Annotated in this window: 64 protein-coding genes and 1 tRNA gene (2 of these 65 only partly in view); 35 read left to right on the top strand and 30 right to left on the bottom strand. The window is 67.0% G+C overall.

Going from position 1 to position 53032, the window contains the following annotated elements:
- Together WOA58_RS03890 and WOA58_RS03885 are read right to left on the bottom strand one after the other, a co-directional pair.
- Positions 1-134 carry the beginning of a mandelate racemase/muconate lactonizing enzyme family protein gene (locus tag WOA58_RS03890; RefSeq protein ID WP_340602847.1) on the bottom strand. Its footprint begins 895 nt before the window's first position, so only the first 134 of its 1029 coding nucleotides appear in the window; the start codon lies at positions 132-134; its stop codon lies off the left edge, out of view.
- Entirely contained in the window at positions 131-1066 is a 936-nt protein-coding gene (locus tag WOA58_RS03885) for a 1,4-dihydroxy-2-naphthoate polyprenyltransferase (RefSeq protein ID WP_340602846.1), read from the bottom strand. The genes WOA58_RS03890 and WOA58_RS03885 overlap by 4 nt, the downstream gene beginning before the upstream one ends.
- An 89-nt stretch (positions 1067-1155) precedes the next feature.
- Here WOA58_RS03885 and WOA58_RS03880 point away from each other — a divergent pair, with 89 nt between their 5' ends.
- Positions 1156-1359, top strand: a complete 204-nt coding sequence (locus WOA58_RS03880; RefSeq protein ID WP_340602845.1) for a hypothetical protein — start codon at positions 1156-1158, stop codon at positions 1357-1359.
- Between the two features lie 70 nt (positions 1360-1429).
- Complete coding sequence (locus tag WOA58_RS03875) at positions 1430-1990, top strand: carboxymuconolactone decarboxylase family protein (RefSeq protein ID WP_340602844.1); 561 nt, start codon at positions 1430-1432, stop codon at positions 1988-1990.
- Here WOA58_RS03875 and WOA58_RS03870 read toward each other — a convergent pair whose 3' ends face one another.
- From WOA58_RS03870 to WOA58_RS03845, 6 genes are all read right to left on the bottom strand, one after another.
- Entirely contained in the window at positions 1991-2497 is a 507-nt protein-coding gene (locus tag WOA58_RS03870) for a DedA family protein (RefSeq protein ID WP_340602843.1), read from the bottom strand. It abuts the gene before it with no gap.
- Between the two features lie 60 nt (positions 2498-2557).
- Positions 2558-3469, bottom strand: coding sequence for a 1,4-dihydroxy-2-naphthoyl-CoA synthase (locus WOA58_RS03865; protein WP_340602842.1), 912 nt, complete (start codon positions 3467-3469; stop codon positions 2558-2560).
- Positions 3470-3505: 36 nt separating this feature from the next.
- Positions 3506-5245: a 2-succinyl-5-enolpyruvyl-6-hydroxy-3-cyclohexene-1-carboxylic-acid synthase gene (gene menD / locus WOA58_RS03860; protein WP_340602841.1), complete on the bottom strand. Its 1740-nt coding sequence runs from the start codon at positions 5243-5245 to the stop codon at positions 3506-3508.
- Positions 5242-6594, bottom strand: a complete 1353-nt coding sequence (locus WOA58_RS03855; protein ID WP_340602840.1) for an isochorismate synthase — start codon at positions 6592-6594, stop codon at positions 5242-5244. The genes menD and WOA58_RS03855 overlap by 4 nt, the downstream gene beginning before the upstream one ends.
- 92 nt (positions 6595-6686) lie before the next feature.
- Entirely contained in the window at positions 6687-7880 is a 1194-nt protein-coding gene (locus WOA58_RS03850) for a Cdc6/Cdc18 family protein (RefSeq protein ID WP_340602839.1), read from the bottom strand.
- 580 nt (positions 7881-8460) lie between these two features.
- Positions 8461-9057 carry a sulfite oxidase-like oxidoreductase gene (locus WOA58_RS03845; RefSeq protein ID WP_340602838.1) on the bottom strand — a complete coding sequence of 199 codons (597 nt, stop codon included), beginning with the start codon at positions 9055-9057 and terminating at the stop codon, positions 8461-8463.
- A gap of 154 nt (positions 9058-9211) precedes the next feature.
- Between WOA58_RS03845 and WOA58_RS03840 the strand changes: the two genes are divergently transcribed.
- Positions 9212-9430 (top strand): ribbon-helix-helix domain-containing protein, encoded by a 219-nt coding sequence (locus tag WOA58_RS03840; RefSeq protein WP_340602837.1) that lies wholly within the window; start codon positions 9212-9214, stop codon positions 9428-9430.
- 92 nt (positions 9431-9522) lie between these two features.
- Positions 9523-9801, top strand: coding sequence for a UPF0058 family protein (locus WOA58_RS03835; RefSeq protein WP_340602836.1), 279 nt, complete (start codon positions 9523-9525; stop codon positions 9799-9801).
- 330 nt (positions 9802-10131) lie between these two features.
- Here the strand turns inward: WOA58_RS03835 and WOA58_RS03830 are convergent, their stop codons facing one another.
- Positions 10132-10437: a hypothetical protein gene (locus WOA58_RS03830; RefSeq protein WP_340602835.1), complete on the bottom strand. Its 306-nt coding sequence runs from the start codon at positions 10435-10437 to the stop codon at positions 10132-10134.
- Positions 10438-10595: 158 nt separating this feature from the next.
- Between WOA58_RS03830 and WOA58_RS03825 the strand changes: the two genes are divergently transcribed.
- Both WOA58_RS03825 and WOA58_RS03820 read left to right on the top strand, forming a co-directional pair.
- The gene (locus WOA58_RS03825) at positions 10596-11954 is read left to right on the top strand and encodes an adenylosuccinate synthase (RefSeq protein ID WP_340602834.1); all 1359 of its coding nucleotides are present in this window, start codon (positions 10596-10598) and stop codon (positions 11952-11954) included.
- A gap of 42 nt (positions 11955-11996) precedes the next feature.
- The gene (locus tag WOA58_RS03820) at positions 11997-12731 is read left to right on the top strand and encodes a hypothetical protein (protein WP_340602833.1); all 735 of its coding nucleotides are present in this window, start codon (positions 11997-11999) and stop codon (positions 12729-12731) included.
- 4 nt (positions 12732-12735) lie between these two features.
- On the opposite strand, the gene WOA58_RS03815 is transcribed toward WOA58_RS03820, so the two are convergent.
- Positions 12736-13305: a hypothetical protein gene (locus WOA58_RS03815; protein WP_340602832.1), complete on the bottom strand. Its 570-nt coding sequence runs from the start codon at positions 13303-13305 to the stop codon at positions 12736-12738.
- Positions 13306-13433: 128 nt separating this feature from the next.
- On the opposite strand from WOA58_RS03815, the gene fdhF reads away from it, so the two are divergent.
- The 3 genes from fdhF (at position 13434) to WOA58_RS03800 (ending at position 17997) form a co-directional block, all read left to right on the top strand.
- A complete protein-coding gene (fdhF, locus tag WOA58_RS03810; protein ID WP_340602831.1) occupies positions 13434-15563 on the top strand; it encodes a formate dehydrogenase subunit alpha in 2130 nt (709 codons plus the stop codon).
- 103 nt (positions 15564-15666) lie between these two features.
- Positions 15667-16872: an AGE family epimerase/isomerase gene (locus WOA58_RS03805; RefSeq protein ID WP_340602830.1), complete on the top strand. Its 1206-nt coding sequence runs from the start codon at positions 15667-15669 to the stop codon at positions 16870-16872.
- 48 nt (positions 16873-16920) lie between these two features.
- Positions 16921-17997 carry a CobW family GTP-binding protein gene (locus WOA58_RS03800; protein ID WP_340602829.1) on the top strand — a complete coding sequence of 359 codons (1077 nt, stop codon included), beginning with the start codon at positions 16921-16923 and terminating at the stop codon, positions 17995-17997.
- Here WOA58_RS03800 and WOA58_RS03795 read toward each other — a convergent pair.
- Positions 17994-18146, bottom strand: a complete 153-nt coding sequence (locus WOA58_RS03795) for a hypothetical protein (protein WP_340602828.1) — start codon at positions 18144-18146, stop codon at positions 17994-17996. The two genes, WOA58_RS03800 and WOA58_RS03795, sit on opposite strands and share 4 nt — an antisense overlap.
- A 59-nt stretch (positions 18147-18205) precedes the next feature.
- On the opposite strand from WOA58_RS03795, the gene WOA58_RS03790 reads away from it, so the two are divergent.
- Positions 18206-18391: a hypothetical protein gene (locus WOA58_RS03790; RefSeq protein ID WP_340602827.1), complete on the top strand. Its 186-nt coding sequence runs from the start codon at positions 18206-18208 to the stop codon at positions 18389-18391.
- Between the two features lie 50 nt (positions 18392-18441).
- On the opposite strand, the gene WOA58_RS03785 is transcribed toward WOA58_RS03790, so the two are convergent.
- Complete coding sequence (locus WOA58_RS03785) at positions 18442-19602, bottom strand: glutathione-independent formaldehyde dehydrogenase (protein WP_340603119.1); 1161 nt, start codon at positions 19600-19602, stop codon at positions 18442-18444.
- Positions 19603-19736: 134 nt separating this feature from the next.
- Here WOA58_RS03785 and yqeC point away from each other — a divergent pair, with 134 nt between their 5' ends.
- Positions 19737-20462, top strand: a complete 726-nt coding sequence (yqeC, locus tag WOA58_RS03780; protein ID WP_340602826.1) for a selenium cofactor biosynthesis protein YqeC — start codon at positions 19737-19739, stop codon at positions 20460-20462.
- On the opposite strand, the gene WOA58_RS03775 is transcribed toward yqeC, so the two are convergent.
- Complete coding sequence (locus WOA58_RS03775; protein WP_340602825.1) at positions 20446-21057, bottom strand: molybdenum cofactor guanylyltransferase; 612 nt, start codon at positions 21055-21057, stop codon at positions 20446-20448. The two genes, yqeC and WOA58_RS03775, sit on opposite strands and share 17 nt — an antisense overlap.
- Before the next feature lie 156 nt (positions 21058-21213).
- Here WOA58_RS03775 and WOA58_RS03770 point away from each other — a divergent pair, with 156 nt between their 5' ends.
- Positions 21214-21408, top strand: a complete 195-nt coding sequence (locus WOA58_RS03770) for a methytransferase partner Trm112 (protein ID WP_340602824.1) — start codon at positions 21214-21216, stop codon at positions 21406-21408.
- A 5-nt stretch (positions 21409-21413) separates the two neighbouring features.
- Positions 21414-22034, top strand: coding sequence for a DUF7524 family protein (locus WOA58_RS03765; protein ID WP_340602823.1), 621 nt, complete (start codon positions 21414-21416; stop codon positions 22032-22034).
- Here the strand turns inward: WOA58_RS03765 and WOA58_RS03760 are convergent.
- The 3 genes from WOA58_RS03760 to WOA58_RS03750 are packed head-to-tail and all read right to left on the bottom strand — an operon-like array spanning position 22022 to position 24793.
- A complete protein-coding gene (locus WOA58_RS03760; RefSeq protein ID WP_340602822.1) occupies positions 22022-23098 on the bottom strand; it encodes a DR2241 family protein in 1077 nt (358 codons plus the stop codon). The two genes, WOA58_RS03765 and WOA58_RS03760, sit on opposite strands and share 13 nt — an antisense overlap.
- Positions 23098-23970 (bottom strand): CbiX/SirB N-terminal domain-containing protein, encoded by an 873-nt coding sequence (locus WOA58_RS03755; RefSeq protein ID WP_340602821.1) that lies wholly within the window; start codon positions 23968-23970, stop codon positions 23098-23100. Before WOA58_RS03755 ends, WOA58_RS03760 begins: the two co-directional genes overlap by 1 nt.
- Positions 23971-24010: 40 nt before the next feature.
- Positions 24011-24793, bottom strand: coding sequence for a PAS domain S-box protein (locus WOA58_RS03750; RefSeq protein ID WP_340602819.1), 783 nt, complete (start codon positions 24791-24793; stop codon positions 24011-24013).
- Positions 24794-24927: 134 nt separating this feature from the next.
- On the opposite strand from WOA58_RS03750, the gene cysS reads away from it, so the two are divergent.
- From cysS to WOA58_RS03735, 3 genes are all read left to right on the top strand, one after another.
- Positions 24928-26403, top strand: a complete 1476-nt coding sequence (gene cysS / locus WOA58_RS03745; protein ID WP_340602818.1) for a cysteine--tRNA ligase — start codon at positions 24928-24930, stop codon at positions 26401-26403.
- Between the two features lie 81 nt (positions 26404-26484).
- Positions 26485-27132, top strand: a complete 648-nt coding sequence (locus WOA58_RS03740) for a DUF6517 family protein (RefSeq protein WP_340602817.1) — start codon at positions 26485-26487, stop codon at positions 27130-27132.
- A 422-nt stretch (positions 27133-27554) separates the two neighbouring features.
- A complete protein-coding gene (locus WOA58_RS03735) occupies positions 27555-27731 on the top strand; it encodes a hypothetical protein (protein ID WP_340602816.1) in 177 nt (58 codons plus the stop codon).
- A gap of 156 nt (positions 27732-27887) precedes the next feature.
- Here WOA58_RS03735 and WOA58_RS03730 read toward each other — a convergent pair whose 3' ends face one another.
- The 4 genes from WOA58_RS03730 to WOA58_RS03715 all read right to left on the bottom strand — a co-directional run bounded on the left by WOA58_RS03730 (position 27888) and on the right by WOA58_RS03715 (position 30800).
- Positions 27888-28352 carry a type IV pilin N-terminal domain-containing protein gene (locus tag WOA58_RS03730; protein ID WP_340602815.1) on the bottom strand — a complete coding sequence of 155 codons (465 nt, stop codon included), beginning with the start codon at positions 28350-28352 and terminating at the stop codon, positions 27888-27890.
- A 326-nt stretch (positions 28353-28678) separates the two neighbouring features.
- Positions 28679-28840, bottom strand: a complete 162-nt coding sequence (locus tag WOA58_RS03725; protein WP_340602814.1) for a hypothetical protein — start codon at positions 28838-28840, stop codon at positions 28679-28681.
- An 802-nt stretch (positions 28841-29642) separates the two neighbouring features.
- Positions 29643-29715 (bottom strand) — tRNA-Thr (locus WOA58_RS03720).
- Between the two features lie 47 nt (positions 29716-29762).
- Positions 29763-30800, bottom strand: coding sequence for a class I SAM-dependent methyltransferase (locus WOA58_RS03715; RefSeq protein ID WP_340602813.1), 1038 nt, complete (start codon positions 30798-30800; stop codon positions 29763-29765).
- Positions 30801-30883: 83 nt separating this feature from the next.
- Here WOA58_RS03715 and dph5 point away from each other — a divergent pair, with 83 nt between their 5' ends.
- Both dph5 and WOA58_RS03705 read left to right on the top strand, forming a co-directional pair.
- On the top strand, positions 30884-31657 hold the full coding sequence (gene dph5, locus WOA58_RS03710) for a diphthine synthase (protein ID WP_340602812.1): 774 nt from the start codon (positions 30884-30886) through the stop codon (positions 31655-31657).
- Entirely contained in the window at positions 31654-32043 is a 390-nt protein-coding gene (locus tag WOA58_RS03705) for a VanZ family protein (protein ID WP_340602811.1), read from the top strand. The genes dph5 and WOA58_RS03705 overlap by 4 nt, the downstream gene beginning before the upstream one ends.
- On the opposite strand, the gene WOA58_RS03700 is transcribed toward WOA58_RS03705, so the two are convergent.
- The 5 genes from WOA58_RS03700 to WOA58_RS03680 form a co-directional block, all read right to left on the bottom strand.
- Positions 32026-32844, bottom strand: a complete 819-nt coding sequence (locus WOA58_RS03700; protein WP_340602810.1) for an undecaprenyl-diphosphate phosphatase — start codon at positions 32842-32844, stop codon at positions 32026-32028. The genes WOA58_RS03705 and WOA58_RS03700 overlap by 18 nt on opposite strands.
- A 452-nt stretch (positions 32845-33296) precedes the next feature.
- Positions 33297-34094: a VOC family protein gene (locus tag WOA58_RS03695; RefSeq protein ID WP_340602809.1), complete on the bottom strand. Its 798-nt coding sequence runs from the start codon at positions 34092-34094 to the stop codon at positions 33297-33299.
- A gap of 71 nt (positions 34095-34165) precedes the next feature.
- Entirely contained in the window at positions 34166-34888 is a 723-nt protein-coding gene (locus WOA58_RS03690) for a phosphatase PAP2 family protein (RefSeq protein ID WP_340602808.1), read from the bottom strand.
- 60 nt (positions 34889-34948) lie between these two features.
- Positions 34949-36628, bottom strand: a complete 1680-nt coding sequence (locus WOA58_RS03685) for a Na+/H+ antiporter NhaC family protein (RefSeq protein WP_340602807.1) — start codon at positions 36626-36628, stop codon at positions 34949-34951.
- Between the two features lie 54 nt (positions 36629-36682).
- Entirely contained in the window at positions 36683-37792 is a 1110-nt protein-coding gene (locus WOA58_RS03680) for an OBG GTPase family GTP-binding protein (RefSeq protein WP_340602806.1), read from the bottom strand.
- Between the two features lie 98 nt (positions 37793-37890).
- On the opposite strand from WOA58_RS03680, the gene WOA58_RS03675 reads away from it, so the two are divergent.
- The 4 genes from WOA58_RS03675 (at position 37891) to WOA58_RS03660 (ending at position 39732) form a co-directional block, all read left to right on the top strand.
- Positions 37891-38091 carry a VNG_1110C family protein gene (locus tag WOA58_RS03675; RefSeq protein ID WP_340602805.1) on the top strand — a complete coding sequence of 67 codons (201 nt, stop codon included), beginning with the start codon at positions 37891-37893 and terminating at the stop codon, positions 38089-38091.
- Between the two features lie 134 nt (positions 38092-38225).
- Positions 38226-38744 (top strand): carboxypeptidase regulatory-like domain-containing protein, encoded by a 519-nt coding sequence (locus WOA58_RS03670; protein ID WP_340602804.1) that lies wholly within the window; start codon positions 38226-38228, stop codon positions 38742-38744.
- A 201-nt stretch (positions 38745-38945) separates the two neighbouring features.
- The gene (locus WOA58_RS03665; RefSeq protein ID WP_340602803.1) at positions 38946-39434 is read left to right on the top strand and encodes a 50S ribosomal protein L11; all 489 of its coding nucleotides are present in this window, start codon (positions 38946-38948) and stop codon (positions 39432-39434) included.
- Positions 39435-39477: 43 nt separating this feature from the next.
- Positions 39478-39732, top strand: a complete 255-nt coding sequence (locus tag WOA58_RS03660) for an amphi-Trp domain-containing protein (protein ID WP_340602802.1) — start codon at positions 39478-39480, stop codon at positions 39730-39732.
- Here the strand turns inward: WOA58_RS03660 and WOA58_RS03655 are convergent, their stop codons facing one another.
- Positions 39733-40440: a hypothetical protein gene (locus WOA58_RS03655; RefSeq protein WP_340602801.1), complete on the bottom strand. Its 708-nt coding sequence runs from the start codon at positions 40438-40440 to the stop codon at positions 39733-39735. It lies immediately after the preceding gene.
- Between the two features lie 189 nt (positions 40441-40629).
- On the opposite strand from WOA58_RS03655, the gene WOA58_RS03650 reads away from it, so the two are divergent.
- The 8 genes from WOA58_RS03650 to WOA58_RS03615 all read left to right on the top strand — a co-directional run bounded on the left by WOA58_RS03650 (position 40630) and on the right by WOA58_RS03615 (position 45704).
- Positions 40630-41268, top strand: coding sequence for a 50S ribosomal protein L1 (locus WOA58_RS03650; RefSeq protein ID WP_340602800.1), 639 nt, complete (start codon positions 40630-40632; stop codon positions 41266-41268).
- Positions 41269-42318, top strand: a complete 1050-nt coding sequence (locus WOA58_RS03645; protein ID WP_340602798.1) for a 50S ribosomal protein L10 — start codon at positions 41269-41271, stop codon at positions 42316-42318.
- 16 nt (positions 42319-42334) lie between these two features.
- On the top strand, positions 42335-42679 hold the full coding sequence (gene rpl12p, locus WOA58_RS03640; RefSeq protein WP_340602796.1) for a 50S ribosomal protein P1: 345 nt from the start codon (positions 42335-42337) through the stop codon (positions 42677-42679).
- A 94-nt stretch (positions 42680-42773) separates the two neighbouring features.
- The gene (locus WOA58_RS03635; protein ID WP_340602794.1) at positions 42774-44012 is read left to right on the top strand and encodes a tripartite tricarboxylate transporter permease; all 1239 of its coding nucleotides are present in this window, start codon (positions 42774-42776) and stop codon (positions 44010-44012) included.
- Positions 44013-44133: 121 nt separating this feature from the next.
- The gene (locus tag WOA58_RS03630; protein ID WP_340602793.1) at positions 44134-44292 is read left to right on the top strand and encodes a hypothetical protein; all 159 of its coding nucleotides are present in this window, start codon (positions 44134-44136) and stop codon (positions 44290-44292) included.
- 77 nt (positions 44293-44369) lie between these two features.
- Positions 44370-44549 carry an HVO_2753 family zinc finger protein gene (locus WOA58_RS03625; RefSeq protein WP_340602792.1) on the top strand — a complete coding sequence of 60 codons (180 nt, stop codon included), beginning with the start codon at positions 44370-44372 and terminating at the stop codon, positions 44547-44549.
- 2 nt (positions 44550-44551) lie between these two features.
- Positions 44552-44818 (top strand): elongation factor 1-beta, encoded by a 267-nt coding sequence (locus tag WOA58_RS03620; RefSeq protein WP_340602791.1) that lies wholly within the window; start codon positions 44552-44554, stop codon positions 44816-44818.
- Positions 44819-45176: 358 nt separating this feature from the next.
- A complete protein-coding gene (locus WOA58_RS03615) occupies positions 45177-45704 on the top strand; it encodes a LysE family translocator (protein ID WP_340602789.1) in 528 nt (175 codons plus the stop codon).
- 119 nt (positions 45705-45823) lie between these two features.
- On the opposite strand, the gene WOA58_RS03610 is transcribed toward WOA58_RS03615, so the two are convergent.
- From WOA58_RS03610 to WOA58_RS03595, 4 genes are all read right to left on the bottom strand, one after another.
- Entirely contained in the window at positions 45824-47341 is a 1518-nt protein-coding gene (locus tag WOA58_RS03610) for a tripartite tricarboxylate transporter permease (RefSeq protein ID WP_340602788.1), read from the bottom strand.
- Positions 47338-47925, bottom strand: coding sequence for a tripartite tricarboxylate transporter TctB family protein (locus WOA58_RS03605; protein WP_340602787.1), 588 nt, complete (start codon positions 47923-47925; stop codon positions 47338-47340). The genes WOA58_RS03610 and WOA58_RS03605 overlap by 4 nt, the downstream gene beginning before the upstream one ends.
- A gap of 66 nt (positions 47926-47991) precedes the next feature.
- The gene (locus tag WOA58_RS03600) at positions 47992-49020 is read right to left on the bottom strand and encodes a Bug family tripartite tricarboxylate transporter substrate binding protein (protein ID WP_340602786.1); all 1029 of its coding nucleotides are present in this window, start codon (positions 49018-49020) and stop codon (positions 47992-47994) included.
- Between the two features lie 129 nt (positions 49021-49149).
- Positions 49150-50325, bottom strand: a complete 1176-nt coding sequence (locus WOA58_RS03595) for a cystathionine gamma-synthase (protein WP_340602785.1) — start codon at positions 50323-50325, stop codon at positions 49150-49152.
- An 83-nt stretch (positions 50326-50408) separates the two neighbouring features.
- On the opposite strand from WOA58_RS03595, the gene WOA58_RS03590 reads away from it, so the two are divergent.
- The 5 genes from WOA58_RS03590 to WOA58_RS03570 form a co-directional block, all read left to right on the top strand.
- Positions 50409-50807 (top strand): hypothetical protein, encoded by a 399-nt coding sequence (locus tag WOA58_RS03590; RefSeq protein ID WP_340602784.1) that lies wholly within the window; start codon positions 50409-50411, stop codon positions 50805-50807.
- A 153-nt stretch (positions 50808-50960) separates the two neighbouring features.
- Positions 50961-51251, top strand: coding sequence for a 50S ribosomal protein L21e (locus tag WOA58_RS03585; RefSeq protein WP_340602783.1), 291 nt, complete (start codon positions 50961-50963; stop codon positions 51249-51251).
- Complete coding sequence (locus WOA58_RS03580) at positions 51248-51604, top strand: RNA polymerase Rpb4 family protein (RefSeq protein WP_340602782.1); 357 nt, start codon at positions 51248-51250, stop codon at positions 51602-51604. Before WOA58_RS03585 ends, WOA58_RS03580 begins: the two co-directional genes overlap by 4 nt.
- Positions 51605-51644: 40 nt before the next feature.
- Positions 51645-52211: a DUF655 domain-containing protein gene (locus WOA58_RS03575; protein WP_340602781.1), complete on the top strand. Its 567-nt coding sequence runs from the start codon at positions 51645-51647 to the stop codon at positions 52209-52211.
- 38 nt (positions 52212-52249) lie between these two features.
- Positions 52250-53032, top strand: partial view of a 16S ribosomal RNA methyltransferase A gene (locus tag WOA58_RS03570; RefSeq protein ID WP_340602780.1) — the 5' portion only. Its footprint extends 51 nt past the window's final position; only the first 783 of its 834 coding nucleotides appear in the window; its start codon is at positions 52250-52252; the stop codon falls past the right edge of the window.

Genomic DNA, 53032 nt, shown 5'->3' with positions numbered 1-53032 from the left:
GTCCAGCCGGGAAGCGGCATCGCCTCGCCAACGCCGTCGCCGATCCCGACGGCCACGCCCCGCCGCTCGCGGATCTCGCCGGCCGCCGTCGAGAGCGGCGTTTCGAGGGACAGGGAGAACTCCTCGACCCTCATCCCATCACCAGCCCGATCGCGAACAGCGCGGCGAAGGCCGCGATCAGTTTGCCGTTGCGTTCGAGCGCCGGGTTGAGCGCCTCGCCCGAGGTCCGGGTGAGCAGCGTCCGAACCAGCAGCGCCGCGTAGGGGAGGGTCAGATAGGGGAGCAGGACCGGGAGGCCGAAGCCCGACGCGAGGAACCACAGTGGGGTGAGATACGCCAGCGCGAACAGGCTGACGAACTCGGCCCTGCTGAACCGGTAGCCGAGCATGACCGCGAGGGTCCGCTTGCCCGCCTCGCGGTCGGTCTCGAGGTCCCGGACGTTGTTGATCACGAGGATCGTGGTGGCGAGGGCGGCGACCGGGAGGCTCGCGACGGCCGCCTCGAGGGTGACCGTGCCGGGCGGGATCCAGAGGGGGAACGGCTCGGCGAGGACCGCGGCGGCCTGGACGTAGTAGGTCCCCGTCACCGCGACCAGCCCGAAGAAGACGAAGACGAAGAGGTCGCCCAGCCCGCGGTAGCCGAAGGGGTAGGGGCCGCCGGTGTAGGCGATCCCGCTTGCGACGCTCGCGAGGCCGATGGCGAGGATCGGGACCCCGCCGACGTAGACCAGATAGGAGCCCACGAGGATCGCGAGCGCGAACGTGAGCGCCATCGCGCGCTTGACCTCCTCGGGGGCGATCAGCCCCGACTGCGTCACTCGAGTAAAGCCCTCGCGGTCGTCGGTGTCGGCGCCCTTGATCGCGTCGTAGTAGTCGTTCGCGAAGTTCGTCCCGATCTGGATCAGCGCCGCGCCCACGAACGCCGCGAGCGCGGGCAGGAGGGCGAAGACGCCGTCCTCGAGCGCGAGGCCCACCCCCACCAGGATCGGCGCCGCGGCCACCGGGAGCGTCTGCGGGCGTGCGGCCATCAGCCACGCTTTCCGTCGGGAGACGTCGACCGTGCTCATTCGTCCCCAGTTGCCGGTGGCGGCGCATAGCGCCTGTGGTTCGATCTGACGGTGGAAAGTTACTTGTTGTTTGGGAACACATCACATGTATGCGATACACGCTCTCGGAGGCCCGTTCGTCGCCGGTGGCGTTGGCGGTGTTCCTGCTGGGGCTGGCGACGTTCCTGGTCTCGGTCGCGTTTTCGGGCGGCTCGTGGGGTGCTCCCGTGGGATCGCCCGGCTGGCTGCTCGGAGTCGGGTTCGCCGTCGTCGCCGTGGCGGTGGGCGTTCGCTCGTGGCTGCGAACGGAGTAACCACGCGACCCGAGCCGGTGAGTGATACCGAGGCACATAGATCTAACTCCTGTCCCGTCGTTCGCCCGGTATGGCCCGCGTACCCTACGTCGAAAGCGAGGACGTCCCCGAACAGCATCGAGACCTGCTCGTCTCGTCGCTGCAGGACCGCCCGCTGCACGTGTATCGGGCGCTCGGCAACAACCCCGCGGTGCTCGCCGGGCTGCGTGGCTTCCTCTCCTCGCTCTGGAGCGACAGCGGCCTCACCGATCGGCGCCGGGAGCTCGTGATCCTCGCGGTGACCCGGGAGATCGGAAACGAGTACGAGTTCCATCAGCACGTCAACATCGCACGGGACGTCGGGATCGACGACGAAACGATCGCCGCGGTCTCGGGCGGGAAGTTCGACGAGTTCGACGGCGAGGAGGCGGCCCTGCTTCGATACGCGGTCGCGGTCGTCCGCGGCGAGGTCGACGATCGAGAGCACGAGGCCATCGCGGAGCACTACGACGAGTCGGCGGTGGTCGGGATCGCGGCGCTCGCGGAGGGATACGCCGGCCTCGGCGGGATCATCGACGCGCTGGGCGTCGAACTGGAGGGGGAGTTCGTCGGCTGGAAGCCGGGAGAAGGGGGCGGCGAGGACGGCGAGTAGCTACAGGAGGAGGTCCACGACGCCGGCCGCGGCGGCGACCAGCGCGGCATGGTAGATCAGCGTCGAGCTCAGCGCGTAGACGAGCACGCCCCGGAGGTGATAGGAGGCGATCCCCGCCGGGATCAGGGCGAGCCCGCCCAGATAGGGGATCATGTTCGTGACGAAGATCGCCGGGCCGCCATACCGGTCGAACAGCTCCTCCGATCGGCGCAGGCGTGCCTCCGAGAGCCGGATCCGGGGGGCCGACCGGAGGAACGATACCCCGTTCCTGCGGGCGCCGTAGTAGACCAGCAGCTGCCCGGCCGCGTAGCCGACGGTGCTGACGACGACGATCGCGACGAGCCCCGCCCCCGAGGGCGAGACCGCGAAGACGTAGCCCGGCAGGAACAGCGAGGTCGGCAGGAACTTCCCGACGAGCGCCCCCTTGAGGAGGAAGAAGACGAACAGCGCCGGGAGGCCGACGACCACCAGCAGCGAGAAGGCGGCGTCGACGACGGGATCGAGCATGCGGTTCGGGCCGTTCTTCGTTTCCCGACGGCATAAGCCGATCCGTCGTCGTTCGCTGCCTCAGTAGTGCCAGGGGTAGTCGTCGAAGTCGGGGTCGCGCTTCTCGAGGAAGGCGTCCCTGCCTTCCTGGGCCTCGTCGGTCATGTAGCCCAATCGGGTGGCCTCGCCGGCGAACACCTGCTGGCCGACCATCCCGTCGTCGACCGCGTTGAACCCGAACTTCAGCATGCGGATCGCGGTCGGGCTCTTCGAGGTGATCGCCTCGGCCCACTCGAGGGCCGTCTCCTCCAGCTCCTCGTGGGCGACCGCCTCGTTCGCCATCCCCATCTCCACCGCTTCCTCGGCGGAGTAGGTCTTCCCGAGGAAGAAGACCTCCCTGGCCTTCTTCTGGCCGACCTGTCGGGCGAGATAGGCCGACCCGAACCCCGCGTCGAAGCTCGCGACGTCGGGGTCGGTCTGGAGGAACTTCGCGTGCTCCTCGCTCGCCAGCGTCATGTCACAGATCACGTGGAGGGAATGGCCGCCCCCGACCGCCCAACCCGGCACGACGGCGACGACCGGTTTGGGCATGAAGCGGATGAGCCGCTGGACCTCGAGGATGTGGAGTCGTCCGGCTTTGGCCTCGCGGACGTCGTCGGAGTCGTCCGCGTCGGCTTCGTCGTCGCCGCGGTACTCGTAGCCCGAACCGCCCCGCACGGACTGGTCGCCGCCCGAACAGAACGCCCAGCCGCCGTCCTTCGGCGAGGGGCCGTTGCCGGTCAGCAGCACGCAGCCGACGTCGGTCTGCTTTCGTGCGTGGTCCAGCGCGCGATACAGCTCGTCGACGGTGCCGGGCCGGAAGGCGTTACGCACCGCGGGGCGGTCGAAGGCGATCCGAACCGCGCCGGTCTCGCGCGCGCGGTGATAGGTGACGTCGTCGAAGTCGTGATCGATCGCCTCCCAGCGATCGGGGTCGAAGAGGTCGGAAACCATACGCGCCAGTACGTAACCGGCCGACAAAAGCTTCGTTCATCCGAGACGCTCGTTGACCCGCTCGTGGACCGCCTCGCGCCGTCGATGGCTCGCCTCGCTGTCCGTGACGACCTCGATCACCTGCGTGCCCGGGCTCGAGAGCGAGGCCGCATACGCGTCCTCGAACTCCGAGAGGGAATCCGTCCGGACGAACTCGAAGCCGTAGAGGTCGGCCGTCGGCGCGAAGTCGAGGCCATGCGGGGTTTTGAACTGGCCGGTAAAGGGCGGATCGAACCCCTCGATCGGGAGCATGTGGAAGATGCCGCCGCCGTCGTTGTTGAGCAGGACGATCGTGGCGTCGACCCCACATCGGGAAAGCGCGAGCAGGCCGTTGGTGTCGTGGTAGTAGGCGAGGTCGCCCGTGACCAGAACGAGCGAGTCGTTGGTGGCGCTCCCGGCACCCAGCGCGCTGCTCGTGATCCCGTCGATCCCGCTGGCGCCGCGGTTGCCGAGGACGGTGAGGGCCGCATCGCGGGGCCGCGCGAAGCGGTCGGCGTCGCGGATCGGCATCGAGTTCGAGACGAACAGCGTCGCGGGGTCGGGCGCGTCCCGGAAGACGCGTTCGAGGACCGCGCCCTCGAAGAGCTCGTCGCCCTCCGCGTCGATCAGCCCCCAGTACTCCCTCTCGGCGCGCTCGAATCGCTCTCGCCAGTCGTCGTTCGCCGCGGAGGGATCGATCTCCGCGGCGAGTGCCCGGGCGAGTTCGGTCCCGTCGGCGGCGACGAGGTCCGTCGCCGTGAACGTCGCCTCGCGCCACTCGCCGGCGGGGTCGACGATGAACTGGCGGGCGTCGGTGTCCCGCAGGTACTCCCGGAGCGTTTTGGAGGTCGGCGAGGCGCCGAACCGCAACACGAGGTCGGGGTCGGGGGGCTCGACGGCGGGGAGCCAGGAGTCGTAGCCGCCGACGACGGGCCCCTCACCGGGACCGAAGCGGACCCCCGAGAGCGGGTCGGCGAGGACCGGAAACCCCGTCTTTCGGCCGAGCTCGCGGATCGCCTCGCCGCCAAGTCGGTCGGCGGGCCCGGCGACGATCAGTCCGCGCTCGGCGTTCCGGATCGCCTCAAGGAGCCGGCGGCGGTCGGCCGCCGGGAGGGTCGGTCGGCCCCGTGAGACCGAGACGAACGGGCCCTCCCGGCCCTCGGCAGCGAGGGGAGCGCGCTCGGCGAGGTCCGCGGGCACGTCGTCCTCGACCTCGGTGGGTTCGAGCGGCTTGGCGAACGGCGCGTTCAGGTGGACCGGACCTGCGGGCGTTCCCGTGGTCTCCGAGAGGGCTCGACAGACGGTCGTCCGGAGCGAGCGGAGCCGCCTGTCCTCGGGTGCGGGCTCGGGGAGCTCGCGGTAGCTCCGGACCGCGTCGCCGTAGAGCTTCGTCTGGTCGATCGTCTGGTTCGCGCCCGAATCGCGCAGTTCCGCGGGGCGGTCGGCGGTCAGAAGCAGCATCGGGACCCGCGACTGGGAGGCCTCGATCACGGCGGGGTGAAAGTTCGCGGCGGCCGTCCCGGAGGTGCAGACCAGCGGCGTCGGCTCGCCCGTGCGCTTCGCGCGCCCGAGCGCGTAGAAGGCCGCCGAGCGCTCGTCGAGGTGGGAGTGCACGGTGATCGAGTCGTGGTCGGCGAAGGCGACCGTCAGCGGGGTCGAGCGGCTTCCCGGCGCGATACAGGCGTCGGTGACGCCCGCTTTGACGAGTTCGTCGACGATGGCCCGTCCCCAGAGGGTCGCGCGGTTGGGCGCACTCATTCGCCCGCGAGCGCGTCGAGGATCGGCCGGTATTTGAGCTGGACCTCCTCCCACTCCTCGCCGGGGTCCGAGTCGGCGACGATCCCGTTGCCGGCGAAGAGGGTGACGCCGTCGTCGCTCGCGACGCCCGAGCGGATCGCGACCGCGAACTCGCCGTCGCCGGCGGCGTCGAACCAGCCGACGGGCGCGGCGTACCAGCCCCGATCGAACGCCTCGGTCTCGCGGATGGTCTCCCACGCCGCGTCGGGCGGGAGGCCCCCGACCGCCGGGGTGGGGTGGAGCGCCTCGACGATCGAGAGCACGTGCTCCGCGTCGGCCAATTCCGCGCGGATCGGCGTCCAGAGGTGCTGGATCGTCGCGAGCTTCCTGACGGCCTGGTCGCCGACCCGGACCTCGCCCAGCGGCTCGAGCTGCTCGCGGATCGTGTCGACGACCACCCCCTGTTCGTGCTGGAGCTTCTCGCTGCCGGTCAACGACGCCATCAGCTCGTGATCCGTCTCGGGGCTCTCGCCGCGGGCGACCGAGCCCGCGAGCGCCTCCGTCTCGACCTCGCGGCCCGAAAGCGAGACCAGCCGCTCGGGGGGCGCGCCGAAGAAGCTCGCTGCCCCCGTGGGTTCGAGCAGGAACCGATAACAGTCGGGATACGTCCTCCGGAGGCGCTCGAGCACGTCGGGGACCTCGATCGGCGTTTCGAGGGTGGCCTCGAGCGCCTGGGCGAGCACGACCTTCCGCAGGTCGCCCGCGTCGATCCGGTCGGTCGCCGCTCGGACCTGTCGGGTCCACTCCTCGCGGGAGGTGGTCAGCCGGGTCGCGGCGACGCCGGGGACCCCGCCGCTCGGCCGCATCGCCGGGTGATCGGCGAGCTCCGTCCGGACGGTCTCGAGCTCCTCGCCGACGGTCATGGGGTCGGCGTCGTCGCCGTACCGCGAGACCGTGAGCCAGGTCGTCTCGTCGGTACGGGTCAGCTGGACCCGCGGGACGACGAACTCGGCGGCGGGAAAGCCCTCCCAGGGCGGGGACGGGTCGTGATCGGCGTCGAAGGCGAACCCGCCGAACGCCCGCGGGCGGGCGGCCTCGGGGCCCTCGACGTCGGGCGTGGAGAAGAGCCGGTCGGCGTCCTCGCGAAGGCTCGCGAATCGGCCGGGTCCCCCGGCGCGGAGCCGGGCGGCCGCACCGCCGCCGGCGACCTCGAGCCCGTCGGGGGCGGCCCAGTGGACCCGCGGCGGATCGCGCCCCGAGAGGAACGATCGATAGGAGAGGTCCGCCAGCTCACAGGACCGGCTCACCAGGGTAGCGCCCTCGGCCTCGGGGGCGGTTGCCGCCGGGCCGTCGCGGCGCGGGACGGTCATTACCCGTCCTCGGGGTTCTGTCCCCTTCAGCGTACCTATCCGGGGAGGAGACACCACGTTTCCGGTGAAACACACCGGGTTTCCGGTGAATCTCAGACCTCGTCGACGAGGACGTCCCGGACCACGTCGGGGTCCTCGAGCAGCCGGTGTCTGGTATAGCTGCCCTCGGCGCTGCCGCCGCTGTGGCGCGACTGCTCGATGATGTCGAGGAAGGCATGTTCCTTCAGCAGGTCGCGGACCCGGCGCAGGGAGAGGGACTCGGCGCCGTCCTGTCGGCAGACCTCCTCGTAGAGGTCGTAGATCGCCGTGGTTCGGAAGCCGTCGGTGCCGGGCTCGTTGAGCGAGAGCACCGTCAGCGCGTGGAGGACGTACCGCGAGTGGGGCGTCGAGCCCCGGATGAGCTCGCGAAAGCGGTCGGTCTCGGCGCGCTTTCTCGCGTCGGTGACGAACCCCTCCTGGACGCGCTCGGCGCCGGTCGACTGGGCGATCTCGCCCGCGTAGCGCAGGATGTCGATGGCCTTGCGCGCGTCGCCGTGTTCGCGCGCGGCGAGGGCGGCGGCGCGCGGGATCACCCCGCCGTCGAGCACGCCCTCGCGGAAGGCGTCGCGGCGGGCCTCCATGATCTCGCCGAGCTGGGAGGCGTCGTAGGGCGGGAAGACGAACTCCCGTTCACAGAGGCTCGACTTGACGCGCTCGTCCATCCGGTCCTTGTAGCGGATCTTGTTGCTGATCCCGACGACGCCGATCTTGCAGTCGGTGAGCTTGCCCGCCTCGCCCGCCCGCGAGAGCTGCATGAGGATCGCGTCGTCGGCGAGCTTGTCGATCTCGTCGAGGATGATGAGCACGACGTCGTAGCTCTCGTCGAGGATTCGCCAGAGCCGTTTGTAGTAGGTTGCGGTGCTGATCCCCTTGTCGGGGACGTTGACGTCGGTCTCGGGGCCGTTGAAGCTGCTCGCGATCGTCTGGACGGCCTGGGTCTCGGTGGTGTCCTGGGCGCAGTCGACGTAGGCGAAGGCGGCGGTGACGCCCTCGCCCCCCGCGGCGTCGACGAGCCGCTGGGAGACGTGCTTCGCACAGAGCGACTTGCCGGTGCCGGTCTTCCCGTAGATGAGGATGTTGCTCGGGCTCTGCCCGAAGATCGCGGGGTTGACCGCGTTCGCCAGCAGCTTGATCTCCTCGTCGCGCCCGACGATCCGCCCCTCGTCGGGCAGGTGGTTGATCTCCAGCAGCTCCTTGTTGACGAAGATGGGGTCATCGCGAATGAACAGCTCGTCCGTCTCGACCATACACCACACCACGTTTCCGGTGAAATAGCGCTTGCGTTTCGGCCGGCGCACACACACCGGGTTTCCGGTGAAACGGGGTGAAGAGCGGGGTGAAGTCCACATGAAACGGGGGTTGCCGCCGTGAACGCTACTCGGCCTGACCGGGGAACGACGATGGGTGGACGCGTCGACGCCGCGCGACGGGGCTTCGTGAAGGGGCTCCAAGGCTCAGAGAAAGAGCACCGTCGAACCCGAGTACTTGACGTCATCGACGACTCATAGCACCCAGAACCCGACGGTTCCGATGGACAGTCCGAACCCCAGGACGATCACCGACCGTTCCTTTCTCCCGTTCGACGAATCAGCTACTGGACTATGACGCAAACCTAGTATATATATCTACATATCGAAGGACGTCCCGTTCGTCGGCAGGTGGCGAACCCCCTCCCGCCCGTGGGCGTTTTTCACCGGAAACCCGGTGTGTGTGCGCGGTCGACCCACGGGCCGGGGGCTGTCCGGTCACGACACCGTCGGGACGTGGCGATCCGATCGGGAACCGAACCGATACGAGTCGGCTCGGGACGTGGCCCGGATCGAAGGCTCAGCTGTATCGCTCCTCGTTCCACGGGTCGGCCGTGTTCGAGTAGCCGCGTTTCTCCCAGAAACCGCGCTCGGGCTCGGTCAGGAACTCGATCCCGTCGACCCATTTGGCGCCCTTGTAGGCGTACTTGTGGGGCGTCACGACGCGGAGCGGGCCGCCGTGTTCGGGGGCGAGCGACTCGCCGTCGAACTCCCAGGTGAACAGCACCTCCTCGCGGGTGCAGTCCGCGAGCGGGAGGTTCGTCGTGTAGCCGTCGAGCGCGGAGAACATGACGTGGACCGCCTCGTCACGGACCCCGGCGCGCTCGGCGAGCTCGGGGAACGGGACGCCGGTGAACTCGCAGTCGAACTTGCTCCAGCCCGTGACACAGTGGAAGTCCTGGCGCTGGGTCGTCCGCGGGAGGTCGGTGAACTCCTCCCACGAGAACGACAGCTCCTCCTCGACGGCCCCGGTGACGGTGAACTCCCAGTCCTCGCGGTTCCAGTCGGGGACCGACCCCTTCGAAAGCACCGGGAACTTCGAGGTCTCGCGCTGTCCCGGCGGCAGCCGTTCGTCGCCGAACTCCCGATAGAGGTCGGTCACGTCGGTCGTACTCATGTCCGAACGGAGGTCGCGAAGCCACCTATGGCTGACGACCGTCCCTCACGAACGGAAAACTAATGTTCCGCATTCGGAACCGATCGTTTCCGGTTCCGATATGAATCCTGCCGTCAGAGTTAAATACGGCTCCGTCGAAGCCCCGTCTGTTCCGATGCCGAAAGTAGAAATCACCGTCCCGGAGCACCTCGAGATGCAGATCGCACAGATGGTCGACCAGGGCGAATTCGCGACCCGCGAGGAGGCCATCGAGGACCTGCTCTCAGCGGGGTTGAAAGCCTACAAGACGAGCGGATCGCAATCACAGATGGACGAGGAACCCGGACTCGAGGAGGACGGGATGATGGGTCACGACGACGAGTACGTCTTCTGATCCCGACCGCCGATGGAACGCGAGAGAAACAGCCCGTGGCACCGACTGACGCGGGAAATTCTTAACATCCGGACCCCCATACCGTAGGTACGATGCACAAAGACGAGCTCCTCGAACTGCACGACCAAATGGTCACCATCATGGAGTACTTCAAGCGCCAGGACGGCGTCGACGAGGACCTCTTCGCCCCGTACGACCAGCTCGACGTCGATCCGTCGCACGTCCACAAGTCCAAAAGCGAGCACAAACACGCCGTGTTCGTCCTCGGCAACGCGCTCGCCAACGCGATGAGCAACGACGAGTTCTCCAGCGCGGGACGGATCGGGAAGCGAATGGAGGAGCTCGCGGACGACGCCGAGCGGAAGATCTGACTCCTCGGAACGGACCATCTGAAACGACAGACCTCCCGAATAACAGGCTTCCCGAATACGCACCTGCGGGCGCGGTGATACCGAGCGACGTAATGATCTCGCACGAATGATATCTCTATCGACGACGAACGGCCCGATTCGCGAGCCCGACGGTCCCTGAAGCGTTCCCCGATCCTGGGCCCGAAGCGATGAGACCGACAGACCCGGAGCTGTCGAGTTCGTTCGGAGGACGGATAGTAACCGTTTCTCGGTGCAGCGGCTACCACTGTCTACCCGCGATCCACGCCGGAGCGATCCACGCCGGAGCGATCCACGCGAGCGTTGAGGCCGTTAGTTCTCGACTTCCGCGACGCCGTCGATCTTCATCCCTTCGAGCGTGCCGATCGTCTCGTCGAGCTTGCCGTCGAGCTCGGAGACGAACTCCTCGGTGCGCTCGGTCGTGATCGCACCCTGGCTGGAGGGCTCGATGAGGTTCTCCTCCTCGAGGACGCGAAGCGAGTAGCGGACCTTGTGATGCGGGTAGCCCGTCTCGTTCGACATCTTCACGATCCCGATGGGTTCGTTCTCGATGACCATCTTCAGGACCTGCAGATGTCGTTCCAACATATCGACTTCCTTCTCAAGCCGGTCTATCATGGCATTTGTTAACTTGTCGTTCGTCCCTTTAAAAGTTGCTGTCGGGGCGCCGTTCCCAAAGCCCGTCCAAACTGTTGTCATGGGGCTGATTAACACTTGCGATCGGCGCCGTTCGGACCGTAATCGGTATGGGGGTCGGTCTGAAACCTCACCTCGTTATGACCGTAACGATCGTGGGCGCGCAGCTGGGCGACGAGGGCAAGGGCGGTGTCGTCGATATCTACGGCGAGGAGGTCGACGTCGTCGCCCGCTACCAGGGCGGCGACAACGCCGGCCACACCGTCGTCCACGGCGGCGAGGAGTACAAGCTCTCGCTCGTCCCGAGCGGCGCGATCCGCGGGAAGGTCGGCGTGCTCGGCAACGGCTGCGTGGTCAACCCCGAGACGCTGTTCGAGGAGATCGACGGTCTCCGCGAGCGCGGGCTCGAACCCGACGTCCGGGTCGCCGAACGCGCCCACGTCATCCTGCCCTACCACAAGGTGCTCGACGGGATCGAGGAGTCGGCGAAGGAGGACTCCGACCTCGACGCCGGCACCACGGGTCGGGGGATCGGCCCGACCTACGAGGACAAGATCGGCCGCCGGGGGATTCGGATCGGCGACCTGCTCGATCCCGACTCCCTCAGGACGAAACTCGAGTACGTCGTCCCCCAGAAGCGCGCGCTCGCCGAGGACGTCTTCGGCGCGACGACCGACGAAGCCTTCGATATCGGCAGCCTCTACGAGCAGTTCCGCCGCTACGGCGAGCGCCTCGCCGAGGAGGAGATGACCGTCAATGCCGGCGAGTTCCTCACCGACCGGATCGAGAGCGGCGAGAACGTCATGTTCGAGGGCGCACAGGGCACCTCGATCGACATCGACCACGGCGACTACCCGTTCGTCACGTCCTCGAACCCCACCGCAGGGTATGCCGCGACCGGCACCGGCGTCGGCCCGACGGTGGTGGGCCGCGGCGAGGTCATCGGGATCGTGAAGGCGTATCTCACCCGCGTCGGCACCGGCGAACTTCCCACGGAACTGGGTTCGGTCGAGGGCCAGACCCCCGAGGACGGCGGCCGGCCCGAGCAGGCGGAGCTCGCGACCACCATCCGCGACGAGGGCGGCGAGTACGGCACCGTTACCGGCCGCCCGCGCCGTGTCGGCTGGCTCGACATGCCGATGCTTCGCCACGCGGCCCGCGTCAGCGGCTTCACCGGCCTCGCGATCAACCACGTCGACGTCCTCGCGGGCCTCGATGAGGTCGAGGTCGGCCACTCCTACGAGCTCGAGGGCGAGGAACTCATGGCGATGCCCTCGACCAGCCGGAACTGGTCGCGCTGTGGGGTGAACTTCCGGACGTTCGACGGCTGGGAGGACCCCGACTGGGAGGCCGTCGCCGCGGAGGGCTACGACGCCATCCCCGAGAACGCGCGGACCTACCTCGAGTACGTCAGCGCGGAGCTCGACACGCCCATCTACGCCGTCGGCGTCGGCCCCGGTCGTGAGCAGACCGTGATCGTCGAGTCGCCGTTTGCCTAACGATACATACAGTTATCACGATAGCTGGAGAACCATTTGCGCATGGAGGGATCGGATTCCCGGGAGGTCGACCAGAAACTCGAACGGTTGGCGGGGGAGATCGATTCCGGACGCGAGTACGACCAGCGGGCAGAGGAGTTCCTCGAACTCGAAGCGACGCTACAGGGAGTCGACGGAACGGAGGGGCCCCCGAGCGAGACGCAGACGACCGGGATGGTGATGGCCGCCCGGCGGGTTTCGGTCGTGGATGTCCCCGACGGATATCCCGAGGCGATCGAAACGCCGGCGGCGCTGGCGCTCGACGTCCGACTCGACTCCGGGCGTGAAACGACAGTATACGCCGAGTGGCCCGAGGTGTTCACCGTCGAAACGCCGCTCGCCCGACTGCTCGCGAGACTCGATCTCTCGCCCGACTCCTTCGCCGACCTCAACGGCGCGGAGGTTCCCGTCGAGCGTGCCGGCGGCCGGTACGTTCTAGATATCCCCGCGTCGAACTCGACGGACCGTTCACACAGGTGGGTGTACGCGATCGCCGCCTGTCTCGTGATGTGGGGGGTCGTCTGGTTGGCAAACCCCAGCGGCGGGCTCATCCTTCTGGCGTGGACGCTGCTGCCCGTCGTGACCTACTTCGATCTGATGTACGTCCGCGAGGCGAGCGACTGGAGTCCGCGACGATATCTCTGGCCGCTTCTCATGGCGATCTGGGTCGTCAACGTTCCCGCCGCGTTGGTCTACCTCTACAAGAGAGTGCGCGCCCTCGGTCCGTTCTGGCGTTGATCCCTCACCTAGTGTCGTTCCCAAGCCGCCAGAGCGCCCGATACAGCGTCCAGCAGCCCACGTCGTGCTCGTCGGCGACTCCCCGGCAGGCCTCGAGGAACCGGCGGTACTCCTCGACCGACGGCTTACCGGGATACGGTTCGTTCAGCTCGTCGGCCTCCCGAAGCACCGTCCAGGTCCGCTCGTCGACGACCACGTATCGGTCGGGATCGATGAACTGGAGGAAGGCGCTCGCGACGCACGTATCGACGCCCGACAGCTCGGTCAGCCGTCCGACCCGCTCGTCGAGCGTCCCGGCGTTCGCGGCGTCGATCACGGCCTCCCGCGTCGCGCTTCGCTCGTTGTCGGCGAAACGTTTCTCGCCCGCGCGCTGGCGGTCCTGCGGGTAGGCACCGAGGTAGCGTCGGTAGTACCACTGGACGACCCATTCGGCGTCCCGCCAGCCGAACTCCCCCTCGGTGAACGCTTCCGGGAGGGTCTCGATCGCCTCCCCTTCGACCGGATACAGCGGCTCCTCCTCGATGTACTCCTCGGCCCTCTCGACGACGAGCGACCGGGTGAGCGCGATCGTCACTGCTCTTCGGCGCCTGCTGGGCCCGTTCGGCGGTGTCTGGTACCCGTCATCGTTCAGTCACGCGGAGGGATTAAGTGGATGGTAACCCTTTTCGTGGTTAATGGTGATAAACCACACGGTGATCCACGATGGCGACTGAGGAGCAGGACCCGGTCAAGACGATCTGTCCGTACTGCGGCGTGGGCTGTGGGATCCAGGTGAAACCGGGCGAGGAGCCCGGCGACATGCGCTTCATGCCGTGGGGCGAGGCGCCGGTCAACGAGGGCAAGATCTGCATCAAGGGCGGTGCGGCGACGCAGGTCGTCGACCACGAGGACCGCCTCACCGATCCGCTGATCAAGGAAAACGGCGAGTTCCGCGAGGCCACCTGGGAGGAGGCCTACGGAAGGATCGTCGATGAGCTCGAACGGATCCGCGAGGAGTACGGCCCCGACGCGATGGGGTTCTACGGCTCCTCGAAGACGATGAACGAGGAGAACTACCTCCTCCAGAAGCTCGCGCGGCGGTACGGTACGAACAACATCGACAACTGCACGCGGATGTGCCACGCCTCGACGGTGTGGGCGCTGCGGACCAGCCTCGGCGCGGGCGCGATGACCAACAGCATGGAGGACCTGCGCGAGGAGGCCGACGTCTTCTGGATCCACGGCGCGAACCCGGGCGAGCAGCACCCGATCGCCAACAGCGTCTACTTCCGACAGGCGGTGCTCGACGGCGCGACGGTCATCCAGGCCGACCCCCACGCCAACAAGACGACGCGGTCGTTCAAGATAAGCGAGACCGACCGCCACATGCATCTGCAGGTCGAGCCCGGCACGGACATCCCGCTCTTGAACGCCGTCATCAAGACGATCCTCGAGAAGCACGAGGAGAGTCCGGAAGAAGGGTGGATCGACGAGGAGTTCATCGAGGAGCGCACCGAGGGGTTCGAGCACCTGAAAGAGACCCTCGAAGGGTTCGACAAGGAGGCCGCCGCCGAGGAGTGTGGCGTCCCGCTCGAGGACATCGAGCTCGCCGCCGAGAAGTACGCGAGCGCCGGCAACGCCGCCATCTTCACCGGGATGGGGATGAGCCAGCACGCCTGCGGCGTCGACAACGTCCAGAACGAGATCAACCTCGCGCTGATCACGGGCAACCTCGGCAAGCCCGGCACCGGCGTCAACCCGCTTCGGGGCCAGAACAACGTTCAGGGGACCTGTGACGTCGGCGCGATGCCGAACGTCCTGCCCGGATACCAGCTCGTCGACGACGACGAGGCCCGACAGTCGGTCGAGGAGGTCTGGGGCTTCGACGTGCCCCCGGAGCCGGGGCTGACGAACGTCGAGATCTCCCACGAGTTCGGCGAGTCGGTCAAGGGGCTGTACGTCATGGGCGAGAACCCCGTGATGAGCGAGCCCGACGCCAACGACGTCGCCGAACGCATCCAGGAACTGGAGTTTATCGTGGCCCAGGACATCTTCATGACCGAAACCGCCAAATACGCCGACGTGGTGCTGCCTGCGACGACGTGGGCCGAGCGCGGCGGCACGGTCACGAACACCGACCGACGGGTTCAGCGGATGCGTCCCGTGCAGAAGGTCCACGAGAACACGAAACACGACCTCGAGATCGTCTCCGAGATCGGTACCCGACTGTTCGACGAGGGCTTCGACTTCGAGGACCCCGAGGAGGTGTTCGAGGAGCTTCGAGAGGTCTGTCCGAGCTACCACGGGATGACATACGAAGCGCTCGGCGAGGAGGGGATCCAGTGGCCCTGTTACGAGGAGGGCGACGCGGGCGACCAATACCTCTACGAGGAGAGCTTCGATACCGAGAACGGACTGGGCCACATCGAGGGCGTCAACCACACGCCCCCGGCCGAAACGCCCGACGAGGAGTACCCGCTGATCCTCACCACGGCCCGGCTGGAGGAACATTACAACACGGGGACGATGAGCCGGCGCTCGCCGACGCTGAACCGCCAGACGCCGGAGAACTTCGTCGACGTCCACCCCAACGACGCCGAGCGCTACGGGATCGAGGACGGCGAGGAGGTGACGATCCGCTCGCGGCGCGGCGAGATCACCGTCGAGGCCCAGGTCACCGAGGACATCAAGGAGGGGTCGATCTGGACGACGCCCCACTTCGCGGCGGCCTCGGCCAACCGGCTCACGAACGACGTGCTCGACGAGCGCGCGAAGATCCCGGAGTACAAGGCCGCCGCCGCGGAGATCGAGGTCGGCATCGAGCCCGCGGGCGACGCCCCGGCGGACGACTGATCGGGTCTCAGGGATCGAGGGACCCCGAACGGACCACCCCACCTCGTCCCCCTACGGGGACGCGACCCCCGACAGCTATGTCCCTCGCGGGTCGGCTATCGGTATGAACGTCTATCGCACCCGGGAGGGACTGCGCCACGCGTTCCGTGACGTGCTGAACTTCTACCATCCCGACTGCATCGACACCCGTTTCGGCGGGTACGTCACCCAGTTCGACGAGCGCGACGGCTACGTCTACGACGCCCGATCGAAACACCTCGTCGCGACCGCCCGCGCGATCAACAACTTCTCGCTGGGTGTCCTCGCCGACGGCCCCGAGTGGTGTCGCACGGCCGCCGAACACGGCCTGCGATTCCTCTCGACCGCACACTGGGACCCCGAGAACGAGGGCTATGACTGGCTGCTGGAGGGACGGGAACCGACCGACAGAACACGGTTCTGTTACGGCCACGCGTTCGCGCTGCTCGCGGGCGCGCGGGCCCACCAGGCGGGGATTCCAGGGGGACGCGACGAAATCGACCGCGCGTTCTCGGTCCTCGAGGAGCGCTTCTTCGAGCCCGAACACGGGCTCTACGCCGACCGGGCGTCGTCCGACTGGATGGATCTCTCGCCCTACCGGGGCGCGAACGCGAACATGCACACCCTCGAGGCGCTGCTCGCCGCGGGCGAGGCCACCGGGGAGGGTCGCTTCCTCGATCGAGCCTATACGATCGCCGAGCGCTTCACCCGCGAGCTCGCCGCGGAGACCGACGGCCTGCTCTGGGAGCACTACACCGACACCTGGCAGCACGACCTCTCGCACAACGAGGACGAGCCCGACCACCAGTTCCGGCCGCCGGGCTATCAGCCCGGCCATCACGCCGAGTGGGCGAAGCTGCTCTGCCTGCTCGCCGAGCACCGCGAGGAGGCGTGGCTTCTCACGCGCGCAAGTGAACTGTTCGACGCCGCGGTGGAGCTCGGCTGGGACGAGGAGTACGGCGGGCTCTACTACACGGTCGAGGAGTCGGGCGAGCCGATCGTCGACGAGAAGTACGGCTGGGCACAGGCCGAGGCGATCGGCGCGAGCGCGCTGTTGGCCCGGCACGACCCCACGTATCTCGAGTGGTACGACCGGCTCTGGAGCTATTCGACGGAGCGCCTGATCGACCCGCGGCACGGCAACTGGTACGAGCGACTCACCCGCGAGGGCGAGCTGCCGGAGCCGGATCACGGCCCCGAGGTCGAGCCGGGCTACCACCCGATCACGAACTGCTGGCTCGCGATGGAGGTCCTCGAGGACGATCCAATGGCCCTGGGCGCAGACGGGTAGGCGGGTCGGCCGCGACACGCTTTTGCCCGGTCCGACGGTTGTTCACGTATGACGGAACCGATACCGGTGACGGTCGTCAGCGGCTCGTTGGGCGCCGGGAAGACGACGCTGGTGAACCACGTCCTCACGAACCGCGAGGGCTACGAGGTGGCGGTGATCGTCAACGACATGGGCGAGGTGAACGTCGACGCGGACTTGATCGCCCGGGAGGGAACCGACGAGGAGGGGATCGTCGACCTCTCGAACGGCTGTATCTGCTGTGAGCTACGCGAGGACCTGCTGACCGAGGCCGAGCGGCTGGCGGACTCCCGGGAGTTCGACTATCTCCTCGTGGAGTCCTCGGGGGTCAGCGAGCCGATCCCCGTCGCCCGGACCTTCACCGAGGGCGAGGGGGACGGTGCGGACTCTCCAGGATTTCGCCTCGACACCACGGTGTCGGTGATCGACGCCGCGGAGTTCGAGCGGGCGTTCGACGCGGGCGAGATCCCCGAGGCGGACGAGGAGTCCGACCGCCCGCTGACCGAGCTGCTGATCGACCAGATCGAGTTCTGTGACGTGCTTCTCCTGAACAAGACCGACCTCGTCGAGGAGGGGAAGCTCGACGAGATCGAGGCCGTGATCGAGCGCCTCCAGCCGCGCGCGGAGATAGTCCAGACCAACCACTCGGGGATCGATCCCGGACGGGTGCTCGGAACGGGGCGGTTCGACCTGCAGGAGGCCCAGCGCCACGTCGGCTGGAAGCGCGAGCTCGCGGGCGGGCACGACCACGACCACAGCCCCGCCGAGACGCTGGGCGTCGAGTCGTTCGTCTATCGCGAGAACCGCCCGTTTCACCCCGAACGTCTCGACGAGGCGTTCGAGACCCTCACAGAAATCGTCCGGGCGAAGGGGATCTTCCAACTCGCCGGGCGCGACGACGTGATGGGGTTCAACCTCGCCGGGGAGTCAGTCAAGGCCGGGCCGATCGGCGAGTGGCATCCCGAGGACGAACGCCGGACCGAGCTGGTCTTCATCGGGACGGAGCTCGACGAGGCGGGGATCCGGGAAACCCTCGACGGGGCGTTGCTGACCGGCGAGGAGCGCGAGGCGGGGCTGGCGGGCGTCTCGGACCCGTTTCCGCCCTAGTCGTCGGCGTCGAACTGCTCGCGCAGTTCGTCCCAGGACTCGTGAAAGCCGTAGTTCTCCGCCCGCTTTCGGCTACCCTGGTAGGTGGCGTCGTACTGGAGGAGCTGATCCCACCCGTCGTGGGCGTTGTAGGCGCAGTACTTGCACATACCCGCCATAGCTCGTCCGCGAGTATAACGGTTGTCGCGGCCGGCGACAGAGGGAGGTGATGGCGGCGCCAAACGATACCATGGACGAACCGAACCGGCCGTCGATCGACGCGAGCGAGGACTCCCTCGTCGGCCGGTGCGAACGCTGTTCGTGGTCGATCACCGCCGACTCACATTCGGCGATCGTCGAGGCCTATCAGGACCACCTGCGCGAGCGCCATCCCGAGGCGTGGCTGCGCGGGTAGCGTCGAAAAAACGTGAGTCAGTCGTCGCCGCGATCGCTACGCCGACCGACTTAGGGCTCGAGCAGGACCTTCGTGACGCCCTCCTCGCGGTTGTCGAACGCCTCGTACATCTCGGGGGCCTCGTCGAGACCGACGCGATGGGAGACGATCCAGCTCGGGTCCGCGCGGCCCTCGATGATCAGGTCGCGCAGGTAGCGGTTGTACTGCTTGACGTTGGCCTGGCCGGTGCCACACTTCAGGCCCTTCTCGAAGAACTTCCCGAAGTCGATCCCCAACCTGCCCTGTGCGGCCATCTCGTCGGGCGCGCCGGGATCCGAGGGGACGTAGAGTCCGGGGATGCCGAGCTCGCCGGTCGGGCGCACCACCTGAATCAGCTGGTTGAGCACGATCGCGGGGTTCTCGCGGGCCGGGTCGTAGGCGTCGTCCGAGGGGTCGGTCTCGGGGTCGATCGCCTGATAGCCGACGGCGTCGATGCCCTTGTCGACCTCGTCGCCGTGTTCCTCGATGATCTGCTCGACGGGGTCGCCCTCCTCGAAGTTGATCGGGATCGCGTCGCAGTTCTCCTCGACGGCGTCGAGCCGGCTCGGCACGCGATCGACGATGTAGATCTCCGCCGCGCCCTTGATGTGGGCGCTGTAGGCCGCCATCGCGCCGACGGGGCCGGCCCCGAAGATCGCGACAGACTCGCCGGGCTGGAGGTTCGCCAGTTCGGTCCCGTGCCAACCCGTCGGGAAGATGTCGGCCAGCAGCGAGAACGAGTCCTCGTGCTCGTCGCCCTCCGGGAGCTTCAGCGCGTTGAAGTCCGCGTAGGGGACGCGGAGCCGTTCGGCCTGCCCACCTTTGTAGGGCCCCATTGCAACGTAGCCGTAGGCCCCGCCCGCGAAGCCGGGATTGACGTTCGTACAGAAGCCCGTGTAGCCTTCCTCGCAGTTCTTACAGAACCCACAGGCGACGTTGAACGGCAGGACGATCCGGTCTCCCTTCTCCAGCGTGCTTACGCCCTCGCCGACCTCGTCGACGATCCCCATGTTCTCGTGGCCGAAGACGATCCCCGGCTCGGCGTCGGTCCGTCCCTCGTACATGTGGAGGTCCGACCCACAGATACAGGTCGTCGTGATGTCGATCACCACGTCGTTGGGGTGCTCGATCTCGGGCTCGTCGACCTCCTCCACCGCCACCTCGTGCGGTCCTTGATAGACCACGGCATCCATTGACATTGTTTTAGTCCCGTCCGTATGATAGACGCCGACCGTCATAATCATGATTGTTAATTAACGAATAGGGAATAACAACCAGCCCCCCATCGGACCACAACCGGTTTGCTCGACAGGCGGGTAGATCGGGCATGGAGCTCACGAAAGCGCTCCCGACAGAGGGGCTCGTCTGTGCCGTCGGCGCCGGGGGGAAGAAGACGACGCTGTACGCGCTCGCGAACGCGCTCGACCGGGCGGTGGTCACCGCGACGGTCCGGATCCCGATCTTCGATCCCCACGTCGCGCGCGTCGCCGTCACCGAGGACCCGGTAAGCGAGGTCGAGGGCAACGACGACTGGCCGCTGGGCGTCGTTCCCGAACGCGAGTTCGAGGACCGCTACCGGGGTTACGACCGGGAGGCCGTGGGGGACCTGGCTCGCCGGGCCGACGTCCCCGTTCTCGTGAAGGCCGACGGCGCGCGCATGCGGGAGTTCAAGGCGCCCGACGAGCGCGAACCCCAGATCCCCCGCAGCGCCGACGCCGTCCTCCCGATCGCGAGCGTCCACGCCGTCGGGAGCCCCCTCGACGACAGCGTGGTCCACCGGCCCGAGCGGATCGCCGCGATCGCGGGGATCGAGCCCGACGAGGAGATCACGCCCGAGGCCGTTGCCCGCGTGATCGCGAGCCCCGACGGCGGGCTGAAGGACGTTCCCGAGGGGGCGACGGCGACCCCGCTTCTCAACAAGGTCGACGACAGTGAGGACGAGGCGATCGCCCGCGAGATCGCCCGCCGGGTCCACGAGCGCGCGGACGTCGATCGGGTGGTGCTCGCGCGGATGGCCGACGAACGGGTCGTCGACGTCATCCGAGGCGCCTGACGGCCTCCTCGAACTCCTCGCGGGTGTTGAGGTTCTCGAACGTGTCGAGCGGGGCGTGCTCTCGCACCTCCGCCTCGTCGACGACGACGTAGTCGAGATGCTCCAGGGGCGCGATCACCTTCCGCTCGCCCGCCGCGAGCGCGCGCTCGCAGGCGTCGGCCATCGCGTCGGCCCGGTAGGCGGCGTGGGTGGTCTGGAACCAGCCGTCCCCGATCCGGGGGACCGCGGCGTCGTAGCTCCGGGCGCGCGAGAGGAGGTGCTCGACGAGCTCCGGCTCGACGAAGGGCATGTCGCAGGCCGCGACGAAGGCGTACTCGCTTTCCGCGGCCCGCAGCCCCGTTCGGATCCCCGCCATCGGCCCCTCGTCGGGGTCGGGGTCCTCGGCGATCTCGATCGGGTTCGGGTAGCCCTCGAAGGCCCGCTCGATGGCCGCCGTCTGGTCGGCCCGACAGTTCACCACGAGTCGGTCGGTGGTGTCGGCGAGCCGGTCGCCGACCCGGCGGATCATCGGCGTCCCGGCGAGGTCGGCGGTCGCCTTGTCCTCGCTCCCGAAGCGGGTCGAGCGCCCGCCCGCGAGGACGATACCGTCTCCCATACCGAGGGGTTGCGCCGCGGATCACATATACTGCGGGGTGTCGATCCCGGGTCGTACTCGCCGCCGAAACCGCCGTTCGGGACGCGGGGACGAACCCGTCATACTTTTCCCACCCGCTACCGTCGGTTGGGCCATGTACGCCGCAGGTGAGGGGCGATGAAGGAGTCATTGATGGATATCGTCTGCTGTCCGATCGACAAGGGCGAGCTCGAGCTCGACGTCGAGGAGCGCGACGGGGAGGAGATCGTCTCCGGGACGCTGACCTGCACCGACTGTGGCGAGGTCTACCCGATCGAGGACGGCATCCCGAACCTCCTGCCACCGGACATGCGCGAGGACGCGGTCGCCTGAGGACCGTGGACCGGACGCTGTCCGTCGACGTCAACCGCCAGTCCGTCCACTCGATCGAGCCGGAGGTCCGTCAGTTCGAGACCAGCGAGAGCTTCGTGGTCGAACTCACCAACCACGGCTCGGCGACCCACGTCCATCTCAACGTCGACGACGGGCTCGCCGACGCGATCTCGCTCGACGGCGGCAACCACTTCCTCGAGGCCGGGCGCAGCTACCGAATCGAGGCGTCGGTCGACCAGCGGAGCCGCCCGGTCAGCGGCCGCCTGAAGATCGTCACCGGCTACGGCGCGGAGACGGCCGTGATCGATATCTCGCTGATCCCCCCCGAGGAGAGCCCGGAGAAGGTCCCCGTCGAGGTCGACGAACGCCTCTCGAAGCCCCAGCCCCGCCAGGATTCCCCCCAGCGCTCACGGGGTTCGAGTGGCTCGCGCTCGCGGCGTTCGCGGACTTCGCGAGGCGACGACGGCCTTCCCATGCGGGTGATCGCCGCGGGCGCGCTCGTCGCGCTCGCGCTGCTGTTCGTCGTCGTCGGCGCGCTGATCGCCGGCAACCCGGCGGTGATCCTCGGCGTCGGGATCGTCCTCGTCGCGATCGCCGGCGCGGCCGCGCTGCTCTACAGCTCCTGATCCTCGGGATAGGTCGGCGTCCCCGACAGCCCCTCCTCGTCCATCCGCCGCGCCCGCAGATACCGCGCCCGATAGCGGTTGGCCCCCTCGTTCAGGTCGGCCTCCCGGATCTCGTCGGTCCGCCCCTCCGCGACCGCGTCGACGATCTCCTCGACCTGTTCCTTTTCCGTCGGTGTGAGCTCGAACTCGTACGTTTGGGTGTCCTCCCGGCCGAGCGTGACGAACTTCCGCGCGGCGGTGATGAACACCGAACACGGCTCCCGGCAGGGGAACTCGCCGTCGCCCCGAGGAACGTCGAGCTCGGTCTCATCGTCCTCGTCCCACATGCGTCGTCTGAGACACTGCGAGTCGACACAGCAGGCCTCCGCGGCGGCCTCGAGCTCCTCGACGGACAGTCCCTCAACGATCTCGTAGATGCCCGACTGGCGCTCCGCCGTCTCGCGGAAGTGGCTCACGTCGAGCTCGCCCTCGCGTTCACGGTGCCAGTTCGCGACCGTCGCCGGATAGATGAAGTCCACCGTGCGCACGAGGTCGCGTCCGTCGAGGTCGGGGTACTCCCAGCCCGTCGGCAGCGTGGGGGCCGTCGAGAGCGGTCGGTATCGCCCTCGATCGTCGTGCTTGACGAGCTCGCGCGCCGCGAGGGGGTCCTCGTAGGTCTCGAGGTCCGACGCGTCGGCGTCGTCGACGTGACGAAGTGCGTAGCGACGCTCGCCGTCCCCGCCGAGGCTCGCGACGACGTGGAGCTGGCCCCACGTTCGGCCGGTGCCGGTCGACAGCGCCTCGTAGCGCTCCTCGACGGAGCGCCCGTCAGCCCCCTCGACCCAGCGCAGGAAGTCGTAGCGCGCGTTCGCGTCGCCGACGACCCGCGTCCAGTAGTACCAGTTCGAGACGAACCAGGGGTTCTCCTCGGCGAACTCGCGAAGGCCCGCCTCGTCGACCTCCCGGGAGCCGCCGTCGATGCCGACCGTGTAGCTCTCCTCGCCCGAGGCGGCGACCGAGAGCCCGTCGAACTCGATCCCCTCCGGCGCGCTCGCGACGAGCGCGTCGAGCTGTGGGGCGTTCATCAGTCGCCCGCGACCCCCGTTTCCGCGTCACGGACGCGCTCGATGGCCGCGCCGACGTCGGCGCCGGCCTCCGCGGCGCGCTCGAGCACCACGTCGGCCATCAGCGACTCGGTCCCGACCGCCCCGGAGTACCAGATCCGGTGGCCGTCGACTTCCGTTGGTACGTCGTAGCCCGTCCGGTAGTCGTCGGTCAGCCCCATGTCCTCGGGGATGTCCTCCTGGGTGTGGAAGCCGTCGGCGATGAAGAGCGGGACGACGACGACGTCCGGGGCCGAGAAGAACTCGGTGACGTCGTCGACCTCGGGCTCCTCGTCCATGAACAGCGCTTTCGCCTCGTCGAACCGGCCCGACTCGCGGATCCGCTCGGTGTGGTAGTGGATCGCCTTCGCGCTGTTCTCGTTTCGCTCGGTGCCGTGACCGACGACCGCGAGGCCGAAGCCGTCCCCGACCTCGGGATCGCCGGTGACCGACTCCGCGCGCCGGACGATCACGTCGCTCATCGAGTCGTGGGTGCCGGCGGGCCCGCAGTAGTGGACCGTCTTCTCGACGTCGCTGGCCTCCAGGGTGGCGTGATCGGCGCTGACGCCGTCGCCCGACTCCCACTCGGAGACGTCCCAGCCCTCCAGGCGGAGCTCGCGGGGGATCACCTGCTCGGTGAAGTAGCCCTCGCTGATGAACAGCGGGACGACGTAGACCTCGTCGCTCTCGAGGGTCCGGAGTACCTCGCGAAAGGAGGGCTCCTCCTTCCAGAACGCCTCGCGGACCTCGTCGAAGACCCCCGTCTCGCGGATCGTGTCGGCGTGCGAGAACGTGGGTCTCGAGGAACCGGGGTTCAGATGCGACCCGTGACCGACGATGACGAGCGCCTGCATATCCGACGCTAGCGACGGCGCGGGCATAGAACTGTCGTCTCTACCGCCGGTCGCGCAGGTCCCGGAAGATCGCCTGTACCAGCCGTTGATCGTCCAGTTCGAGCGACGCGGCGCTGATCTCGACGGGGATCTCGTGGCCGTCGGCGTGGACCACGCTCAGCTCGCGCTTATCGCGGAGCACGCCGTCGGAGCCGGCGTGCTCCTCGAAGACGCCGCGGTAGTACTCGCGGTCCCTCTTGGGGTGGAGTTCGGTTTGGTGGAGCCCCCGGAGTTCCTCGCGCGAGCGGCCGAACAGTTCCTCGGCGGCACTGTTGACCTGGAGGAGGTCGCCGGTCTCGGCGTCGACGACGAGGATCGCGTCGGGCGCGGTCTCGAGCAGCTTCTCGTAGCCCTCGCGGGTGGCGGCCAGCGACTCCTCCAGGCGACGCTGTTCGACCGCGCCCCGAACGCGGGTCGCGAGCAGCTCGAACCCCTCGAGACCGCCGTCCTTCGAGACGTAGTCGGTCACGCCCGCCGAGATGGCCTCGCTCGCGACCTGCTCGCTGCCCTGGCCGGTGAAGAGGACGAACGGGAGGTCGGGATGAACCTCGCGTACCCGCTTGAGGAGTTCGACGCCCGTGAGCTCCGGCATCTGGTGGTCGCTGACGACACACTCGACCTCGTCGTCGATCCGGTCGGGCACGCCCGTCGGATCGCTCGTCTGTCGGAGATCGAGACCCGGATCGATCTCCGAGAGCGACGACTCCGTGAGACGCAAAAACGCCTCGTCGTCGTCGACGTGTAGTACCCGTATCGGCCCCTCCTCCGGTCCCACCGACTTCATCTCTGTACGATGCGCTTTACACGGCAGGTGTTTATATAGTCACGGGATCAGCCGCCCTCCGGCGGACCGCCGCCCGACGGTTACGACATCGGGGCTGACCGACGGGTTGAAAGGCGCGCCGGGCGAGATGTAGAGTGATGCTGTCCGTGACGAACACGCTCTCGGGCGAGCGCGAGGAGTTTCGACCGACGCACGACGACGAAGTGCTGGTGTACGTCTGCGGGTTGACGGTCTCGGACGACGCCCACCTCGGCCACGCCCGGGTGTGGGTCCACTCGGACGTGATCTGTCGCTGGCTCGAGCACGAGGGCCACTCCGTCAGGCACGTCGAGAACTTCACGGACGTCAACGAGAAGATCGCCGCTCGGGCCGGCGAGGACGGCCTGGGCGACTCCGAGGGCGAGGTCGCCCGCCACTTCATCGAGGGGGTACTCGCCGACATGCGCGGGCTGAACCTCGAGCGCGCGACGGTCTACCCCCGCGTTTCGGAGCACGTCCCCGAGATCATCGCGCTGGTCGAGCGGCTGATCGAGGGGGGTCACGCCTACGAGGCGGGCGGCTCGGTCTACTTCGACGTCACCAGCTTCGAGGGGTACGGCCAGCTCTCGAACCAGGAGCTCGCCGATCTCGAATCACAGGGCGACCCCGAAGAACGCTCGGAGAAGCGCAACCCCGCGGACTTCGCGCTCTGGAAGGCCGGCGGCGTCTCCGAGAGCGCCATCCGCGAACACGCGAAGGTCGAGCACGACCACCCGCCGGAGGGCCAGACGTGGGACTCGCCATGGGGCGAGGGTCGGCCCGGCTGGCATATCGAGTGCTCGGCGATGGCGATGACCCACCTCGACGAGACGATCGACATCCACATCGGCGGTCACGACCTCGTGTTCCCGCACCACGAGAACGAGATCGCCCAGAGCGAGGCGGCCACGGGCGAGCGCTTCGCCAACTACTGGCTGCACACGGGCCTGCTCGAGACGAGCGGCGAGAAGATGAGTTCGAGCCTGGGCAACTTCTTCACCGTCTCGGCGGCCCTCGAGGAGTTCGGCCCCGACGTGATCCGCACGTTCTACCTCTCGACGGAGTACGGCTCGAAACAGACGTTCTCCGAGGAGGCGATGGCCGAAGCCGAGGAGCGATACGAGCGCCTCGAACGCGCCTACGAACGGGCGACGGAGGCCGCAGACGGCCCCGACGCCCGGACGAAGGTCGAGGACCGGGAGCTCCGCGGGGCCATCGCCGACGCTCGCGAGGAGTTCGCGCGGGCGATGAACGACGACTTCGGGGCTCGAGAAGCGATGGCCGCCCTCCTCGAGCTCGGGGGTGCGATCAATCGCCACCTCGACGCCCACGATGAGTACGACTACCGGGGGCTGCGCCGGGGGATCGAGGCGATCGAGGAGCTCGGCGGGGGCGTCTTCGGGCTCTCGTTCGGCGCCGACGGGGAGGGCCGGGTCGAGCTCGCCGAGGAGGTCGCCGAGCTCGTCCTGCGCGTGCGCGAGGAGGAACGCGAGGCGGGCAACTACGAGCGGGCCGACGCGCTTCGCGACGACCTCGAGGCGCTCGGCGTCGGCGTCGAGGACGGGGACGACGGGACGAGCCTCCGGCTGTAGGCCGCCCAGCACGCCAACCGATCGCGGCGCCCGGGCGAGTCCACGCCTTTATGCTGCCCGACCCGTAATCCGACCACAGAAATGTCCCTCTCGCGTCGCGGCCTCTGCACGCTCGTCGCGCTCGCGGCCACGGGTAGCGCCGGCTGTCTCGACGTCCTGAGCGGCGAGCCCGCCCGGTTCGTCGCCCCGCCGGCCCGCGTCGGCGAGGACGTCCTCGAGGGGACGGACTACGAGCTCGAACGGACCGAGACGATCGAGGAGCAGCGCACCGTCGAGATCGCGGCGGGCCAGACCCGCGACGTCGAGGTGGTCAACCGGATCGCCGAGTATCACAAACTGATCGATATGGGGCCGCTGGGCGAGGCGCGCGGCGCCGTCTTCGCGACCCTCTCGACGCCCGCCGTCGAGGTGCTCGGCCGCACGTTCAACCCCATCGAGGACGCGGACAACCGTGAGATCGCCGACGAGGCCCAAACACAGTACGAGGAGATCGACATCGGGTCGGAGATCGACCGGCGGACGGTGACCGTCCTCGGGGAGCAGACCGAGCTCTCGAAGTTCGAGGGCGAGGCGGCGTTCGGGGAGCTCGGGGTCGACGTCTTCGTCCACACCGGCGTCGTCGAGAGCGACGACGAGTACGTGGTGGTGTTCGGGATCTACCCGCGGCTGTTGGGCGGCGAGGAGGAGTCGATCATCACGCTCGCGGAGGGCGTGGAGCTCGAGGACTGAACCGTACGAGGAGCCGCCGCTCGGCCCAATGAATCGCGGAAAACCGATTCGATCGTCGTTCTCGACGTCCTCGACGGAAACCCCGCCGACCGAGGCGGGGGAGGCATCGAGTATCACTATCCGTCCGTGCTGGCGCGTGCCAGCGTTTCTCGGTAGGCCCGCGACCCATATACCTATCCACCCGATAACGCGCGCCGAACGGAATTATGCGATGCCAAGAGAGAGAACCGCGATGCCAGAGTGCCCCTGAACGTCGACCGTCAATCGATGTGTGTGAGCCCTGGCGTTCGGTTCCGGAACGCCCACGCGTATAGTATTTTCCCTGTTAAATCCGATAGGAACTAACGAGGTAGCGCGACCGTCGTCCGAAAGCCCCTACACTGATAACGACGAGCGAGAACCGTGTGAGCAGGTAGCATCGAATGGTCTACACGTGCACGGACTGCGAGTGGTCAGTCGACGATGAAACGATGGACGACGCCGGAACGGACGTGATCGAACACCACGTCGAGACCGGCCACACGGTCGAGAACGACCGGGGATGGGCGCGCGGGACGCCGATCCAGGTGGACGACTCGCGGCGAGCGGAGCGCGACTGACCGCATTTTCGCTCTTCGGGGATTCAGTCGAGCGAGGAGGGAGCGACGACGTCGATCCCGTACTTGCCGTCGGCGATGGTATCACGGATCCCTTCTATGTCGCGGGTGATCGAGAGGGCGACCATTGGAATCTATCTGTGTCTTGAATTTCTAGCTTTAATCGTCAAATTCATTTTCTCCAACATCCACACTAGCAAGAGTCACCGACGAACTACCATCATCGAAGACGAGACTTACTGTCTCACCGGTAAGACTCTCTGAGTCAATATCATTGTTTGTTGTGCTCTCTGTAACAGCAAGGGATTGTCCAGAACCAAACGTCTCGGATCCATCGATCCCTTCGTCACCCTCACCAGTAACGACTCGGAGGTCGTCTTCATCCATTGTGTCTCCGCCTTCGTGATAGAACACAACGTCATCGTCTGTAATCTCCGCATTCACTGAAGCAGTCGGGGTCGAGTCGCCAAGTTCATCTCCCATTCCCATCACGAACGCACCGATCACGGCCGCGAGCACCACGGTGATGGCGACCATGAGGACGATGCCGATGACGGGCGATACACCACGGTCCTCGCCGCTGCAAAGACCGCTTACCTTCTGTTTGAGCGTTTTGAGTGTCATTGTTTCTGGAGCACGAACGCGACCGACGCGAGGGCGGTGTTCTACGCGCCGTGATGCGTCGACACGACGCTGGAGGGCGTATTCGATCGCTCGCCCCGCTCTCAGTCGGCTACCTTCGTGCTTGTTTTCCTATATGTTTTCGAAGTTATATAATATTTTCGAGATAAACGACGCTATAATTTACCGTTGTAGTTGGCAACCATCCGAACTATATCGGATCGAAGCGAGACGTAACCGCCGGACGGAGTTCCCGTTAGGCGTCCAGGTGTACGACGCTCGGGCAATGGAGGTTCACAGGACTCAAGGGGGATCGAAGAAGCAGCGGATCAGTCGTCGGCGAACTCGGCTGGGGGCTCGTTCTCGACGACCCGATAGGAGCTCTCGGAACAGCACCGTCGTTTCCCGCCGATGGGCCGGACGGTACCGTCCGGCCAGATCCGAACCGGGCTCGGCTGGTCGCAGTTCTCGCAGATCGCAACGCTCTTCACCTTTTCTCCGTTGGACATATGACCGATAGAACTCAGGCGCCGAGCCGTACATAGCGATATCGGTCGTCGAGCCCCTCGTCTCCGAACCCGAGAAGGCCCCGTCGAGGCCTCTATCGGGGGATGCTGAGCGGCGAATGGACTATATGTCTGTATCTCGTTGCTGAAAACAGGTGCAGGAGCGCTTGACCATGAGCGCAGGGGCACCTGAGCACCAACCGTCAGGAGCTCATCCACTTCTCCGAGTCAGTTGATGCTACTCGATACTGGAGCCGCTATCTAAAAGAAACAGTTGCCTGCATATGCCTCGACAGCGTCTATCGAATAGGGCAGTGGCAGTTCTGTATTCAGAGGAGGAGAACCGCAGTTACCTGTAGTGCTGCTCCTGCTGCGAGCAAGGAAAGGGCAAGTGACGCGAAGACCTCTGTACTGACTGCTACCGATCGTTTCTCTCTGGCATGAGCTGAGGGTTGTAGAGGGTCTGACTGACGTCGGTGGCCATCGAACGATAGACGTTTTCCGAGGCATGTTACAGATATATTGAACAGCCAAGAGTTACAGACGGCCATTACAGACGAATCCCGGGATAGACCTTCTGAAGCAGACAGCCCGTTCAGGACGGCGAGCGCTGTACAAAGTTGGACTCGAATACAGCGGAGATCAGAGGAGGAGAGGAGTGGGGGACGCTAATGGGAAGTTAGCAGAGAACTCGTGTAGGGTTTGATCCGCCGCACGATGCTTGTCATAACAGTGGGTACTCGGCCAGCAACAGCAACCCCGCGTGAGACGTGTACGAAGAGTCTGAAGCCGGTGAAGGGATTTGAACCCTTGGCCTATTCCTTACGAAGGAATCGCTCTGCCAGCTGAGCTACACCGGCACGTCGTATCCATACGTAGACGCCAATACCGGGATAAGCGTTGTGAATCACGCCGGCCGGGTGAGGCGAACGTCGAGACAGACGTTCAACTCGTGGGGCGCGTACGAGCGCACGACGTGGCGCGTCTCGACCTCCACCTCGTACCCCGCCTCCGAGGCGGCCCCGCGGATCGCCCGCTCGCCCGGTCCGAACGGGTCGTCCTCGTGCTGGATGTCGTAGTAGTGGAACACGCACTCCTCGCCGGCCAGCGAGACGGCGGTAGCGAGGAACTCGTCGGCGCTGTGGGGGAGGTTCATCACGATCCGGTCGGCCCACCCCTCGTAGTCGGTGGTGACCTCCCCGTCGTCCGACGAACGCCGGCCGTCCGACGCGCCCGTGACTACCTCCCTGACGTCACCGTGGATCGCCGTCACCCGGTCCGTGACGCCGTTTCGCTCGGCGTTCTCGCGGAGATACTCGATCGCGCGCTCGTTGACGTCGGCGCCGACGGCCTCCGCGCCGCGGGCCGCCGCGGGGATGGCGAACGGACCCACGCCGGCGAACATGTCGAAGACCCGCTCGCCTTCCCCTACCTGTTCGGTCACTCGGTGGCGCTCGGTGGCGAGGCGCGGCGAGAAGTACACGTCCGCGAGGTCCAGCGCGTACTCGAAGCCGTACTCGCGGTGGACGGTCTCGGTGCCCTCGCCCGCGAGCAGCTCCCAGTCGCGCACGCGCGTCTCGCCCTTCACCTTCGAGGCCTTGTTCAGCACCGTCTCGACCGGCAGGTCCGATTCGACGATCGCGCGGGCGATCCGGTCGGCGCGCTCTGGGTCGTCCTCGTCGAGCAGGACGACGTCGCCGAGGCGCTCGTAGGAGGGGTCGAAGCCGAGCAGGTCCGCGGGCGTCGTCTGGGTCTCGCGTTCCGGGGCGTCGCGATCGACCAGGTCGTAGCCTGGCGCGACCCGGTCGGGATCGACGACAGGAATATAGAGCCAGCCGTTCTCCACAGTGATCTCGCGGTCGTCGGCGATCAGGTCGGCCTCGGCCAGCTCGCGGCGGGTCGCCTCGCCCTCCGCCCGCGGGACCCGGACGCACGGAACCTCCATACCGGAGCCTGTCGGCCGGCCGATTTACCGTTGGCGCTTCGGCCGAACGCGCCGTTTAACCCGCCGGCCCACCGACCCCGGGTATGCTCACCTTCGTCGGCCTCGGCCTCTACGACGAACGATCGATCACCGTCGAGGGCCGCGACGCCCTTCAAAGAGCGGACCGCGCCTTCATGGAACAGTACACCAGCCGGCTGATCGGCACGGACGTCGAGAGCCTCGAAGCCGAACACGGCACCGGGATCGAGCTCCGCGACCGGGCGGGCGTCGAGCAGCACCCCGAGGAGATGCTTGCGGCCGCCGAAGGCGAAGACGTCGCCTTCCTGGTGGTGGGCGACCCGATGGTCTCGACGACACACGTCGATCTGCGGCTCCGGGCCGCCGACCGGGGAATCGAGACGCGGATCATCCACGGCACGACCGCCGAGGCCGCCGCGAGCTCGCTGACCGGCCTGCAGAACTACCGCTTCGGACCCGCCACGACCCTGCCGTTCCCCTACGCCCACGGCGCCGAGGGCCTGCCCGCGAGCGTCACGAACACGATCGACGACAACCGCGAGCGGGGCCTGCATACGCTCGTCTACCTCGATATAAAACAGGAACGCGGCGACTACATGACCGCCGACGTCGCCGCCGACCTGCTCTCGGAGGCGTACCCCGAGACGCTCGCGGTCGCGGTCTGTCGTGCCGGCAGTCCCGACCCCGTCGTCGCGGCCGACGCGCTCTCGGAGCTCGCGGACCGCGAGTTCGGCGGCCCGCTGCACCTGCTGGTCGTGCCGGGCGAGCTCCACCACATCGAGAGCGAGGCGCTGCGGGCGTTCGCGGGCGCGCCCCCGGAGCTCGCGCCGCTCGAATGAGGACCTCCCGCTGGATGCCCGTCGCGCTGCTCGCGGGCGCGATACTCGTCGCTTCCGTGATCCCGATCCCGGGCTCGGTCCCCGAGGACGGCGGCGGGATCCCGACCAGCGGCCTGTTCCACGTCGTCGGCTACGCCGCCCTCGCGGCCGCGATCGGTTACGCGCTGCTCGCCCCCGGGAATCGCGCCCGCGCGCTCGTCGCGGGGACTGGCGGTGCGGGTGCCTACGGCGCGCTGATCGAATGCGTCCAGTACCCGATCCCCTATCGCACGTTCAGCTACCTCGATATGCTCGTCAACGTGGGCGGAGCGGCCCTCGGCGCGGTCGCCCTACTCTGTGCGCTCGCGCTCTCGGGCTCGGATCAGGAATCAGATGACCATCGTTAGCCCGCCGCCGACGACCGCCAGCCCGCCGAGGGCGACACAGACGACCCAGAAGTCGACCTTGTGAACTACCCGCATGATCGCGTCGATCATCGCGTAGCCGACGATCGCGCTGACGACCAGCGCGATGACCGCCTCCAGGCCCGTGGTCGGCAGGCCGTCGTCGAGGGTGATCAGCACGCCCGCGCCGATCCCGGCGGGAATCGAGAGGAGAAAGGAGAGCCGGAAGGAGGCCGGTCCCTCGTAGCCCCGGAAGAGCAGCACGCTCGCGGTGGTGCCCGACCGGGAGACGCCCGGCAGGACCGTCACGCCCTGGAACGCGCCGACGATGACGGCGTCGAGCAGCGACGGGGTGCCGCGCTCGCCGAGCGAGACGTCCTCGGAGGCACGTTCGACCAGCCCGGTCAGAACGAGGAGGGCGCCGATCAGCGCGACGAACGCCCCGCCGGTGAGCTCGCTCGCGAAGTCGATCAGCAGGAGGTAGATCGGGATCCCGACGAGCCCGGTCATCGCGGTCGCCACGAGGACGAACGAGGTCTCGGCGTTGGTCTCCTCGAACGCGGTTCGGGGTCGCCAGCCGGGCGCGGCGTTGACGGCGTCGGAGATGGTGTCGCGGTAGTAGACCGCCGCCGAGAGGGTCGTCCCCATCTGGAGGAACAGCGCGAGCTGGACGGCGATGTCGGGGGAGGTCCCGAGCGCCGTGAGGAACAGCGAGAGGTTGCCCGAGCTCGAGATCGGCAGCCACTCGACTAACCCCTGGACGACGCCGGCGGCGATGGCCACGAGGATCTCGCGAAGCGTCACTACCCGTCGGAACTCCCGGCGCGATAAAAGGGGTGGCGTTTCGACGTGGACCTTTCCTACGGACCTTTTTACTCCTCGGGGTCGCGTAGCGACCCGCTCGGAGCAAAAATCTCCTCCAAAAACCCCGGCGCGGCTCCGCCGCGCCGGTCCGCAACGTTTTCTATTTCGGAAACGGCGACTCTGCATTCGGATCTTGCTCGATGATCTCCATATCCCAGACCGTTTTCCGTTCACTCATGGCTTCGCCACTCGCTCACGCAAAAACCTCCTCCATCATCGGACAGGAAACTGTCCGATTAGTAGCTGGAAGCCAGTGGCTTCCAGCCACATTGCCGGACTACGTACGGCAGGCGGTCAGAGCGAAGCTCTGACCACATCACCGGAACGCTTCGCGTTCTGGTTAGCAGCCAGAACCTCCGGTTTCTGGCGACAAAAAACCGCAGTGCAGCGGGTTATTCGGGAAACAGCGAGTCGCTGTTCGGGTCGCGCTCGATGATCTCGATCTCGTGGTCGTCCATGTCCGTCGTGAACGCGTACTCGTTGTCACAGGACTCGGGGTCGCGGTAGTCCGGGGCGCCCCGCGTCATCAGGTCGTCCCAGAACTCGTTCAGGTCGTCGGCGCGCACACAGAGATGGCCCCACGCATCGCCGAGATCGTAGGTGTTGTCGCCGTAGTTGTAGGTGAGTTCGAGCGCCATCGCTTCATCACTAGCCCCCTCGGGCTTCATGAAGTAGTTCGCGAAGGAGTCGGCCTCCCAGCGCCCGGTGTGTTCGTACTCGAACTTCCGGGTGTACCAGCCCAGCGCCTCGTCGGCGTCCTCGACGCGGATCATCGTGTGGTCGATCGACCAGGTCGCCCCCTGCTCGGGGTCGCGCTTGACGATCTCGATCTCGTGGCCGTCGGGGTCCTTCACGAAGGCGTAGCGCCCGCCACAGGACTCCGGGTCCCGGTAGTCCTCGACGCCCTCGTCCATCAGCTGCTGGTAGTGCTCCTCGAGCTCGCCGTCGGGGACCCGCACGGCGATGTGGCCCCAGGCGTCGCCCATCTCGTCGGGCCCGCCGTCGTGGTTGTGGGTGAGTTCGAGCATCGCGCCCTCCTCGCCGAGCTCCTCGGGGCCGAGGTAGACGTTGGTGAAGGAGTCGGCCTCCCAGCGGTCCTTCTCCTCGTAGCCCAGGTGCTCGCCGTACCACTCGAGCGATTCCTCCAGGTCCGAGACGCGCATCATGACGTGGTCGAGCGTCGCTCCCATGGGGAGGTCATCGCCGTCCGGGGGCAAAACAGTACCGAGAGGCGACGGCGTTGCCGCCTGTCGGGGGCTGGCTACCGCGTGGGCGTCGCGCGACGTTCGTCGAAGACGTACGAGAGCCCGAACACACCGCTCGCGGCGACGAGCAGCACGAGCGGCTCGTAATGGGCGCCGCTCACGAGGACGCTCATCCCCGCGAGTGTCACGCCCAGCCCCAGCGCGACGGTTCGTCGCCGCTCGGCCGATCGATAGCGCGCCACCAGTCGAAAGGCGACGAACAGGAAGGCAGCGCCGAGTGCGGCCCCGGCGACCACGTCGACGAGGTAGTGCAGTCCGAGCGCGACGCGCGCGAAACAGACGACCGTGATCACCGCCGCCGCACCGGCGTACCGACGCCGTCGGGTGCTCACCGGGAGCGTTTCGGCGAGCGCGAGATACGTCACGGTCGAGACGACCGCGTGTCCGCTGGGAAAGCCGTAGCCGCTCGCGTAGCCCGTCAGCTCGTAGACGGGCTGGAGGGACGGCGGCAGTGCGCTAAGGGCGATCAGCGGCTGGTCGGGCCGGGGCAGCGCGAACAGGTATTTCGCGGCGAAGACGAGCCCGATCGCGCCGATCACGAACCCGCCGACGATCGCGATCCGGTCGCGCCCGACGCGGTCGGAACGGACGAACAACACCACCAGAAGGAGCGAGACGAACCAGATATCGCCGAGCTGGGTGACGAGCGCGACGAGGATCGCGAACGGATCGGGGATCGCACCCTGGATCACCTCGAACTCGCCGACGCCACGGGACATACCGGGCGTTCCCGTTCGAGTAGCATAGGCCTCCCGGTCGTGTCGGTCGCTTCCGTCGACCTACTCCGCCCGGCCGGGATCGGCGTCCTCGCGCTCGGCGGTGACCGCCTTCGGCGCGAGCCCCTGGCGGCGCGAGTCGAGCTCGGAGAGCCCGTAGACGAGTCCCACCAGCAGGACCAATCCGATCGGGAGGAAGACCAGCGGCGGGAGCCCGAGGTAGCCGTAGAGGAGATAACAGGCCGTCGCGACGACGACGACGGTGCCGGCGTAGTACATCTGGGTGCGGACGTGGTCGATCAGGTCCGCGCCGGTGAAGGTCGCGGAGAGGACCGTCGTATCCGAGATGGGCGAGGTGTGGTCGCCGAAGATCGCCCCCGAGAACACCGCGCCGACGATCACGGGCATCAGCTCGAAGCTCCCGGTGAGCTCCCAGACGACCGAGATCGCGATCGGCGTGAGCACGCCCATGGTCGCCCACGACGAGCCCATCGAGAACGCGATGAACGCCGCGGTGAACAGCACGACGATCGGCAGCAGTTCGGGCGAGACGACGCCTTCCGCGACCCCCGCGACGTAGACGCCGGTTTCGAGCACCTCGGCGGCCGTGCTGATCGCCCACGCGAGCACGAGGATCGTCACGGCGGTGAGCATGATCGAGAAGCCGTCGATGACGCCCCCGATCCCGGTCTCGAGCGAGAAGATCCGGTAGTAGAAGCCGACCGCGAGCGCCGAGAAGACCATCGCGAACGCCCCCCACAGCAGCGCCGCACCCCAGTCGGCCTCGTCGAGCACGTCGATGGCGTCCGCGCCGGGCGCGTAGCCCGTGATCAGCGCGCCGGCGATCGCGGCGACGACCAGCGCGATAACGGGGATGGCGAAGCTCCGCAGCATCGGGTCGTCGGCGCTCGGCTCGCCGAGCTCGTTCTCGATGGCCTGCATCGGGGTCGCGCCCTCGCGGTTGACCTGTCCCGTGCGGACCGAGCGGTGCTCGGCCGCGAGCATCTCGCCGAAGTCCCGACGGGTGAGGACGATCAGCGCGACCATGACGATCGCGAAGATCGAGTAGACGTTGTAGGGGATCGACCCGACGTAGGTCGCGAACGCGGAGGGGGCCTCGTCGGCGATGCCGGCGATCTCGTAGCCCTCCTGAACCATGCCGATCTGGAAGGCGACCCAGTTCGAGAGCCCGAGCGTCGCGATGGGGGCGGCCGTCGAGTCGACGATGTAGGAGAGCTTCTCGCGGGAGATCCGCAGCTGGTCCGAGAGGTCCTTCATCACGCTGCCGACGATCGCGGTGTTGGCGTAGTCGTCGAAGAACATCAATAGCCCGAGCGCCCACGCCGTGATCCCGACCTTCCGCTGGGTATCGAGGCGGTCGGCGACGGCCCGCCTGACCGCGAGCGAGCCGCCCAGCTGCCAGATCAGCGCGACGCCCGAGCCCAACAGGATGGTAAAGAGCAGGATCTGGGCGTGGAACGTGTCGTCGCCGATCGACTCGACGAGCCACTGAACCGCCTGCGTGAAGCCCCAGAAGACGGCGATGAGGACGGCGAGCAGCTCGTCGAGGCCGGGAACCCCGCCGGTGGCGGACGCCGCGTAGCCGACGCTATCGGCGAAGACGTAGATGAACCCCCCTGACCAGACCCCCAGGAACAGCGCCGGGATCGGCCGCCGGCTCGCGATCGCGAGCACGATCGCCAGCAGCGGCGGGATCAGCGACACCGCGCCGAACTCTGACATGCCCGGAACGTTCGACGAAGGCCGGTAAAAAACCCCACCCAGCCCCTCCGAGGGCTACCGCCGGAGGATGAACTTCACGACGTCCTCGTCGGCGAGCTCGTGGTCGGTGCCGACCTGCTGTTCGTCGTGTTTCGCGCTCGGGCCCGAAACCCGCGCGAAGCGGAAGCGCTCCTCGAACTCCCCGCCGAGTTTCTCCATTGCGTCCTCGATGTCGCTGCCCTTCTTGAGGATCAACGGCTCCTCGTAGTCGACGCCGCGGCCGGGCTTGTCCATGTAGATCCGCATCAGCCCGAGAGTCCGCCAGATGCGCTCCTTGAGGCCGTCGAGGCCCTTCTCCTTCTCGGCGGAGATGAACGTCACCTCCTCGGGGTCGAGCCCGTGGGATCGGAGGTCCTCGTTGACGGTCTCGAGGTAGTCGCGGTCGATCAGGTCGGCCTTGTTGACCGTGACGATCGAGGGGAGGTACACCCGGTTCTCCATGATCGAGTCGATCAGCCGGTCGACGTCGAGCTCCTCGCGCACGGTCACGTTGGCGTTGACGTAGCCGTGCTCGCGCAGTACCTCCTTGATCACGTCCTCGGGGAGCCCCGGGTCCTCGCTTGCGGTGACGCGGATCCCGCCCCGCCCCTTCTTGATCACCGAGAGGCTCGGCGGCTCGGTATCGAGGCGGACCTTGTTCTTGTAGAGCTCCTCGCTCAGGCGCTCGTACTGGTCGATCTCGAACACCGAGAGGACGTAGACGACGAGGTCGGCCGCGCGCACGACCGAGAGGACCTCCTGGCCGCCCCCGCGGCCGCTCGCGGCGCCCTCGATCAGCCCCGGCACGTCCATGATCTGGATGTTCGCGCCGCGGTACTGCAGCATGCCGGGGTTGACGTCGAGGGTCGTGAACTCGTAGGAGCCGACCTCGCTCTCGGCGTTGGTCAGGGCGTTCAGCAGCGTCGACTTGCCGACGCTGGGAAAGCCCACCAGGGCAACGGTCGCGTCGCCGGTCTTCTCGACGGCGTAGCCGCTGCCACCGCCGGCGGAGGACTGGTTCTCGAGTTTCTCCTTCTTGTCGGCGAGTTTCGCCTTCAAGCGACCGATGTGGGCCTCGGTCGACTTGTTGTACGGCGTCGAGGAGATCTCTTCCTCGATCTCCTCGATCTCCTCTTCCAGTCCCATCGTCTCCTACTGGCCGCTTCGAGCGAAAAACCCTTTCCGTTTACCGGACCCGACTTCGATACCTTCATATCGCACGGATGTATGGCTAATTATATACGATGCCAGATCCGTCACGGCTTCGAGACAGCACCCAGATAATCGTCCCGCCGTCCGCGCTCGACGGGATCAGGGGCGACCTCGAGGCGAACTTCTCCGTGACGGTGTTCGACGAATGCGAGATAGTCCGGATCATCGGCAGTCCCGTCGAGATCAAGGACGTCAACGGCTATCTCTCGCGCCACGGCGTGACGGTCCCGTAACCGAACGCGCTCTCCCCACCCGACGGATTTTCCCTTCGATCATCGGAGTGTACGTATCAGAAACATTCTTCAAATTAGACAAAAATAAATGATAATCGCAACTGTAATAAAGGGCTTCCTCATAGGACGAACTGATGCGACGACGCAAATTCATCGCCCTGACCGGACTGGCAACGACGACCCCGCTGCTGGCGGGTTGTACCGACGACGAGGAAGAGGAAGAAGAGGACCCCGAGGACAACGGTGACGAGGACAACGGTGAGGACGACGAGAACGGTGAGGACGGGGAGACATACTCCCTGACGGTCACCGTCGAGGACGACGCCGGCGAACCCCTCGAGGGAGCGACCGTTTCCGTCGAGGACGACGAGGGTATTCTCGGCGGTGCTTTCGGCGAGGAGGACGAAGCCGATACCGACGCTGACGGCGAGGCCGAAGCCGAGGTCGAGGACGGCGAGTACACCGTCGTGGCCGAACACGACGACTACGACGAGGACGCCGAGGAGGACGTCGAGGTCGACGGCGCCGACGAGGAGGTCACCGTCAGCTTCGCGGACGCCGGCGACGAGGACGACGACCTCGAAGACGACGAGGACGACGACCTCGAAGACGACGAGGACGACGGTCTCGACGACGACGAAGACGGCGAGTAAGCCGCCCAGATACACTCGATTTTTCGCGACCCGCCGCCGCGTAGCGTCCGCCACGCTTCCCAGTCGATGGTCGGCCGATCGACGTGATCCGTCGCTGGCCACGCCGCAGTACTCGTATATCGGGCCCGCGTGCGTCCCGACGGCCGTCGCGGGCTAGGCCACTTAGCAAGGCTTAACACTGGCCCAGCGGTTCTTCCGGGTATGGCTGGAACGATCGAAGCGCTCGTCCCGGGCGGCGAGGCCACCCCTGGCCCGCCGCTCGGTCCCGAGCTCGGACCCACCCCCGTAGACGTACAGGCCGTCGTCCAGGAGATCAACGATCAGACCGAAGCGTTCGACGGCACCGAGGTCCCCGTGACGATCACCTACGAGGACGACGGGAGCTTCGAGATCGACGTCGGCGTCCCGCCGACGGCGGCGCTCATCAAGGACGAGGCCGGCTTCGAGACCGGCAGCGGCGAGCCCCAGACGGACTTCGTCGCGGACCTCTCGGTCGATCAGGTCAAACAGATCGCCGAACAGAAGCTGCCCGACCTGCTGGCCTACGACCTGAAGGGCGCGGCCAAGGAGGTCGTCGGCACCTGCACCTCGCTTGGCGTCACCATCGAGGGCGAGAACCCCCGCGAGTTCAAGGAGCGCCTCGACTCGGGCGAGTACGACGACCGGTTCGCAGAGGAAGTCGCGGCCTGAGGGCGGTACTTTTACCCGATCTCCCGGCGAAACGGTACCCGTTATGGCCGGAGAGATCGAACACGAAGCGGAGCTGAGTCGGGAGGAAGCAGCGACCTATTTCGAAGAGATCGCCGAGGGGCTCCGTTCCGAGGAGGCCTTCACCGTCGTTATCGGCGACGTCTCGGTCGACGTCGACCCCGCCGAGACCGTCGAGTTCGAGGTCGAGCTCGAGGACGCCGAGGAGGACCGCGAGTTCGAGATCGAGATGGAGTGGCCACGGGGCGAGGACGAGCTCGAGATCGACGCCGAGGAGTGATCAGATCGCGAGCAACAACGCCGCGTAGCCGCCGGCGCCGAGGGCGAACGCCCAGAACCGGCTCTCGCGCTCCGCGGGCAGCTCCTCTTTGATCGCGTTGAGAACGATCCCGCCGCCGAGGAACGCGACCGGGACCGCGAGCGTGATCTCGGCGAACGTGACCAGGGTTCCGAGCAACCAACCAGCGAGGACGCCGCCCGCGAGCAGCCAGCGGCCGGTTCGGTGGTAGCGCTCCGCGTGGTGGACTCGGAGCCCGTAGTCGTTGCCGAGGAAGTGAAGCGCCATCGCCACGGTGAACGCCGCGAGGGACTCGGCCCCGGCACCGATGCGGTGAACGAGCAGATAGCCGACCAGGCAGTTGTAGAGCCCGAACGACGCGACGTGAACCCGGAAGACCGACTCGTCGGCCCCGTCGTCCGTCCGCGAGCGTTGGGCGAGGCGTTCGAGCCCGTAGAACGTCCCGAACCCGACGAGCGCAACGAGGTAGACGTGCCGGTCGAGGAACCCCGCGAACAGCCCCACGTCCTCGATGGCGCGCTGGTGCTCGTTCAGCTCCGGCAGCATATGGACGAACACGTACGCGACCGAGACCCCGCCGCTGGCCGAGAGCCAACGGCGCCGGGGGACGCGGTCGAGCCCGCGGAGGCGACCGGCGAGCAGGTGGACGCCCGCCAGGGCACACGCCGCGAGAAGCGCGAGTTCCGACATGGGGACGGCTAACGGGCCGGAGCGGATCCGCGTTGTGCCGGCCATCGCTGCGGGTTCGACGGGTTTAAGTCGCTCATTCCACTTCCTCCGGTAGAGACAGGCCTCGATACTGGCGATCGTTGTAGTTACGACCGACAGTACACCTGTTTCACACCGTAGCAGACACGCGTCGTACTACGGAGGTGAACGATGGCAGATCAGGACATAGAACAAGCAGTCGCTCGCGCACTCGAGGACGCACCGCCGCGGAACTTCCGCGAGACGGTCGACCTCGCGATCAACCTGCGCGATCTCGATCTCAACGATCCGTCGAACCGTGTCGACGAGAGCGTCGTCCTTCCCAGCGGAACGGGACAGGACACGCGCATCGTCGTATTCGCCGAGGGCGAAACCGGCGTCCGGGCAGAGGAAGTCGCCGACGAGGTCTTCTCCAGTGATGACCTCGACGATCTGGGCGACGACCAGGACGCCGCGAAAGACCTCGCCGACGAAACAGACTTCTTCATCGCCGAAGCCTCGATGATGCCCACCATTGGCGCATCGCTGGGGCAGGTGCTCGGCCCCCGCGGGAAGATGCCGACGCCGCTCCAGCCCGACGAGGACGTCGTCGAGACCGTCAACCGGATGAAGAACACCGTCCAGGTCCGCAGCCGCGACCGACGAACGTTCCACGCGCTCGTCGGTACCGAGGAGATGTCCGCCGAGGAGATCGGCGACAACATCGACACGATCATGCGCCGGCTGTACGGCGACCTGGAGAAGGGCCCCCTGAACATCGACTCGGTCTACGTCAAGACCACGATGGGGCCCGCCGTGGAGGTGGCCTAGATGAGCACCGCAGAGTCCGAACGCAAGACCCAGAACCTCCCCGAGTGGAAACGGGAGGAGGTCGACGAGCTCGTCGAGATGCTCGAGTCGTACACGAGCGTCGGCGTCGTCAACATCGCCGGCATCCCGAGCCGCCAGCTCCAGGACATGCGCCGCGGCCTGTACGGCAGCGCGGAGCTGCGGGTCAGCCGCAACACGCTGCTCACCCGCGCGCTCGAGGACGTCGGCGAAGGTCGCGAGGAGCTCACCGAGCACGTCGCCGGCCAGGTCGGGGTCATCGGGACCAACGACAACCCCTTCGGGCTGTACAAACAGCTCGAGGAGTCGAAGACGCCCGCGCCGATCGGCGCCGGCGAGGTCGCCCCCAACGACATCGTGATTCCGGAGGGCGATACGGGGGTCGACCCCGGCCCGTTCGTCGGCGACCTCCAGCAGGTCGGTGCCGCCGCGCGGATCCAGGACGGCTCGATCCACGTCACCGAGGACTCGCAGGTCCTCTCGGAGGGCGAGGAGGTCTCCCAGGACCTCGCGAACGTCCTCTCGGAGCTCGGCATCGAGCCCAAGGAGGTCGGCCTCGACCTGCGCGCGGTCCACAGCGAGGGGATCCTCTTCGATCCCGAGGACCTCGCGATCGACGTCGACGAGTACCGTGCGGACATCGAGGCCGCCGCCGCCGGCGCGCGGAACCTCTCGATCAACGCCGTCTACCCGACGGCTCGGACCGCACCCGCGCTGCTCTCGAAGGCGACGGGCGAGGCGAAAAGCCTCGGCCTGTCCGCCGCGATCGAGAGCCCCGACCTCGCCGACGACCTCGTGAGCAAGGCCGACGCGCAGCTGCGCGCCCTTGCCGCACAGATCGACGACGAGGAGGCCCTTCCCGAGGAGCTTCGGGGCGTCGAGACGCCCGAGCCCGCGGCTGATGAGGCCGAGACGGATGCCGAGGAGGACGAACAGCCCGACGAAGACGAGGCCGACGCCGAAGACGAACCCGAGGACGACGACGATGACGACGACTCGGGCGGCGAAGGGCTCGGAGCGATGTTCGGATAACAACGAGGTAGTTACAATGGAATACGTTTACGCAGCACTCATCCTGAACGAAACCGGCGCAGAGATCAACGAAGACAACCTGACCGAGGTCCTCGAGGCCGCGGGCACCGACGTCGAGGAGTCGCGAGTGAAGGCGCTCGTCGCCGCACTCGAGGACGTCGACATCGAGGAGGCCGTCGAGCAGGCCGCCGCAGTCCCCGCAGCGGGCGGGGCCTCGGGCGGCGCGGCCGCCGCGGGCGATGCGGACGAGGAGGCCGACGAGGGCGGCGAGGACGAGGCCGAGGAGGCCGAAGCCGAAGAGGAGGACGACGACGAGGACGAGGGCGACGGCGGCGAAGGCCTCGGCCAGCTGTTCGGTTAGACGCCTCGACACCCAGTTTTCCCCTTTGTTTTTCCATCCGCCAGCGGCGGTGCCGTCCTGAGGTTCAAATACCGGCAGGGTCCCACCAGGTGCGATGGACCTCGGCGTCACCCTTTCGAGCGACCCCTCCTTCGCGCTGCAGGCGCTGGCCTTCGTGCTGGGCGGCGCCCTGCTGGGCACGCTGAGCGGGCTGACGCCGGGGCTGCACGCGAACAACTTCGCGCTGATCCTCGCGGGGATGGCACCACTGGTACCCGGCCCGCCGCTGTTGGTCGGCGCCGCGATGCTTTCGGCCGGCGTCGTCCACACCTTCCTGGACGTGGTGCCGGCGCTCGCACTGGGGGTTCCCGACGCGGACATGGCGGTGATGGCGCTTCCCGGCCACCGACTGGTGCTCGAAGGGAGGGGCTACGAGGCACTGCGGCTCTCGGCGATGGGCAGCGCGCTGGCCGTCGTCTTTGCCGTCCCGCTCGCGATCCCGATCACGCTGGTGATGGTCGAGGCCTGGCCGACGCTCGTCGAGCACATGGCGTTGGTGTTGGGCACCGTCGTGGCGATCATGCTGCTGACCGAGAACTCGCTGTCGGGGCTCGTCGGCGGACTGCTAGCCTTTTCGATCAGCGGCCTGCTGGGTGTCGCGGCGCTCGATCTCGACCCCGCGGCCCCGCTTCACGGCGACATCCTCGCGCCGCTGTTCGCCGGTCTGTTCGGCGCGCCGATCCTGGTCGACGCGATGGGCGGGGACGGCATCCCCGAGCAGACCGACGACACCATCACGATCCCCCGCCGGGCAGTGCTGTTGCCGGCGGCGGCCGGCGCGGTCGCGGGGGCGGTCGTGGGCTACCTGCCGGGCGTCTCAAGTGCGATCGCGGCCGTCATCGCGCTGCTGGCGCTGCCGGGATCGAGCGGGGATCGCGGGTTCGTGATCGCGACCAGCGGGGTCAACACCGCCAACACGATCTTCGCGCTGTTCGCGCTGGTGGCGCTCGGGGCGCCCCGAACGGGCGTGCTGGTGGCGGTCGAACGCGCGGAGGTCCCACTGAACCTCCCGGTGCTCCTCTCGGCCGTCGCCATCGCGGCCGCGATCGGGTTCGTCCTCGTGCTGGTCGTCGGCGACTGGTATCTGCGGGCCATCGGCACCGTCGACTACGCGAAGCTCTGTGTGGTCATCCTCTGTCTGCTCGTCGGGCTGTCGTACCTCTTCGCGGGCGCGGTCGGCGTCGTCGTCTTCCTCGTGAGCGCGCTCATCGGGTTCGTTCCGACCCGGTTCGGCGCGAACCGTGTCCATCTGATGGGGGTGTTGATCGTTCCTATTGGACTGTGGTACTACTGATCTACCCGTCCTCCGTGGCTGGCCGGATCTCCTACGATCAGCTCCGTGTTCCCAGCGCCTGAGAATCGCCGGAGGGGTTGTTCCGGTAGCATGGCCTATGCCTAACTGGAAGGTGACCACGATGGCTATCGCACAAGCGGAACGGCGGCTGTTCGGGCGCGAGATCGACCGGATCGAACGTATCGTCCTCGGGATCACCGGTCCGCTGCTGGTCCTCGCACACGTCGTGCTCGCACTGACCGTGATGGCGCTGCTGTACGCCCTCCTGCTCCCCCTGTAGCCGGGCCGGCGTCCGGTTTCGGTCGGCGTCGACGCCGAACGACAACGGTTAAAAGCGACGCGACGAAAGTGGGGTCCATGAGTCAGTCCCAACAGAAGCGAGCGCGGAAATGCGTCTCGTGCGGGATCAACATCTCGGGAACCAATGCCGCCCGGTTCGCGTGTCCCGAGTGTGGAACCCAGATCTACCGCTGTGCGAAATGTCGCAAGCAGAGCAACCTCTACGAGTGTCCCGACTGCGGCTTCACCGGACCATAACGATGGGAAAGGTCGCCGCCAAGCTCAAGGTCATGCCCCAGGACCCGGAGATCGACCTCGACGAGCTCCAGGACCGACTGGAAGGCTCGCTGCCCGAGGGCGCGAAGATCAACGGGTTCGAGCGCGACGACGTCGCCTTCGGCCTCGTGGCGCTGCTCCCGACCGTGATCGTCCCCGACGATGCAGGCGGGACGGAGGCCGTCGAGGAGCGCTTCTCGGAGGTCGAGGGCGTCGAGAGCGTCGAAGTCCAGAACGTCGGTCGCATCTAACGAAAGCCCTCGGAACGCACTGGCGTGCGTTCCTCACGGGACGCTTCGCGTCCCGTTCGCAAGCGAGATTGCGAAGCAATCTCGCCCTGCTCGCCCTTTTCATTTCCTAAGAAAGGCCGCTTTGCGGCCTTTCTGGGTCCAGAAAATCGCGCAGCGATTTTCGAGACCACCAGGACCGTTTGCGAGCGGTTGCGATCGCAACCGCTCGCTTAGGGAAACCAGCCTTTCCCCGTTCGCTCAGCGGGCGCCGGATCGGCGCCCGCTGAGCGAGGCCATCGTCAGTTTCGCCGTCCACAGCCGGTCGCTGACGCCACCGTTTATGCCGATGGCGTCGCAGAGATCAGGACGCGCACACGCCATGCTCGACTCCTCCGTTCTCGCCGTCTTCCTCGCCGCCTCGCTCGCGCTCGTCGTCTCGCCGGGGCCCGACTCGATCTACGTCCTCACGCGGAGCGTCGCCGCCGGCCACGCCACGGGTCTGGCCGCCGCCCTGGGGACGAGCACCGGCATCCTCGTCCACACGGCCGCGGCCGTCCTCGGCCTCTCGGTCCTGCTTCGGACCTCCGCGCTGGCGTTCGCCCTGCTGAAGTACGCGGGCGCGCTGTATCTGATCTACCTCGGCGTCCGGACACTCAGGCGGCGCGAGGCGTTCGAGCTCGGATCGACGACGACCGAGTACACGGCCGCGGGGACGTTCACCGGCGGGCTCACCGTCAACGTGCTCAACCCGCAGGTCGCGCTGTTCTTCCTCGCGTTCCTCCCCCAGTTCGTCGAGACGGGGACGGCCGCCTCGCTCCAGATGGGGCTGCTCGGCGCGCTCTACTCCCTGCTGACGATCGGCTACCTCGCGCTCGTCGCGGTCCTCGCGGGCGGGGCCGACGCCTGATCGAACGCCGGCCGGCGGTCGCGGACGCGGTCAGGTGGGTCTCGGGGTCGGTGCTCGTCGGCTTCGGGCTCCAGTTGCTGTTGAGCGAGCGGGCGCCGGTCTGAGTACCAGGAACGGGATCACTCGCCGGTCGAGCTTCGCCGGTCGTCGACCCAGCCCTTCAGGAACGGTCCGAAGAGGATCGCACAGATCACGGCCACGAGGATCGGCGAGAGCCACCGGCCGTACTCGAAGGGGTTGACGAAGATCGCCCAGTCGCCGTCCGAGAGCTGCAGGGAGCGATAGAGGTTCTCCTCGGCGATGTCCCCCAGAACGACCCCGAGGACGAACGCGATCACCGAGTAGTTGTACCGCACCATGTAGAAGCCGATCACGCCGAAGACGATGATCGTCACGATGTCGATGGGGTTGACCCGCAGGGCGTAGGTCCCCAGAAAGGAGAGCACGACGACCATCGGGATGATGTAGTTCGTGTCGATCTTCGTGAGGTAGCCCAGCCGGGTGACCATCGTGAGCCCGAACGCGAGGATGATCACGTTGCCCACGAGCAACGCGAGCAGCATCGTGTAGGTGAGCATGAGCTCGCCGTCGGCCTCGAACATGCTCGGGCCGGGCCGTAGTCCGTGCATGAGCAGCCCGCCGATCAACACCGCCGTCGAGGAACTGCCGGGGATCCCGAAGGAGATCGCGGGCACGAGCGATCCTGCCACCGTTCCGTTGTTCGAGGCCTCGCTGGCCATCACCCCCAACGGGTTGCCCGAGCCAAAGGAGTCGGGGTCGTCCGAGGACCGTACGGCCTCGGAGTAGGCGACGAAGTTAGACACCGTCGCGCCCGCACCGGGGATCGCGCCGACGCCCATTCCGATCAGGCCGGACTTGATCAGCATGACCGGGTGTCTGAGCGTCTCGATTGCCCCTTCCCTGACGTTGCCGCCGATCTCGACTGCGCCCTCCGCGATGCCGCCCTCCTGGCCGGCGAGCTTCATCATCTCCGCGATCGCGAAGAGCCCGATCAGCACGGCCACGAAGTCGATACCGTCGTACAGAAGCAGGCTCTCGGCGTAGCGCCGGTCGAGCGTCATCGGGGCCGCGCCGACTGTCGTGACGAGAAGCCCGGCCGCGCCCGCGAGCAGCCCCTTCGCGATCGAGCCGCGGGTGACGACGGTGATCATCGCGAGCCCGAGGATTGCGACGAGGAACCGTTCGGGCGTCCCCACCCGGAGCACCATCTCGATGAGGACCGGCGAGAAGAGGATCAGCGCCGTGATGGTGAAGAAGCCGGCGACCGCGGAGGCGGTCGCGGAGATCGACAACGCCGTCGCTGCCTTCCCCTGTTTGGACATCGGGTAGCCGTCGAACATCGTCGCCGCGGAGGACGATACCCCCGGCGTGTTGATGAGGACGGCGGCGATTGATCCGCCGTACATCGACCCGCTATAGACGCCGATCAGCAGGATGATCGCGTTCTCGGGGGTCATCGGGAGCGTCAGCGGGAGGATGATCGCCATCCCAAGCGGCGGTCCGAGCCCCGGAAGCGCGCCGACGAGGATCCCCACGAGGATCCCGGTGACGATCCAGAACAGCGTCTCCGCGGTCAGGAGGACGTCGATCGCGCCCAGCAGGGTCTCGACGCTCATGGGACCGGTAGCCTCCAGCCGGTGTACCAGCCGATCGCGATGTCACCCGAGATGAGCGCGTAGAACGCGTAGGCGGTGGCGAAGCTCAGAACGGTGAGCGCGCCGGCCCTCGGGAGCTCCATTCGCGCCCAGATCGCGTAGGCGGCGACGAAGATCGGCGTCGCGTACAGCATCCCGACGACGAAGGTCAACCCCATGTAGAGTACACAGAGCGCGCCGGTGACCGCAGGTCCCCGTGGGTCGTCGATGTCGTAGGTGTAGCCGCCGCTCGCACCCGTTTCGGCCGATTCGGCCGGTTCCGAGCCCTCGCCGTCCGCCCCCTCTGTCGCGTCCATCTCGTCCTCGCCGAGAACCTGCATCGGCTCGGCGACGAACGACCGGATCGGACCGGGCAGGTAGTTTCGGGCGAGGAGCAGCACCGAGAACACGACCGTCGCCCCGGCGAGCAGTCGCGGGAACGTCGCGGCGTCCGAGGCGAACTCGCTCGCCCCGACGTACATGTAGACCCCGACGCCGAGAAACAGCACGAGCAGGACGTGCTCCATCGTCGGTCGCTCGCCGAGCAGCTTGGTCGCCAGTCCCATCTTATGAGATCATAGGGTATCCGTCCTGGATGCGTGTTCGGCGCGAGTCGGATCGCTCCGGCCCGATCAACCCTGCTCTTCCTCGTCGGTCTCCTCGACCTGCTGGCGGAACTCCTCGAAGTCGACGTTCTCCTCGAGCTCCTCGACGGTGCCCTCGAGGGCCTCTTGAGCGTCCTCGATGCCGCCGAACTCGAGGACGTTGCCCGTCTCCTCGGCCCATTCCTGCGCCTCGTCGCTGGAGGCGGCCTCCTCGACCGCGTCGGCGATCTCCTGGCGGACGTCCTCATCGGTGTCCGGCGGGGCGACCTGGGTCTGGCGGAACTCGGTGATGTACGCCAGGCTGTCCCCGTAGTTCGTGATCTCGTCGATGTCGGGGAAGGTGGGGAGGTCGATGTCCATCAGGTTGACGATCGCGCTGACGTTGCCCGACTCGACGGCATCGCCCGCCGAGGTGTTGGTCGCGATCCCCGCGGGGACCTCGTCGGAGATGACCGCCTCGTTGACGGGGCCGCCGCCGTCGTAGGGCACGATGTTGCCCCACTCGAGGTCGTACTCGTCGCGCAGCAGCAGCGAGATCATGTGACTGTCGCTGCCGACGCCCTGGTAGGCGAAGTTGTCGATTTCACCATCCGCGTAGGCGTCCTGTAGCTCCGCGAAGTCGTTGATGTCGTGGTTGTCGTTGACGATGATCGTATACCCGAACACCCCCGAGTAGCTGATCGGTTCGAAGTCGGCGGGCTCCCAGGCCTCGACTTCCTCGACGCGCCAGGTGAACTCCCAGCCGGGCGTGTTGACCGTCCCGAACGTGTGTCCGTCGTTCTCCTGCTCGTAGAGCCATTCGCTACCCACGAGGCTGCCGGCGCCGGGCCGGTTGTCGATCTCGATCGACTCCCCGAGGGGCTCCTCCATGAGCGGCGCGAGCTGGCGGGCGTAGGTGTCGGTTCCGCCGCCCTCCGACCAAGGGATCATCCAAGTGAGCGATTCACTCGGGAAGTCGTCATCTCCGTTGCCGTTGTCGCCGGCACAGCCCGCTAACCCCACCAATGCCCCCGTAGAGACGGCCCCCGTCCCTCGGAGAAATGTTCGACGTTGCATTATGTTCGATAGACGTCGACATCCATACTTAAGGATTGTGTATTTTTCGCACGGGGCCGCCATCCGAACTTGAATTCTCCGAATAATATAGCGATTAAAAATATCGAGCGTCGATATCCACCCGTTCGTTTACTTCCGAGCCGCCTCGATCGCCTGTTCAAGATCCGCGATCTGGTCCTCGACGCTCTCGAGGCCGACGCTCACCCGGATCAGACTGTCGGTCAACCCGGCTGCGATCCGTTCCTCCTTCGGGATCGCGGCGTGGGTCATCGGCGCGGGCTGTTCGATCAAACTCTCGACGCCACCGAGGCTCTCCGCGAGCGTGAAGACCTCCGTCTCGGTCACCAGGGTGCTCGCCTGTTCGAGCGAGCCGTCGAGCTCGAAGCTGAGCATCCCGCCGAAGTCGTCCATCTGTTCGGCGGCGACCTCGTGGCCCGGGTGCGATTCGAGCCCGGGGTAGAACACCCGGTCGATGGCATCCTGGTCGTCGAGCCACGTTGCGATCTGCCGGGCGTTCTCGCAGTGACGATCCATCCTCACGGGGAGGGTCTTCGTGCCCCGGAGCACCAGAAAGCAGTCGAAGGGGCCGGGCGTCGCGCCCACGGAGTTCTGATAGAAGCCGATCCGTTCGTCGAGCTCCGCGTCGTCGGTGACGAGCGCGCCGGCGACCACGTCCGAGTGCCCGCCGAGATACTTCGTCAGCGAGTGACAGACGATGTCCGCACCGAGCTCGAGCGGGCGCTGGAGATACGGCGTGGCGAAGGTGTTGTCGATCGCACACAGCGCGTCGTTCGCCGCCGCGATCTCGCTTGCGCCCGCGATGTCGACGACGCTCATCAGGGGGTTGGTCGGCGTCTCGAGCCAGAGCAGTTCGGTGTTCTCCCGGAACGCGGCCTCGATCTCCGAGAGGTCGGTCATGTCGACGAACGTGAACTCGACGTCGTACTCCTCGTAGACCTGCGTGAAGATGCGGTGGGTGCCGCCGTAGACGTCCTCGCCGGTGACGACGTGATCGCCAGACTCGAGCAGGTTCATCACGGTGTTGATCGCGCCCATCCCCGAGGAGAAGGCGCGGCCGAACTCCCCGCCCTCGAGCGAGGCGAGGTTCGCCTCCAGGTCGGTGCGGGTGGGATTCCCGGTGCGGGAGTACTCGTAGCCCCGGTGGTCGCCGGGCCCGTCCTGGACGTACGTGGAGTTGGCGTGGATCGGCGTCATCAGCGCGCCGGTTTCTTCATCAGGGTCCTGTCCGGCGTGGATCGCCCGGGTCTCGATTCGCTTCGCGGTAGGTTCGTTGGAGTCGCCCATACTCCCCCTCGAACGGCGGGGCCGATTACTCTTGTCGTCAGCTGGCCGAAACTCCTATGAGTAGTACAGAAACAACACAGTGTATGCGAACGGAAACGAAGGTCCTCGTGTTCGAGGTCGGCATGGCGCTGTTCGGTCTGATCGCAGTCCTCTCCGGCCGACGGTTACAGCGTCAGTACGACGAAATCCCAGGGCCGGAGGCGTTTTCGCTTCGACAGACCATCTCAGGGGCGATATCGGCAGTCGTACTCTCATACACCGACGACCACGACATCGGGGGGATTCGTCGGAGCCGTACGCGACAGCTCCTGTTCGCGATCGGCTGGAACCTCCTCGTTCGCAAACTCGATCCCGAGTTCGAGTGGTCGTTCGGGTTCGGGAGCGTGCTCGGCACGCTTCTTTATCGTGTGTGGTTCGGGATCGTCCGCCCGATCCCCGAGCCCCGATTGAACTACCGGGGGTTCCTGCGGCGACGGAGCTGACCGGGTATTAGTGCAGTCTCCGCGAGCGACCGTAGGGAGCGAGGATCGTTTCGGTGCAGGTTCTGCTAGCGAACGAAGCGAGTGAGCACAGCAAAGGGCGCGTGCTAAAAGGTGGGATTTATAACCGTCACGGGGTAATTCGTCGGTACGACTATGCCGAGTTCAAACGGACCCCTCAACGGCACACGTAAGAAGCTCTCGAACCACCCGCGTGAGCGTGGGACCTCCCCGCCACAGCGCGCCGTCGCCGAGTACGAGGAGGGCCAGCGCGTCCACCTCAAGATCGACGCCAGCGTCCCCGACGGTCGGTTCCACCCCCGGTTCAACGGCCACACCGGCGTGATCTCGGGCGAACAGGGGACCGCCTACACGGTCGAGATCACCGACGGCGGCAAGGAAAAGACGATCATCGCGAAGCCCGCCCACCTGCGCGCTCAGGAATGACGATCTTCAAGCAGGTGCTCGGCGAGGAGTATCTCACGGTCTCGGAGGCCAAGGCGCTGCTCTCGGACGTCGAGGCCGAGCGCGCCGCCGACCCCGAACGCGAGATGCGCTACGAACTCGCGCGCGCGATCGAGCACGTCAACCGCTTCGCGGTCCTTCCGCCGGAGGACGCCAACGCGCTCGTCTCGGACCTCCGCGAGCTCGAGAAGGTCGACGAGGCGACCGCCTACAAGATCGCCGACCTCCTCCCCCGGGACCGCGACGAACTGCGCTCGGTGTACGCCCAGGAGCGCTACTCGCTCTCGGGCGACGAACTCGACGAGGTCCTGAACGTCGTCTCGCAGTACGCCTGATCGGCCGACTCTTTAAGTGGGGCCTTCGCGTACGTCCGCCATGAGCGAGAGCGACGCTCCCCCCGAAGAGGACGCGATCGTCCTCGATTACCTCCCGCATGGCCGGGCCGACGACGACCGGCCGAGCTACCAGAAGCCGCCGCTCGCGTTCGCCCTCGACAGCGACCAGTTCTCCCTCCACGAGCTGACGCTCGACGACGACGCCGACGTCAAGATCGGCGACTGGCTCGACCTCTCGGAGCCGCCCGAGGGCGTCGAGCGGGTCCGCGACGTCGAGTACGGCGACCTCTCGAGCGGCGCCCGCTCGGAGATCGAGTACGTCATCGAGGACCTCATCGAGGAGGAGGAGGACCGGTTCGTCTCCTTCTACAACGACGCCCAGCCGATCACGCTGCGGCTCCACCAGCTCAACCTGCTGCCGGGAATCGGCAAGAAGCTCAGGAACTCCATCCTCGACGAGCGAAAGCGAAAGCCCTTCGAGAGCTTCGAGGAGCTCGACGACCGGGTGACGGGGCTGCACGACCCGAAGGGCGTGCTCGCCGACCGGATCCTCGAGGAGCTGCGCGAGGACGAGCTCAAATACCGGCTGTTCGTCCGCGAGGAATAGCGAGGGGTTTACAGCAGGCGCCCGTCTACCCCCGCGGAATGAGGGATCCCGACGGGCTGCTCGCCCGTGCCGGCGTTCGGGGCGACCCGGACGTCGACCAGCACTTCCTGATCGACGACCGCGTGCTCGATCGTCTCCCCGGCTACGCGAGCGAGGTCGACGCCGACCTCGAGGACGTCCTCGAGGTCGGCGCCGGCACCGGCGCGCTCACCGATCGACTCTGTCGAACGGCCGACCACGTCACCGCGATCGAGCGCGACCCGGATCTGGTTTCCTTCCTCCGCCGGGAGTTCGACGAGGAGATCGACGCGGGCCGGCTGGAGGTCCTCGAGGGCGACGCCCTCGAACTCGACCTGCCGGCGTTCACCGCCTGCGTCTCGAACCTGCCGTACGGCGTCTCCAGCGGGATCGCGTTCCGGCTGTTCCCCGAGAAGCGCCCGCTCGTGTTGATGTTCCAGAGGGAGTTCGCCGAGCGGATGGTCGCGGAGCCGGACACGCCGGAGTACGGTCGGCTATCGGTCTCGACCCAGCACTACGCCGACCCCGAGATCGTCGAGACGGTCCCCAAGGAGGCGTTCTCCCCGCCGCCGGCCGTCGAGAGCGCGGTCGTGCGCGCCCGACCCCGCGACCCCGAGTACACCGTCAGCGACGAGGCCTTCTTCCTGCGGTTCGTCAAGGCGCTGTTCACTCAGCGTAGGAAGACCCTCAGGAACGCGGTCCGCAACACGGGCCACATCTCCGGGCTCGAAGACCCCGAGGCGGTCGTCGAGGCGGCCGACGAGGAGCTGATGAGTCGGCGGGCGGGGACCCTCGCTCCGGCG

Source organism: Halalkalicoccus tibetensis (genome assembly GCF_037996645.1).
Lineage (GTDB): Archaea > Halobacteriota > Halobacteria > Halobacteriales > Halalkalicoccaceae > Halalkalicoccus > Halalkalicoccus tibetensis.
Note: the sequence above shows the minus strand (reverse complement) of the source record. Positions and strands in the feature narration are given on the sequence as shown.

Bases quoted from the DNA above. Each gene is read 5' to 3' on its own strand.
- WOA58_RS03885 (WP_340602846.1), bottom strand. From the start codon at position 1,066: ATGAGCACGGTCGACGTCTCCCGACGGAAAGCGTGGCTGATGGCCGCA.
- WOA58_RS03880 (WP_340602845.1), top strand. From the start codon at position 1,156: ATGCGATACACGCTCTCGGAGGCCCGTTCGTCGCCGGTGGCGTTGGCG.
- WOA58_RS03875 (WP_340602844.1), top strand. From the start codon at position 1,430: ATGGCCCGCGTACCCTACGTCGAAAGCGAGGACGTCCCCGAACAGCAT.
- WOA58_RS03870 (WP_340602843.1), bottom strand. From the start codon at position 2,497: ATGCTCGATCCCGTCGTCGACGCCGCCTTCTCGCTGCTGGTGGTCGTC.
- WOA58_RS03865 (WP_340602842.1), bottom strand. From the start codon at position 3,469: ATGGTTTCCGACCTCTTCGACCCCGATCGCTGGGAGGCGATCGATCAC.
- menD (WP_340602841.1), bottom strand. From the start codon at position 5,245: ATGAGTGCGCCCAACCGCGCGACCCTCTGGGGACGGGCCATCGTCGAC.
- WOA58_RS03855 (WP_340602840.1), bottom strand. From the start codon at position 6,594: ATGACCGTCCCGCGCCGCGACGGCCCGGCGGCAACCGCCCCCGAGGCC.
- WOA58_RS03850 (WP_340602839.1), bottom strand. From the start codon at position 7,880: ATGGTCGAGACGGACGAGCTGTTCATTCGCGATGACCCCATCTTCGTC.
- WOA58_RS03845 (WP_340602838.1), bottom strand. From the start codon at position 9,057: ATGAGTACGACCGACGTGACCGACCTCTATCGGGAGTTCGGCGACGAA.
- WOA58_RS03840 (WP_340602837.1), top strand. From the start codon at position 9,212: ATGCCGAAAGTAGAAATCACCGTCCCGGAGCACCTCGAGATGCAGATC.
- WOA58_RS03835 (WP_340602836.1), top strand. From the start codon at position 9,523: ATGCACAAAGACGAGCTCCTCGAACTGCACGACCAAATGGTCACCATC.
- WOA58_RS03830 (WP_340602835.1), bottom strand. From the start codon at position 10,437: ATGATAGACCGGCTTGAGAAGGAAGTCGATATGTTGGAACGACATCTG.
- WOA58_RS03825 (WP_340602834.1), top strand. From the start codon at position 10,596: ATGACCGTAACGATCGTGGGCGCGCAGCTGGGCGACGAGGGCAAGGGC.
- WOA58_RS03820 (WP_340602833.1), top strand. From the start codon at position 11,997: ATGGAGGGATCGGATTCCCGGGAGGTCGACCAGAAACTCGAACGGTTG.
- fdhF (WP_340602831.1), top strand. From the start codon at position 13,434: ATGGCGACTGAGGAGCAGGACCCGGTCAAGACGATCTGTCCGTACTGC.
- WOA58_RS03805 (WP_340602830.1), top strand. From the start codon at position 15,667: ATGAACGTCTATCGCACCCGGGAGGGACTGCGCCACGCGTTCCGTGAC.
- WOA58_RS03800 (WP_340602829.1), top strand. From the start codon at position 16,921: ATGACGGAACCGATACCGGTGACGGTCGTCAGCGGCTCGTTGGGCGCC.
- WOA58_RS03795 (WP_340602828.1), bottom strand. From the start codon at position 18,146: ATGTGCAAGTACTGCGCCTACAACGCCCACGACGGGTGGGATCAGCTC.
- WOA58_RS03790 (WP_340602827.1), top strand. From the start codon at position 18,206: ATGGCGGCGCCAAACGATACCATGGACGAACCGAACCGGCCGTCGATC.
- WOA58_RS03785 (WP_340603119.1), bottom strand. From the start codon at position 19,602: ATGGATGCCGTGGTCTATCAAGGACCGCACGAGGTGGCGGTGGAGGAG.
- yqeC (WP_340602826.1), top strand. From the start codon at position 19,737: ATGGAGCTCACGAAAGCGCTCCCGACAGAGGGGCTCGTCTGTGCCGTC.
- WOA58_RS03775 (WP_340602825.1), bottom strand. From the start codon at position 21,057: ATGGGAGACGGTATCGTCCTCGCGGGCGGGCGCTCGACCCGCTTCGGG.
- WOA58_RS03770 (WP_340602824.1), top strand. From the start codon at position 21,214: ATGAAGGAGTCATTGATGGATATCGTCTGCTGTCCGATCGACAAGGGC.
- WOA58_RS03760 (WP_340602822.1), bottom strand. From the start codon at position 23,098: ATGAACGCCCCACAGCTCGACGCGCTCGTCGCGAGCGCGCCGGAGGGG.
- WOA58_RS03755 (WP_340602821.1), bottom strand. From the start codon at position 23,970: ATGCAGGCGCTCGTCATCGTCGGTCACGGGTCGCATCTGAACCCCGGT.
- WOA58_RS03750 (WP_340602819.1), bottom strand. From the start codon at position 24,793: ATGAAGTCGGTGGGACCGGAGGAGGGGCCGATACGGGTACTACACGTC.
- WOA58_RS03740 (WP_340602817.1), top strand. From the start codon at position 26,485: ATGTCCCTCTCGCGTCGCGGCCTCTGCACGCTCGTCGCGCTCGCGGCC.
- WOA58_RS03735 (WP_340602816.1), top strand. From the start codon at position 27,555: ATGGTCTACACGTGCACGGACTGCGAGTGGTCAGTCGACGATGAAACG.
- WOA58_RS03730 (WP_340602815.1), bottom strand. From the start codon at position 28,352: ATGACACTCAAAACGCTCAAACAGAAGGTAAGCGGTCTTTGCAGCGGC.
- WOA58_RS03715 (WP_340602813.1), bottom strand. From the start codon at position 30,800: ATGGAGGTTCCGTGCGTCCGGGTCCCGCGGGCGGAGGGCGAGGCGACC.
- dph5 (WP_340602812.1), top strand. From the start codon at position 30,884: ATGCTCACCTTCGTCGGCCTCGGCCTCTACGACGAACGATCGATCACC.
- WOA58_RS03705 (WP_340602811.1), top strand. From the start codon at position 31,654: ATGAGGACCTCCCGCTGGATGCCCGTCGCGCTGCTCGCGGGCGCGATA.
- WOA58_RS03695 (WP_340602809.1), bottom strand. From the start codon at position 34,094: ATGGGAGCGACGCTCGACCACGTCATGATGCGCGTCTCGGACCTGGAG.
- WOA58_RS03690 (WP_340602808.1), bottom strand. From the start codon at position 34,888: ATGTCCCGTGGCGTCGGCGAGTTCGAGGTGATCCAGGGTGCGATCCCC.
- WOA58_RS03685 (WP_340602807.1), bottom strand. From the start codon at position 36,628: ATGTCAGAGTTCGGCGCGGTGTCGCTGATCCCGCCGCTGCTGGCGATC.
- WOA58_RS03680 (WP_340602806.1), bottom strand. From the start codon at position 37,792: ATGGGACTGGAAGAGGAGATCGAGGAGATCGAGGAAGAGATCTCCTCG.
- WOA58_RS03675 (WP_340602805.1), top strand. From the start codon at position 37,891: ATGCCAGATCCGTCACGGCTTCGAGACAGCACCCAGATAATCGTCCCG.
- WOA58_RS03670 (WP_340602804.1), top strand. From the start codon at position 38,226: ATGCGACGACGCAAATTCATCGCCCTGACCGGACTGGCAACGACGACC.
- WOA58_RS03665 (WP_340602803.1), top strand. From the start codon at position 38,946: ATGGCTGGAACGATCGAAGCGCTCGTCCCGGGCGGCGAGGCCACCCCT.
- WOA58_RS03660 (WP_340602802.1), top strand. From the start codon at position 39,478: ATGGCCGGAGAGATCGAACACGAAGCGGAGCTGAGTCGGGAGGAAGCA.
- WOA58_RS03655 (WP_340602801.1), bottom strand. From the start codon at position 40,440: ATGTCGGAACTCGCGCTTCTCGCGGCGTGTGCCCTGGCGGGCGTCCAC.
- WOA58_RS03650 (WP_340602800.1), top strand. From the start codon at position 40,630: ATGGCAGATCAGGACATAGAACAAGCAGTCGCTCGCGCACTCGAGGAC.
- WOA58_RS03645 (WP_340602798.1), top strand. From the start codon at position 41,269: ATGAGCACCGCAGAGTCCGAACGCAAGACCCAGAACCTCCCCGAGTGG.
- rpl12p (WP_340602796.1), top strand. From the start codon at position 42,335: ATGGAATACGTTTACGCAGCACTCATCCTGAACGAAACCGGCGCAGAG.
- WOA58_RS03635 (WP_340602794.1), top strand. From the start codon at position 42,774: ATGGACCTCGGCGTCACCCTTTCGAGCGACCCCTCCTTCGCGCTGCAG.
- WOA58_RS03630 (WP_340602793.1), top strand. From the start codon at position 44,134: ATGGCTATCGCACAAGCGGAACGGCGGCTGTTCGGGCGCGAGATCGAC.
- WOA58_RS03625 (WP_340602792.1), top strand. From the start codon at position 44,370: ATGAGTCAGTCCCAACAGAAGCGAGCGCGGAAATGCGTCTCGTGCGGG.
- WOA58_RS03620 (WP_340602791.1), top strand. From the start codon at position 44,552: ATGGGAAAGGTCGCCGCCAAGCTCAAGGTCATGCCCCAGGACCCGGAG.
- WOA58_RS03615 (WP_340602789.1), top strand. From the start codon at position 45,177: ATGCTCGACTCCTCCGTTCTCGCCGTCTTCCTCGCCGCCTCGCTCGCG.
- WOA58_RS03610 (WP_340602788.1), bottom strand. From the start codon at position 47,341: ATGAGCGTCGAGACCCTGCTGGGCGCGATCGACGTCCTCCTGACCGCG.
- WOA58_RS03605 (WP_340602787.1), bottom strand. From the start codon at position 47,925: ATGGGACTGGCGACCAAGCTGCTCGGCGAGCGACCGACGATGGAGCAC.
- WOA58_RS03600 (WP_340602786.1), bottom strand. From the start codon at position 49,020: ATGCAACGTCGAACATTTCTCCGAGGGACGGGGGCCGTCTCTACGGGG.
- WOA58_RS03595 (WP_340602785.1), bottom strand. From the start codon at position 50,325: ATGGGCGACTCCAACGAACCTACCGCGAAGCGAATCGAGACCCGGGCG.
- WOA58_RS03590 (WP_340602784.1), top strand. From the start codon at position 50,409: ATGCGAACGGAAACGAAGGTCCTCGTGTTCGAGGTCGGCATGGCGCTG.
- WOA58_RS03585 (WP_340602783.1), top strand. From the start codon at position 50,961: ATGCCGAGTTCAAACGGACCCCTCAACGGCACACGTAAGAAGCTCTCG.
- WOA58_RS03580 (WP_340602782.1), top strand. From the start codon at position 51,248: ATGACGATCTTCAAGCAGGTGCTCGGCGAGGAGTATCTCACGGTCTCG.
- WOA58_RS03575 (WP_340602781.1), top strand. From the start codon at position 51,645: ATGAGCGAGAGCGACGCTCCCCCCGAAGAGGACGCGATCGTCCTCGAT.